The following is a 57671-nucleotide window of genomic DNA, read 5'->3' on the forward strand; positions in this document are numbered from 1 at the left end:
TATCATTTTCACGATTTACCGTTACATTATCCTCTCGGATGCTCCGGTAGAGATAGAATAAAAAACTTTTAAAAAACACTTTTCTGAAAAATTAAAAATGGTAAAATATAACTAGTGTTGTTTCGTCCGCCTAATTAGAGATAGTGAATCATTGAATCCAATTAGGGTTATTGAGAGATTGTTAGCTTTAGGTTTTGTGATATGGATTAAACGTTCCATAACAATTAAAATACAGTCCACCAGGAGGCTTCATGGTTTATTTGAAGAAGGCAATTGAGCAGTTTGCGTTATGGATCGTCTGTGTATTTTTGTTTATCGGTATTTTGTTTTTGCCGGGTACGACGGAATACGAGACTGGAAAGGGCGGACAGTTTGTATCCGCTAGCTACGATTATGACTTGGACAGGCATATTAAAAATATCACGGGCTTCTTTGCCTATATAAAAGAGAATAAAGGGTTGGGAGAGTTTGTCCCCGGCCAGACATATGCTGATCGGATAGGGGGCAAGGCGTGGAAAAGTTTGCTCCTGATTGTTCCGACTTTGATTTTGGCTTATATTTTTGGAGTGTTGAAGGGGATTTTTGATTTTCGGATGCAGAGGAAAAAGTTGAACTTCCTTGGGAATGGGACAACGTGGCTCTTCATCTCGATGCCGGATCTTTTTTTCATCATCGTCGCCCAGATTGGCCTGATGTATTTATATGAAAAAGGTCTGTTCTTCCATGTGACCTTATATGGCAGTGAAAAACTGGAAACCTATGTGGTTGGTATTCTATTTTTGCTGATTTATCCTGTTTTCTACCTTGCGAATATCACTAGAGTAAGTTTGCAGGAGCAGGAAGGAAATGATTATATCCGGACTGCGAAATCAAAAGGAACTCCCGGCATGAAAATATTGTTTCTGCATATTTTGAAAAACTCCTTTCCTAGAATACTGGCACATGCGAATACTATCACACTCTATGTACTATCAAATCTATTTATTGTGGAAAAACTAATGGATTTTCAGGGAGCGGCGGACGGTCTGTTTGATGCGGTACTAAGGGGCACAGGCTTCAGGATTGGACTGGATATTATGGTAGACGGCATTTCGGCAACCGGTTATGCAATCTTTTTTGCCACGATCATACTGGTTGCGAATTTGGCTGCACAGATCTTTAAGAGTCTTGTCACCCCGGCTTCTCAGGAGATGAATCATGAATAAATCATTACTATTTGGCTTGATTATATTGTCTTTTCTAGTGCTTATATCATTCGTGTCGCCTTATCTTCCGTTCGTGGATACTTCGTTAAAAGAAACAGTGATGAGGCAGAAGGAAGATGGCGGATTCGAACTTCCTCCGTTCGCACCATCCGCGGATTTTCCAATCGGGTCGGATGCGAATGGCAAGGATTTATTGAGCAGGGTGCTGCTGGGTACGAAAGAAACGCTGTTAACCATCCTGGCGATTGTGTTGATTCGTTATATCATTGCGATGCCGTTAGCGATGGCAAGTTTTTATTCGCGATTCTTCCAAAGAATATTGATCATATGGAATCGATTGTTCTCATTTTTGCCGCCGATTTTCTTTGTCATCCTGTTAATTGGCACACCGTTCATTACTTTTTCAAGCAACCGATATCTCTGGATCATGCTTGTACTCGCTTTAATTGAAGCAGGCAGGGTTGCCGATATTTTTTTCCAGGGAATGGTCGATATTTCAAAAAAACCTTATGTCGAAGGAGGTATTGTTGCAGGGTCTTCGCCGTTGACAATGCTGAAAAACTACTACTGGCCGCCATTAAGGCCGTTCTTCATCGTTCAGTTTTTCTCTGATCTTGGGAGAACGTTATTTCTCATCGGTCAGCTTGGCATCGTGGAAATCTTTTTGAGCGTCGAATTCGTTTCCCAGCTTGGTGGAGGATATAAGGCGATGAACGCATCCAATGCATGGCCGACCTATTTCGCGGAAATTACCCACCACATCTGGTCGCACCCGTGGCTGCCGATTACCGGCACCATCGCCATAGGGATTACCATATTAGCCTTCTCGATGACAAGCAGTGGGTTGCAGCAATATTATGATAAGAAATATAAAAGAGCCTAGTTTGAAATATTTCCCTTTTTGACTCGTGATTTATGTTTTAATAGATTAATAAAGAGAAAAATAGGGGGTACTCATGAAGAAGTCAAGGTTATTAGCTGTTATCAGTCTCTTGCTTGTGCTTTTGCTTGGCGCATGTGGAACAAAAGTCACCAAGGAAGAAGTCGTAGAAGGTGCTTTAAAAAACTCGATTAATAGTTTGGATGCAGACATGAAAACCGAATTCGAAATTAATGCCAATGGACAGAAGGTGAACCAGACAATAGATATTAATATGAAATACTTGGACGACCCTTTCATGGCACATATGAAAATGAATACAGTTGATGGCGATATGGAGTTATACATAGATAAAGAATCGGCCTACGTTACAATGCCGGGATTAGATGATTGGATAAAGGCTCCTGTAAGCAATGTCCCAGAATTCGAGAAACTTGCCAGTGGAGATGGGGTCAAAGAAGATCTTGATCAATTGAAAAAATTCAGCGATCTCTTTGAATTAAAAGAAGAAAAAGACGGATACATCCTGAGTGTTGAACTTGATAGCTCATCCACAGACAAGGAGAAAGAACTGGTCATGGATGTCTTGAAAGAGTCACTGCAAGACGAAAGCGTTGAACTTTCCAAAGTAAACAAATTCATCTATTACTTAAAGCTCGATAAGAACTATTTCTTAAAGCAGGTAAAATCTGATGCGGATTTAGACTTGGTAATGGATGGCGAATCAGGCCAGATCATTATAAAAATTCAAGCCGATTATAAAGAGATCAACTCAGTCAAAGCCTTCTCAATTCCGCAAGAAGTGAAAGATAGCGCAGTAGAGTCAGGTATATAAAATGAAGCTCAAACAAAAGGGTTGCTGACCAGCAGCTCTTTTTGCATTATTGGGTTTAACTTTTGGTAATTAGTTTAACAATTAATGTAACCTTTTGAAGCATTCTCCTGACAAATATAATGAAGAGTTCAATCAACAGGAGGGTCGGGCGATGAAAAAGTTATTGATGATATTGCTGCTTGGGTTGCTGATGACTGGTTGCGGAACGGGGAACCAGGTTTCGAATAATAGTGAGAATAAGGGAGGTGCCGGAATCGTGGCGGGAGAGATGGCTGCAAGTTTGACAGAGGGAAGTCCGTTAATTTTTCAATATGAAGTGAAGAATCAGACGGAAGAAGAACTGACTATGGAATTTACGAGCTCGCAAAGATACGATTACTCGGTTAAAACAAAGGATGGCAAAGAGGTTTTTCTTTTCTCTAGTGTTGCGTCCTTTTTACAGGCATTGGGAGAAGAGACTGTGAAGCAGGGAGAGTCATTAACCTATGACATCGACCTTCATGAGCTCAATCTTGAAAAAGGTGATTATATTTTGACTGTGTGGATGACTCCAAAAGGCGGAGAGAAGTACGAAATGTCGAAGGAATTCACGGTACAGTAAAAAGGAAAGCGGATGGATTTCTCCTCCGCTTTTTCATTTTAAGAAATCAAAAAGAGCAATGGTGATCGGAATCGTGCTGATTCCCGTTCTTTTTTCCTGCAAGCTTTCTAATTCCTTGATTTTAAGTTCAAGTTCTCCCCTGTCTTCTCACTCTTTTTTTCTATCGTAATTTGAAATGAAAAGATGGTAGTTACCTACATAAGCAGCTGCCCAATTTCATAAAGAGTGGGCCAATAACCCAAACCAATTGCCTAAACTCACATAGGGTGTTAAAGGGACATTACAAACACCCATAGAGAGGGGACAATTTAATGTATATGCATTCACATAACATGCCTTATATGCATGATCCTCGATCCTACGGAACTGGCGCTGCCGGAACTCTGGCGGCTGGTTTATTAGGTGCTGGGATAGGCTATCTGGGAGGACAACTGATTAATGGCGCTGGCTATGGATACTCAGGAGCAGCTGGTTTTGGAGGGTACGGTTATCAAGGGGGTCCGGGATACGGAGGATATGGTTACCAGGGTGGCCCAGGCTATGGTTATCAGGGAGCTCCCGGTTATGGAGCTTATGGATACCAGGGATCACCGGGTATTGGAGGATATGGATACCAGTCGGCACCGTGGTCTGGAGCGTACGGATCGCAGGGCTGGTAATATATTTGAAAAGGGTGCAAAATGGCTTGCCGTTTTGCACCTCAGTTTTGAAACCACGGTAATGCCTTTCGCAATCTTTGTTTTAATATGATAAAATCTGTCTTAGCTAATTCACAGCAAAGGACTTGAAATGATGAGTAAAACAATCCCGGTTAAAAAGAACGATTTTATAGATGTAGTATTTGAGGATTTGACGCACGACGGAGCGGGGGTAGCCAAGGTTGACGGCTATCCGATTTTTGTTCAGGGCGGACTTCCCGGCGAAAAGGCAAACATTAAAGTGACCAAGGTGAACAAGGGTTACGGCTTTGGCCGCCTGATGGAGATCCTTGAAAGAAGTACCTTCCGTGTTGAGTGTCCGGCTGAGGATGCCCATAAATACGGCGGCTGCCAGTTGCAGCATATCAGTTATGAGGGCCAGCTGAAATATAAGGAAAACCAGGTAAAGCAAGTGCTGACGCGAATTGGCAAGCTTGAGGATGTTGTGGTACACCCGATTTTGGGAATGGACAACCCCTGGCATTACCGGAATAAAGCCCAGGTGCCTGTTGGCGAGAAGGATGGCAAGCTCATCGCAGGCTTCTTCAAGCCGCGCAGCCATGAAATCGTTGATACAGACGAAAGCCTGCTCCACCTGGATGAAATCAATGAAGCAATCAAGACGGTAAAAGAAATCGCCAGCGAGCTCGGGATTCAGCCATATAATGAGGAAATCCACAAAGGAGTGCTCCGCCACATCATGGCCCGCTACGGCAGGCAAACGGGCGAGTTGATGGTTGTTATTGTGACCAGAACGAATGAAATTCCTCACCGAAACAAACTAGTGGAGGAAATCATCGCAAGGCTCCCTAAGGTTAAATCAATCGTCCATAACATTAATTCGAAGAAAACGAATGTAATCATGGGGGATAAAACGGAGGTTCTCTGGGGCAGCGAAGTCATCTATGACTATATAGGTGACATCAAATTCGCAATCTCCGCGCGTTCGTTTTATCAGGTGAACCCTGAACAGACGAAAGTGCTTTACGACAAAGCGCTTGAGTATGCTGAACTTACAGGCGAAGAGTCCGTGATTGACGCCTACTGCGGTATCGGCACAATCTCATTATTTTTAGCGCAAAAAGCCAAGAAGGTGTTCGGCGTCGAAATCGTTCCCGAAGCCATCGAAGACGCAAAACGAAACGCCGAACTGAACGGCATCACAAACACAGAATTCGCAGTCGGCGAAGCCGAAACAGTCATACCGGCATGGTACGAAGAAGGCAACAGCGCCGACGTATTGGTCGTCGACCCGCCGCGAAAAGGCTGTGACGAGGCACTGTTGCAGACTATTGTTGATATGAAACCAAAGAAGGTTGTGTACGTGTCGTGTAACCCGGCTACATTGGCTAGGGACCTGCGAATTCTAGAGGATGGCGGATATAAGACCGTTGAAGTCCAGCCCGTAGATATGTTTCCGCAGACGACACATGTAGAGTGTGTCTCGCAACTCATTTTAAAAGAAGGCAACTAACCCTTACGGGAGTTGCCTTTTACATATCTTGTAAAGGATTAACGAAGTTGTAATGGATGTGAATATCGCCGTTTTTATTGCAAGTGATTTGCTTAACTAATGAATGCAGGATTTCTGGAGATAATTCATTCAGAGTTAAGATATCCTTAAGTTTGTTACCGATATGGATGGCATAATTTTCATTTTCGCATTCCTGGATTTTATCTCTAAGTTGGTCTAGCTTTAACTGTAGAGATTTAATTTTGCTATCCGTTATTTCACGATAATCCACTAACTCATCTTGAGTAATGACCTTACTAATGTGCAACTTGACGTATTCAAGCTTCTCCATTTTTAATGACTCTATTTCCGACTGTGCTGCTTTTAGTTCATTAAGAAGGAATTGTTTCTTTTTGTTAAGCTTGTTCAATAACGTTTTTTTATAGCTTTCTTCTTTCAATGTATTAAAAATTGATTGTAAGTCATCCATAATGACTTGCATAAGCTCTTTTTCCCGAATTGCAACACGGTTAGGACAAAAGGACTGGCCGTACCTGATATTTCCTCCGCAACGGTAGCCTTTTTGATTGGCTTTATACCACATTCCCTTTTGACATTCCTCACAGTAAATTACATTTGTGAATAGGTGCTTTTTTGGTGCTGTGGTTGTTCTTGAGCGGCTTTGCAATAAATCTTGCACCGTATTAAAGGTTTCTTTTGGGATTATTGCGGCATGTGTATTTCTTTTTACGACTTGGTTTTCTAGGTCTATTTCACGCCTTTTTGAAGAAGTAACCATAATCGTTTCAGTTCGGCCTTGTACTAGATCACCACAATAATGTCGATTAACTAGTATATTCCTTACTGTTGAACCATGCCATAGCTTAGAAGCATTTTTTTTATTGGCAACTTGAGCCGGGGTAGAAATAGCTTCTTCTGTTAGATTCTTTGCGATTGTATCCATTCCTGTGCCGCTTAGGAATTCATGGAAAATACGGCGAACAATTGTTGGCGTGTTATCATTCTTAATCTTTAGAACACCGTTATCTGAGTAATAACCATAAGGAGGAATAGATCCAACAAATAGACCTCGTTTGGCCTTTGCAGATTTGGCTTGCTTATTCCTGCGGCTACTGTTAGCTGACTCAGTTTCATACAACCATGCAAATAACCCAAAGTTTTGAACATTGCCCTCTACCGTGTTGATCGAGTTATCTAAACAAACGATATGAATGTTATTGAACTGACAGATATCTCTAAGCTCATATGACAGCTTGCCATTGCGTGCCAAGCGGGAAAGCTCTTTAGCTACTATTACATCAAACTTTCCTGCTTTGCCATCTGCAATTAAGGCTTTTAATCCAGGTCGATTCTCTTTCGTTCCTGACTGCTTATCCGTATAAACTTTAACGATTTCCCAATTTTGTTGGGCGGCATAATTTTGGAAAATGTCAATTTGATTATCTATCGATGTCCTTTGTGAATCTAATTCTGTTGAAACACGAGCATAAATTGCACATCTCATGCATAATCACCACCTGGAGTAATTTTTCCATGAGATGCTGGTGAGTTTACCTTACTACTATTGACTAATTTCTCTATTTCTATTTCCACTAATTGCTCAACAAACCGGCTGATGTTAACACTATTACTGGATGTGGCATAAGAACGAATAACTTTCATATTTATTTCCTCTCCCCTAATGTTACTTTCTTCTAGGAATGCTTTAAAGTGAATCTAAGAAAAGGACACCCATTAGCCCATTTAGTTAAATAAAAAAAGCACGCAAAAATCCCTGATAGGGTTTTGCGTGCTTCGCATAACTGAACTAACAACTAATATATTCGGTTTTTTGCCCATGTTATAAAACTAGGTTTCGGTAAGACACACTATTAGGGATCCCTAATAGTGCAGCTTGCCGAAAAATATCGAGGGAAAACTCATGATACCATAGGCTTTCCCTCAATTTAGAATTTAGTTTTTCAAGAGAACAAAAAGCTTATTCGGTTAGGCATCCATCTTTACATCATTATTTTCGGTAAGGTAACCTACTTTACTTTCTAATTGAATGAATGGATGTAACCTAAAATCGATATTAATTTTCTCTTGTTCCAGGTTAATGCTGATCTTCTCAATAAAAGTTAAGGCGATCATTCTTCTCTCGACATCCGACAAATTTTCAAATGAGCTTGAGAGAGACAAGTGTAATGTTAAACGTAAGGATCCTTCGTGGTTAAGTAAATTCGAAACTTGCTCTAATGTGGAAACTATTTCTTTCCGTTTGTCATTTAGTTTCTTTTTTACCTGTTCATAGTGTTTTTCAATCGAAGATGCAAGATCTAAAGATGGAATCATTGTCTCATTATATTTAAGCAACTCTTCTTTCGTTTTTAGCGAATCGAGTTCCTTTTCCAACACCTTCTTCATTTCCTTAAGCCTAATTAAGCCTAAGCGCTCCATTTGGCTCAATGCTGTGGACCATTGTTTTGAAAAACAGTCATTAATTGCAGAGTGGACGTCGTTTAAATCCGCCTTTTGTTTGCAATTAGGGCAATAGTAGTTCTTATATTTACGTTTTCCTTTACCTGGTGTAGAGTCTCTTGTCTTTAATACTTCTTCGCACTTCATGCAGTGTGTTATCGAGCGAAAAGTATAGGGTGTGCTAAATTGTCCGAATTTCTTTTCCAAGTCCTTTGCTTGTTTAACAAGCTCATGTAACTCCCAATTAATTATTGGAGAGTACACAGATGGGTTCCTTAATAAGCTGTTAGGCAACTCACTGCTTATACCCCATACATTGTCCCCAATATAAATCGGGCGTTTAAGTATCGCCTCAACTGTATTCTTGTGCCAATCTTTCCCCCCGCCAGGAGCGGGTACTTTACTCTTGTCGAGAATTTTGGTTATATACTCAATGCTATAACCCCACATATATAAATAATAAATTAATCGCACGATAGGGGCATTTTCATCTTCAATAAATTTTTCATCGGTATCTTTTGAAGCTGGTATCTTTTTTAGTCCAAATGGTGTTCTGCTACCTGGACGTTTATTGTTATTCATTAATGATTTTTGTTTATCTTTGGTTCTTTGAGATTTTGATAATGATTCATAAGAAGCGTTTAACAACTTGAATTGAATGTCGATTTGATACGGATCCCACTCATTATTTGTTGAAGACGAGTAGAATTTAATATTTGGTTTAGCGTGCATTAATGGTTTGTATATCTCATTTACAAAGCTAACGATAGACCGATCAATTCTTGATTCATCGTAGAAAAACACTGCATTAGCCTTATCATTTAGAACTGATTCAAATAATCTCTTGAGTCCATCTCTCTTACTCGCAGGGTTTCGATAGGCACTTACAGCATCATCTATAAACCAATCAACGATGATATATCCCATTCGGTTTGCATGCATCTCTATTTGTTGCTTCTGGAATTCAATTGATTGATTTCCTTTCTGCTTGCGGCTAGAACGTCGGCAATATCCAATAGCTTTTTTTTCTATGTTAATAACTATCACCCCGTTTCATGACCATAAAATTCAGAGTAGTATATTTCAAAGTCTACATAACCATCATGTACCATCACTTCTTTTATAAAGGTTCTTATAAGTAAGTCTTGATATTGGCTCATCTCTGATTCTAACTTTTCAGCTACAAGTTGAACTAAAAACTTGGCTTCTGATATACGCTGCTTAATTACTGCCTCTTTTTCAGAAAGCACTTGATATTCATTTTGTAATGAGTTTAAAGAAGCTAAGTAGTGGTTAGCTTTCTTTTCATCTTTAGCGAAATTCACTTCAGTGAATAATTCCCATTGAAATTGTTCGAATCTTGCTTGAAGGTTTCCTTTTTCAACTTTAAGATTGGCATGACTTTTTTGTAAAAGTGCTAATGCCCGTTTTTCAAGTTGATCAAAATTAGTTCTATTAAATGCATCAGTAACAACATCCTTAATTAATGAGTTCAGATCTTCTATTGAGATAAATATTTTCTTGTGCTTCTTGCACTTTAAACTATTGCCTAAAGAATTGCTCTTTGATAAGGGTTGATGGCAAATATGGCACTTGGGAGTAATCAAAGGCATATCACTGCCTCTTAAGGTATTAAGATTTAAGTTTGGGACTAACTTTTGCAAGTGCTCATGTACATCTTTAAAAATCTCAAAAGAAACTATTGGAGGTACATAATCCAAACGTTCGTACTCTCCGTGTACTCGAACATATCCAGCATAGAAAGGCCTCACTAATATGTTAAACACATCGGAGTCTTTTCTTCCTATTTGTTTTTTGTATTTCAACAATAGCTCTATAAACTCTCTTCCGTTTTTTACTGATAAGCAGTCGGTATATAAATTTCGAATAACATCTTTATATTCTGGATTAATAGTGTAGACTTTCTTACTTGCGCTCTTTTCCACTATATATCCAAAAATACTATGAGGAGCTTTTTCAAAAGCATCTCTTGTACGGTTAGTGATACTCATTCCTTCAATCTGGCTCATCATACCGAATAAGCCTTCAGAATGGATGCCACTTTCTATATCATGATTAAAAGGAAGGTGACCGGTTGCAGTGAAGATAACTTTCACTTTATGAGCATAAATTAATAAGATGATTTCTAAATACTCATAGAATTCTCTTGCTAAACGATCGCGTTGATAAACTATTATGGCATCCACTAGATCATTTCTAATTAGATTTAGCAATTCTTGTAGAGCAGGACGTTCTTCAATTTTATTTTTCATCGCTGAAACACCATCATCACTTAAGATAAGGATTTCATCTGGATGATATTTCTTTCGATAAGGTTTTGCTGCTTCAAGTTGCATGTCTAAACTCTGTTGATCGGAACTAACCCTAGCGTATACGACTACTTTCTTTTTAACTGTTAACATTATTAATCTTCTTAAGAGATTTTTTAATCCTTATGGCAGCTTCTAACCGCTTAGAAATATACTCTTTTTCGATTTCTGCCAAAAGAGCAATTAGAACTCCTGAACTACTGTCCCTTTGTAAATCCTGTTTAAGGGGGAAATGACCATCTGCTGTGAAAATAACATTAACTTTATGAGTTTGAACCAGTTCGAATATTCCTAAGATTTCATTTTGTTTTCTTGTTAAACGATCCATACTATAGACAATTAACGTATCAATTTGATCCTGGGCTATTAAATCAAGTAACTTATCAAAACCTTCTCGTTTTGAAGAATTCTGAACATTAATATCTTTGAAGTACAGAATATCCTCCTCAGGGATTCCCTCTAGGTGGGGTTTCGCAGCTTCAAGTTGAATATCGAAACTTGTATTAATAGAACTTGTTCGTGAATATACGGCTGTTTTCTTGTTATTCATCATTTTGACCTCCTAAACTTTTCATCTGAATAACTTATTAACTTTGCTTCGGTTGAAGCGTCTAGATCAAGTTCTTTTAATATAATACGCTCCACCAATCGCTCAAGCCAAAGCTCTGACTCCTCAGGCATTTCTTGACTAAATGACACCTTTCCAATAGAAAACTTTTTCTCCATACGTGCCTCCTGCCAATCCTTTTTATTACAAAAGATTGACAGAAGGTTTGTACTTTATACTCTTTTCTTTGCCTCGTGGGATAGGGGTAGATCTAACTGGACTGAATCATCAGGATTGATCCGACCAGGAATTAGTTTAATGACCACTCTAGTTTGCATACCTGGAATATCTGATTGCTTATAGTTCTTCATTTTTCTCCTCCATATTTGTTGATGTAAGATAATGCTGTTCAAAATAAGCTAAGACTTCCTTAGACACAAACTTGTTTTGTTTGTTGTGTAAACTTTTAAACCACTCAGGTATAGGTTTGTTTGTGGACACAGATCCTCCTTCCCAGTAAAGAAAAACAAAAAAGCACGCCAGGAAACATGGTTATCGCCCTATGATTAATAGATTGATAACAGCATGTAACCTAGCGTGCTTCGCTTTTAGTTACTTTTTAATTATTTAATTAAGTCCAATATATATCAGGTTATTTTAAAAGGCAATTATAAATACAGAAAAATTTCAAAAACATTTAGTTGTAGTTGAATAGTCTAGAAAAGGTCTTTTAATGGAAGTGTTATAGGAATCATCTTGAAAATAAACGATACAAAGAAATCTATACAAGTTTTTTGATATAATAGGTTTGTAAATAAAATGTAAAATTCATCAATTAAAGGGGATATAAAATGGCTGTTATTGGATTTGAAGAAAAGTTATGGGCAGCGGCTGATAAATTACGAAATAACATGGATTCTGGTGAATATAAACACGTTGTCTTAGGTCTGATTTTCTTAAAATATGTGTCTGATTCATTTCAAGAAAAATGGCAGGAGTTAATGAATATTGATCCTGACTTTGCAGAAGACCGTGACGCATATATGGCAGATGGAGTATTTTGGGTACCTACGAATGCTCGCTGGTCTCATATTGCTGAACATGCAAAAACACCTGAAATTGGTAAAGTAGTAGATACTGCTCTAGATGAAGTTGAAAAGGAAAACCCCACATTAAAAGGCGTACTACCAAAGAGTTACGCACGCCCTGAATTAGATAAGAGAATCCTGGGAGAAATCATTGACTTGTTCACTAATATGAACGTTGGTGGCGCTGAGGCAAGAGAAAAAGATGTGCTTGGACGCGTTTATGAATATTTTCTTGGTAAGTTTGCAGCTAATGAAGGAAAAGGTGGCGGTGAGTTTTATACACCTAAAAGTGTTGTTAAGTTAATGGTAGAAATGATTCAGCCATATAAGGGATATGTTTATGATCCAGCCTGTGGCAGTGGTGGTATGTTTGTCCAATCATTAAAGTTCGTAGAAGAACATAGTGGTAACAAATTTGATATTTCGATATATGGGCAAGAATCAAATCCTACAACTTGGAAATTAGCGAAAATGAACCTAGCTATTCGAGGCATTGAAAGTAATTTAGGGGCTAAAAATGCAGATACATTTCATAATGATTTACACAAGACGTTAAAAGCAGATTTCGTTTTAGCAAATCCACCATTTAATGATAGTGACTGGGGGCAACCACAATTAACTAATGACCCCCGATGGAAATTTGGTACGCCTCCACCAGGAAATGCAAATTATGCATGGCTTGAGCACATGATTGATAAATTGGGGCAAAATGGGAAGGCGGCTATTGTATTAGCGAATGGTTCTTTGTCATCCAATCAATCTAATGAGGGAGAAATTCGTAAAAATATTATAACCTCAGACTTAGTAGAGGCAATTATTGCTTTACCAGATAAGCTTTTTTATACAACCGGTATCCCTGTTTGTGTTTGGGTTTTAAATCGTAACAAGAAAAATAAAGGTAAAACATTATTTATTGATGCAAGAAAACATGGCGAAATGGTTAGTCGAAGATTACGTGAACTCACTGAAAATGATATTAGAAACATTGTCGACACTTTTACGAAATGGCAAGACTTAAAAAATTATAATAATATACAAGGTTTTTGCATAGAAGCTACAATTGAAGATATAAAAAAATATGATTATATTCTAACCCCAGGACGTTATGTAGGGATTGATGAAGAAGAAGAGGAAGAGGAATTATTTGAGGAAAAAATGGATCGATTAACAACAATGCTTGCACAACAATTTGAGGAATCGAGGTCTTTAGAGGAAGAGGTTCGAAAGAAGTTGGAGGAGATTGGCTATGAATTATAAGCTTAAGGAACTTCTTCAAGATAAAGGCTATATTAGAGGGCCTTTCGGTTCAGCTTTAAAGAGGAATGAATTGAAAACGCATGGTATCCCTGTATACGAGCAACAAAATGCGATAAATAATCATAGAAACTTTAGGTATTTTATAGATGAAAATAAACATGAAGAGTTAAAGAGGTTTACGGTAAGACCTAATGACTTATTGATAAGTTGTTCTGGTACTGTAGGAAGGGTTACTTTAATTAAAGAAGATGATCCAATGGGGATTATAAGTCAAGCTCTATTAATATTAAGACCAGACACTTCTAAAATTCTTCCTGAATTCTTGCTATATTTCTTTACATCGTCTCGAGGATACAATTCCATAATTAGCCGGTCTTCTGGAAGTGTTCAAGTTAATATTGCAAAAAGAGAAATCATAGAAGATATCGAAATTGAAGTTCCGAGTAAGGAAGAACAAAGAAGAATTGTTTCTCTACTAAAAACAATTGATAGCAAAATTGAACTTAATAAAAAAACTAACAAAACTATGGAGGATTTAGCACAATCAATTTTTACACGTTGGTTTCTCCATTTTGAGTTTCCAAATGAAGGAGGGTTACCATACAAATCAAGTGGTGGCAAATTAAAGGAAAGTGAAATGGGCCGATTGCCTCAAGGGTGGGAATTAAAGGAGTTAGGTGATGTAGCCCTTATAAATCCTAAAGAGACTTTAAAAAAAGGTGATCATGCTATCTATGTGGAAATGGCAAGTTTACCAGTTAATTCAGCAAGAATTACAAATTATGAAATTAAGCCGTTTTCTGGAGGTACAAAATTTCGAAATGGGGATATATTGTTTGCTCGAATTACCCCAAGTTTAGAGAATGGGAAGACTTCTATCGTGGATTTTCTTGAGGAAGAGCAAGTAGGCTTTGGTTCTACTGAATATATTATCATGAGACCTGCATATTTAAACAGCTATTTCTTATATTGTCTAGCTAGAAATAGTGATTTTAGAAATTACGCAATAAAAAATATGAATGGGTCAACAGGTAGACAAAGAGTCGATGCTAAAATTGTGAAAAAATATAAGATTTGTTGTCCAGATATACAATCACTAGAAAGATTTAATACTTTATGTGAGAGTTTATTTTTAAAAATGAAAAAAAATGATGATGAATCAACTAGTTTGCAACAATTAAGGGATAAGCTTCTTCCTAAGTTAATATCGGGTAAAATACGCATGCCTGAAGAGAAAAAGGAGGTTGAGGAATGTTTACTGAAGAGCAACTAGAAAATGTTGTTTTGGAATATTTTCAAGAGCTCGGATATGAATACCTCCATGGCAGTAGGCTGTCTAGAGATATAAAAGAAGTGTTATTATATGATCGCTTAGAAACTAGCTTAATGAAATTAAACAAGGGCCTCTCGATAGATGTGATTCGAGAGGCTATTCGTAAAATAAGAACGTTTGATACAAATGATGTGTTCACTAACAACAAGGTGTTTTCAAAATATTTATCAGAAACCGTAGAAGTAACTGAGTTTATTGATGGCGAAACTATATATCATCGTGTTTCTCTAGTAGATTGGAGCACACCGGAGAATAATGATTTTCTTGTAGTTAATCAGCTAGAGGTTATAGAAAAAGGTGCTAGGAAAATACCTGATGTTGTTGTCTATGTGAATGGCATGCCCCTAGTTGTTATTGAATTAAAAAGTGCATCTCGTGAGGAAGTTAATACTGACGATGCTTTTAAGCAGTTAAAAAATTACATGAATGTGCACATACCTTCTTTATTTTATTACAATGCCTTTTTAATGATTAGTGACGGTGTTAAAACGGAAGCTGGTACAATCACTGCCCCTCTTGATCGTTTTTCTGCTTGGAAAAAAATAAATGTAGAAGATGCAATTATTGAAAATCGCCCTTTGGATACTATGATGTATGGTCTCTTTAATAAAGAAAGAATGTTAGATGTAATCAAAAACTTTATTCTTTTTACAAATGAAGCGAAGATTATGGCAGCCTACCATCAGTATTATGGTATGAGAAAGGCAATAGCTTCTACGGTGAATGCAACACAAACAGATGGACGTGCAGGCGTTATTTGGCATACTCAGGGAAGTGGAAAAAGCTACTCAATGGTTTTTTTAACTGGGAACTTAGTAAGACATGAGCATCTGAAAAACCCTACAATAATTGTCATTACTGATCGGAATGATTTAGACGGACAATTGTTTTCAACCTTTTCTGGTGCGTCAAATTTTATTAGGCAAACCCCACTTCAAGCTGAAAGTCGCAGTCATATTAAGGAATTGCTTGAAAATAGAAAGACTGGTGGAATCATCTTCTCTACTATTCAGAAGTTTGAGGAAGAGACAGGTTTACTTTCCGAACGGGAGAATATTATCGTTATGGTGGATGAGGCCCATCGTACACAGTATGGGACAGATGCAAAATATGATATAGCAACAGGCGAGCAAAAATATGGTTATGCTAAGTATTTAAGAGATGCAATCCCAAATGCAGCATTTATTGCTTTTACCGGCACTCCCATAGAGACCACTGATAAATCAACAACAGGTCTATTTGGTGAGGTTATTGATGTCTATGATATGACGCAAGCTGTTCAGGATGGTGCGACAGTCAAAATCTATTATGAGTCTCGACTAGCCAAAGTCAAATTAGATGAAACACAGATGAGTGAGATTGATAAAGAATATTGGCGGATGCAAGTAAATGAAGGTGTAGAAGACTACGTTGTTGAAGAAAGTCAGAAGCACCTATCTAGAATGGAACTAATCATCGGTGACAAGGATCGTATAAGACAAGTAGTTGCAGATATCATAAATCACTACGAGGATCGAAAAGACCTTGTAGAAGGTAAGGCAATGATTGTGGCATATTCTAGAAAAACTGCATTTGCAATGTATAAAGAAATAATGGAGCAGCGCCCTGACTGGGAAGAAAAGGTTAAAATTGTTATGACAGCAAATAACCAGGACCCAGAAGAATTAGCAGTATTAGTAGGGAATAAACAGACCCGTAAAGACCGAGAGATCGAGTTTAAAAATGTTGATAGTCCATTTAAAATTGTTATCGTTGTGGATATGTGGTTGACAGGGTTTGATGTTCCTTCATTAGATACGATGTATGTTGATAAGCCAATGAAAGCTCATAACTTAATGCAGGCAATTGCTCGAGTAAACCGTGTATATCCAGGAAAGACTGGCGGACTTGTAGTAGATTATATTGGTCTAAAGAGAAATCTCATGGAAGCATTAAAGACTTATACGAGTCGTGACCAAGATAAAGTACAGGAAAATGAACAAGCAAGGGATATCGCTTTAAATATTCTAGAAGTCCTTCGCAACCAATTCCATAAATTTAACTATAGAGACTTCTTCGGCAATAGTGATAAAAGACGTTATGAGGTAATTAGAGATGGTGCTGAGTTTGCTCAAGCTACAGAAAAAAGAAAGACTCTATTCCTAACAGAAACTAAGAAGTTAAAAGACGTGTATAAAATATGTACAGGGCTATTAACTAAAGAAATTAAAGAAGAAATTGCTTATTTTATTGCTGTTCGTTCCTTTATAATGAAATCATCAAAAACTGGAACTCCAGATTTAAAAGAAGTGAATGAACGGATCTCTAAACTCTTAGAAAATGCAATTCTAGAAGACGGCGTTATGGTATTAACAGAAGCTACAACAAATGAGAGCTTCGATCTGTTAAATGAAGAAAACATTTCTAAGCTTCGAGCCATCCCCCAAAAAAATATCGCAACAACAATTTTAATGCGTGTGATGAAGGAAAAGCTAAAAGACGTTAAAAAGAAGAATATGATAGTTAGTAAAAGTTTTTCGGAACGCTTTGAAAAGATAATTGAAAAGTATCACAATAGGAACGATCATTTAGACGTTTATGAAGTATTTGAAGAGCTTCTAAAGTTTAAAGAAGAACTAGAAGAAGCCATTAATGAAGGAACACAATTAGGATTATCCTATGAGGAAAAAGCTTTCTTTGATGTTTTAGGATCTGACCCAGATATTACGGTTTTACTTGAAGATAAGATATTACTTAATATTGCCAAGGACTTAGCCAAAACAGTAAAAGAGCATCGATCTCATGATTGGGATAAGAAAGAAAGTGCACAAGCCCGCATGAGGTTATACATCAAAAAAGTTCTTCGAAAGTGGGATTACCCACCTAACAAAGAACCAAAAGCTGTAGAAGATGTATTAGAGCAAGCTAAGTTGCAGGCTGCTAATATGTAGGAAGTAGTTACTTTCCTAAATTCATAGTTTTTTGAATGGGCACTCATTAAGAGTGTCTTTTTTCGTTGGTACGCTAAGTAGGAGCATTAAGAGGAGGATGTGCCTTTCAAGGGTATATGACTCCCCTTATCTGGAACTCAAATGGTTCTTAAAGGAGAGCGATTGAGTAATTGGAATAGTTTGTCCTTATGCTTCATATAGTGGCATGAAGGAGGGATAAGACTTGAATGGAAAATATACGATAGTAGGAATTTTAGGTTCGATTATTTTATTTATTACATTAAAAGATATAGATATTGCAGGATATGGTGTAGGCATGTACTTAAGACTAACATTATTATTAAGCTTACCCTTGACAATAGCCTTTATTTCCAATTGGAGTATTGCAGATTATGTAGGAGATGTAAATAATAAGTTAGGCTATAGGATTATAAACTTTATCTTATGGATTTTGCTGAATGCAACGGCTGTATTAATGATTTTTTACGTGTTTAAAAAAATTATATCCAGCATTTAATTGTTGTCTTATTTAAGTTCATACTATTTTAAAACTAAGTTCTTTTATGGCTGGTAACCCATTCTGCTTAGTTTATTAGAGAAGAGTTTCAACAAAAGGGGCCAAAATGATATCTTTGGCCCACCATCTTAATTCACTTTTAATTGATCTATACGAACATTCACCAGGGTTTTATTAATTGTATTAATCATCTAGCTTTCAGGCATAAATAGTAAATTACTTTACCCATTTTTTAAGAAGTCCCTCAAAATCCGTAACAAACCATTCTTTTTTCCACTCCTGTAGGTAAGCGATATCGTTCGAAGAAGGTTGAGGATTACATCTGTCTATCGTTACAAGTGATGGCATTATTATTGAATCACCAATAATTATTGCTTCTCCTTCTTTTAAAGTAGATAATGATTCGGTTAAAGGTCCGACAATATCAGGTAGTAATCTTTTAACATAGTTTTGATCCTCCGGATTAGTTAGTCTCATAGAAATAAAATTACTGCACTGTGAAAATATTGTTTCTGATATCTCAGAAGGTCTTTGACTAACAATCATGGCAGTTACCCCATATTTCCTTCCTTCTTTAGCAATCCTTTCAATTGAAATTCTAGATGCATTATATTTTGCTGATTTTAATTTAGGGACGTATTTATGAGCTTCCTCATAAACAAGAAGTAAAGGCGTTGCTTGCATATCTTGTTTTTCTTCTAACATTTTTTTATAGAAGTATCCGAACTCAAATAACATCCTAGATATTAATGAAACTGTAATACTTAATACTTCAAATGGAACACCACTTAAGTCTAATAATGTTATATTTGATTCCTTTTTTGGAGTGTATCCAATTAGTTGTCTTAATGTGGATTCAAAGGAACTTGTTAATGTTTCACTGCTAAAAAGAAAGTTTAGTCGTTTATCGAAAATTTTATTTCTTATTCTCGAAATGAATTTTTCTAAAGTACCATCATTATAAGTACCTTTATTAATTGTACCTTGTTTTGTTTCTTTAAATTCAAGTTCATTTGTAAAGTAGAAATCAAATTTTTCCTCATCATTAGTAAAAGAACGTTCTTCATTCTCAAAACAAATTTCGTTGGGCTTTTTTGATAGGCGTGTTTCCTTTGATAAATTAATTATGCAAGTTAGCACTTCATGGATTGAAAACATAACAGGTGTGTCAAAAGTGACATTTTCATCAAAACCATTGTGTTTCTGTTTGTTTCTAGTGATTAATCTTCTGAGTATGGAAGTCTGATTATAAGATTGATTCTCTCCAGATTCAACAAACAATTCCTCTAGTTCTTCTCCATTCATTAACCAATATGGTAAAATCAGCTTTTCAACATCAATGTAGTTTGAGTTAGGGAAAGCAGTTTTATATTCTGAATGAATGTCGAACAAAACAATATGGGAGTTATTTAGACCTTCATATCCACTATCTTTCAATGATATTGCTTCTTGAAGTAGTTTAGTAACTGTATGAGATTTACCAGATCCAGTCGAACCAACAACTGCTATATGCTTGTTAAAGAACCTATCTCCATTAACAGGAACATTAATTGATTTGTCCTGTGACAGTTTTGAGAAACAAAACTTTTTATTTTCATCAATAGAATTGTAAATTTTTTGAATCTCATCTTTTCTTGCAAGCTCAACATCAGTTGGAGGTATTGCAATGTTATTTCCGCCTCTACTAAATTTCCCTTCACTGTCTAAAAAACCAATCGGAACAGCTTCAAGAACATAATTACTATCACCTTTGTCTTCTTTTTCGATTGTAAAGTTTTCTATAATACTTAATAAGGCGCAATCTTCACTATCCGATACTCTAAGATATGAGCCCACTGCAAATTTTTCGTTTTCAAGTTTAAAGCGCTCGATGTCTTCAACTTGAATTTTAATTTTATTGGGTAGTACAGAAACCACTTTTGCTATTTTTTCTCCAGGTAAAACTACCATAACTAGAACTCCCTTCCCTTATGATATTATTTGATTAATTTGTTCAACATCCGTTAATTGAATCTTTATATGCTTGTATATGGTTGGTACTTCTATCTTGCTATTTATAAAAAATTGGTAGGTTTCGTGTATAGTTTTACTTCTGAATAAATCCTCTAAGTGATCCTCATCGATAAACCTTACTACTGTATTAATGTCTAAAGGGTTTATTAACTTATCCAATCTAAATTTATCTCCATTAAAGAAAGTTCCATCATTAAAGGGGAAATTTAAATCAATCATTTCTTGTTTTATTAAGTTTAATGTTTTTATATTTATATTTCTAAAACAAACGAAAGGAGCCGGTGATTTATCTTTTCGATAAAACTTCTTACTTAAATTTTGAATAATAGAATGTAATCCGGGGATGTCCCATGATTGATTATTATCAATAATAATAAGTCTTTGAAAGTTAGGTATATTAATTGTTTTTTGAGTGAAGAATGCTTTTTTAATGAATTTCTCGTATGTTTCTTTACTGAGGTAATTATTATATACAGAATAAAAAACCAAATCTTGATACTTCTTAATTAAGTTATCAAGTATTCCTTTGTTAATGAATCTTAATTTTCTTTCTTTAATTACTAAACGGAAAATCTCCGAACGGAAAATCGAATGATAGTAAAGGGACATGTTTCTGTCATTAAGCTCATAGGCCTGTTCTATTTGAATAAGTAGGCTGGTAAACTGCGCTTCATAATCATCTGTAAATTTTAGAATAAATGAATCAACAAACTCATTTTTAATATCTTTAGAAAAGTCATCTTTTTTATTACCTAACAAATTATTCAATTCATCGATGGAAAAGGTCTTTTCTTGGGGTGACATATCCTTGAAATAGCAATATAAGAAATATTTTTTATTCCTGTCCTGTATGAAAAGATTTAGTAGTTGTATTAAAGGAGTTTTTATTTTACTAGGTTTATAATCTTGGGTTTCTTTATGTTTAACTTGAATAACATAATTCTCGGAATCTATATCTTGGACATTCTCAAATTGGATATCTTTATCAGGGTTTTCAAGTATTTGCATAATTGTTAAATCAAACTGGTACATGAATCCTTTTAGTGCGTAATAACCACCATCCTTATCTTGCGGCAGTATATTTGATTCTTTTTCAGTAAGCGACTTTTTCAATAAATCACCTTCCATTCCAATATTTAACTAAAATATATCATATTTTCGACTTAACTCCTTAAATAAAATTTATAGAAAAAATTTTTGATAAAAATAAAATGTCTATCTCACAAACTTGATTTGAAACTTCGGTGCTTAAATGCAGAAGTATCGCTATTAGCGTTTTTCCATAAAATGTTCATTGATTCAGTGTATAATATATCTAATAAAAAGACCGAGGAGATAGTTTAAATGTATAAAGATAAAATGTTAAATAACTCAAATGAAATCAATGAAATTATTGTCTCTAACCCTATAGGCGATGAGCTTTATTTGAAAAAAGTAACTGATGATAAATTGGAAGCAAAGAAAAAATACAAGGAGGTCTTTGTATCTGACTTGTCATTAATGACGGGTAACGTTTCACAAACGGCATTGCAAGTTGCTAATCAAGGAATGACTTTAGCTCAAATTGCAAAACAAGCACCTAATGGCTTGTTTACTGCTACTGCAAATCCCGCCAATTTGTCTAAATTTGCAAATGGAACTACATCAACAATGGTGCGAGATGCGTCTGGGCGTCTAGTCGAGCATGCTGGTTTTGCTGAAGTTGGTTTAAGGGCTTCAATGATGAATCCGGCCATTTATCTATCGGCAGGAATGCAAGTGATGTCAGCTGTTTCAGGGACATATTATTTGAAGGAAATTAATGATCAAATTACAGATATGGATGCGAAATTAGAAGACCTTCAAAAATTTCATCATGATACAAGCATTGGACGTTTGATTGCAGCTAGAAAGGGCTTGTCTGAAATTACAAATAGAGAATTTGTTGATAATACTGATTTATCTGCAATTAGGAACTATAAAAAAACTGCAGATGAAATTCATGAAGAATATATATATCGTTTAAAAAGACAAGAAAGTGAGGATAAGAAGCTTTCGGATGTAAATTACACAATTTTGATTGCTTTTGAGGCTAATAAATTATCTCTGTTTGCAGAACTAATTGAGATTGGTACAAGAATGAAGATTGGTGGTCAAATTGAAATTATTAATGGACTAACAAGCCAATTAAAACAAAATTATACTAATAGCTTTTATCATAATAATGAATTAGAAGTTGAGAAGATCTATTCAATGATACAGCAGCGGAGTAGTAACGAATTGGTTGATAAAAATATCAAATTTGAAAAATCATTAGATAAATTAACTGATAATTATATTTCTACTGGTTGGGGCATTATACCGGAAATTGGAATCAAGATGTTTGTTGCGGGTAAAGCTAAAAGAGATGTTAATAAATCAAAAGAAAAAGTTGAGTTAGAAAAGAAAAGCTTGAGCAAAGTAAAGAAAGGTATGAAACAAAACAAGGAGAGCGATGGAATTGATAATATTATTGATGAAGTCGTTAAACTACAGTATAAAGAAACAGAAATTCTGTATATTCCTACCGAAAATAACAAACAACGAGTATTTGTGCCAATCGAAGATGAGTAGAAAAATAATATAATAATAAGCTATTAAGCCTTCAAGATTATCTTGTTGGCTTTTTTGATGTAAAAATGGAGGCTTGAAAAGTGTATAGTACTTTAAACAGTACAATCAACTTATGGATCGATTTTGGATTACTCTTCATGGAAGTACATCTCATTCAATATACACAGCGGGTGATTGATACAATTGAGATTGATGGACGAGTCATAAAAAAACATGCTGGGATAATTCCAAAAGAAATCTTTAATGCAATGCAAAATCTAATTTTCAAAGCCATTCGAGAACAACCACAGCATCTAAAAAACATTTCTTCACCAATGTACTCTACTGCCAGTCAAACAGGCTACTGTGGCAGCAGCAATATTAGATCCGGTCAATCCTTCTGTCCTAATCATGTTGTAATCCGAGAAAAAGAGCTAATGCAAGTCATTGTGGATGACTTACAAGCACTCTATAATACATTAAAAGAAGTTAACTATGAAAGAAGGTTTGGACAGCACCAGGAAATATGCTGATTTATCATCTGAATGTATCTATCATCCTGACCACCCGCACTTTGACAGAATGCAGCAACTTATTGAGACCTAAAACGCTCTGATTAATCACATATTAAAAGAGAGCGTTTCTCTAAAGAGAGAACTATGCTGTCTCTATTTCATCCGGATAAGTATGATGAATAGTACACATAAAAGGATATCTGCTCCGAAAATGAATTTTTTATTAGGGGAGAAGTGATCTTTGATGTAACCCCTGAGTTAGAAAAAATCTCAAATAATACTTTAATATTGAGTGGCTGATACGATGTACAGTGCCCGGTTTCTTTCTCCGTGGAATTAAATAAGTTAATACCAAAATCAAAACAAATTTTTAAAATGAAAAGCAATCATTACCCTTTCATTGAAGATTTAGACAAGTCATCTCAACTTACTTAACAGAAACGGTTTATTATTGAACTAAAGGAGCTGTAATGGCAAATAATAAAAGTTAAAGGTCTTTATTAATAGAAAAAGCACCCAAAATGGATGACTAGTTTAATTTTCGGTATCTTCAAAAACATTATAATTCATTATTCCGTATGAAATTTCTTTTCCATCATACTCCATGTTACATTCTTCGAGTAATTCATTAGTTTCTTTCACTATTGTTTTAACAATTAAATAAATGAGTTTTAACTCTTCCTCTTGAAAACTTGTAGTAACATTATTATCGTCAAAATTTTTTTGGTAGTTTGAATGGACATATCTATAAGCTACTGCCAATTTGAGTAACCTTTGTGAAGCAAACTCACTTTTACAAATCACCTTATTTACTATATTTTCTTTATTGAATTCAGTAATGGCGCTTTGAATAACCTCTACCGATACTTCTCCGTTTTTATTTCTAGTTATTGAACCAGTTATTTCAAAAAAGGGAACAACTTTTAGCTCGTTTTCAAAACCCCTATATTTTTTAAAAAAATATCTAACATATTCGGATTGAGTAACAATTCCATAAAGAGAAAGATAAAGTTCTTTTAATTGTTCATAATTATGCTTTCTTTTAAACTCTTTTTTATCCTTCCAATTTGCCAAACGTGGACTCAATAAGGTTGTAAGTATAGATACCAGAGCTGCAATAACTGCTCCTATTACGATATAAGATTCTTTTGACAAGTCACAATACCCCTTTGGTTTTAATAAAAAGTCCTCTTGATCGAACATTTTATTACATAATACTACTTTTATTAATCGTTCGACATTTGGAAGGAATATCCTTCTATTATATCGAAATTTGTAACAAGGAGGTGGATAATCGAATGAATTTCAATATTAAAGTTGAAAAAACAGAAAACCAAATCATAATTGAGACTCCATCAGAACTTGGAAATCAAACTTTGAATCTTTTATTAAAAGAAGGTTATACCTTAACTGAATTTTTCCCAGAAGCAATTGGCAGATCTGTCAATAACGGATTTGTTATAGAAAATCCTGACATGAAATATTATAGCCTTATGTTTTTAGCTCAGAAAAAAGAAACTGATATATCTGGTATTGCATGTTGTATTCATCAAAATTTTGGTGGTTATTTAAGTTATCATGGAGAAAATTATGTAATATCATCGGATGAGAATGATTTTGCAACCCTATAATTTTTCGTTCTTGTTAACTTAATATTTAAAAGAAAGCTTTCCTTCGGGCAAAGACTCAATACATTCTTAAACTATAGGGTGCTTTGATCCAACGAGGATTAAGGCATCTTTTTAAAACAGTTGATAGAAATTTATGGTAATATAAATCTAAGAGTTCTAGTTAGATAATACTAGAAAGGAGAAATGCTGAGATGTGGAATAGAAATAAAAGTACAGGTCCTGGCGGGGGAATGTCAACAGGACCAAATGGTGGAATGTCTACTGGCCCAGGGGGTGGAGCATCAACTGGACCGGGAGGAGGACTATCAACCGGCCCTGGTGGGGGTCTATCAACTGGTCCTAGAGGAGGACTATCAACCGGCCCTGGTGGAGGTTTATCAACTGGACCGGGAGGAGGACTATCAACTGGCCCTGGTGGGGGACTATCAACTGGCCCTAGTGGAGGACTTTCAACCGGTCCAGGAGGAGGGCTTTCAACCGGTCCAACTCCATATATGAGTAACATCCCTCCATGGCCTGTATTTGTTAAAGAATTAGAAAAACGTGGTTTAAACCAATATGCTGAATTAATCAGAAAACATCACCTGTAATAATACATTTGGTATTTAGAGAGTACTCTTTAAATAAAAACGTGAAGTGGACAACTCAGAATTAATATGGTGGGAATCCATAGGAGGGTATTTGTCCAAATGGTGCTTGAATGAAGATTAAGCTGCGGTCGCAGCTTTTTTTTGTTGTTCAACTAAAGGGGTGGGGAGTTTAGTTGAAGATTGATGTTAAACTTGTGTTCAATAATCGGCACTTTTTGAAGTGAATAAATCAGAAAAATTGATTATGGCAATGCTAGTATGGTGATTGTTAAAGATTTTACTAGGTTTTGAGGAAGAAGGAAAACCAATATATAAAACATAACTTTTAGGATATTATTCTTTAAATAGATTTCTTGTGAAGGAGAATGCATATGCTTGTTACCCATGATGGAAAGAAAATTTACATACAAGATAACAAAGAAACGTTGGCTTATACAGATTACGATCCAAAACTTTATGAGATTATTAAACAAAAAAGATGGCATAGAAAGAGCAATTATTTATATTGTAACCAGTTAGGAAGATATTTCCATCAAGTGGTTATGGCATTTTGGTACGGTGAAGATGCTTTCAGGAAATCCTTAGAAAATGACTTTGTTGTTGAACATCATAACAATGACGGAGCAAACTGTACCATTCGTAACATGAGTTTTGCCCACAGAGACCATAATCTAATGAAGGCACATTCATTTGACAAGATGAAGCTAAGTGCCATTCCTCTATTTGGCATTAGTTTTGTTAAGGACTTCGACACACAACAATACCAAATTGTAGTGGCGGTTAATCATCCTGCAAGTGTTAATGATAATGGAGAGTGGGTGCCTGTTTCAGCCTTATATTTCTTATATGATGATGATTTTTTTCTCACAATTAGTGATGCTAATATATACATACATGAAATGCAGAAAAATGGAGAGGTTGATATAAAAAAATTACATTTTAAAGATATTAGCTATAAGCCAGCAATTCTAATTGAGAAAACCCCTGAGTTAGAAGGTGCAAGTTTTATTCAAGTAAATGATAAGATGATTTTTCTTCAAGGTAACGATATTGCTTTTATGTATGAAATTTCTCCAGATGAAAGGCTTTTTAAGGAAGGATATGATAATGAAGATACTGAAGCAAAAGGTTAGGAATAATAGGCCTCTAGAAAGTCTAAAAGGGTTTCAATACAGTTAATTACATTAAAGACATGCTAGGTATGAAATAGCATGTTAAAATGTTATTCAACTAACGGGGCTTATCAGGAAGAAAGTGTAAACTCACCAGGCACCTCTTGTATTGCCACATACACTCAACACACTGTGAAGCGGTTGCGAAAATTGTATTAGAATAAATAGGAGAGCCTTATCCTTTGGTGGATAAGGCCTTTTTTTACATAAATATAAAATTGCTAAATAACGTGTTGAAATAACATTGTAGGATGAGGAGCTTATATTTTCACCTTGGATGATCCTATTGGGAAAATATTAAATAATTATTTTAAATATTGTAATTTATAGTTAAGTTTTATTAGTGAAAATGTTCTGAAATGCAGCCTTTTACTAAACTGAAGAGTTAGGAAAATTATGTAATGCCTTTTTTGTAAATATTTAATGTCGAAATAAAGTAATACACTTATTATTATTTGTTCGTTAAACTGAAAATGACACATATTTTGTATAAATATGTAAATATAATAGGTAATTAAGAGGTTTTTATGAGGAAAAAGAAAAGAGCGAAATTGAAGTCTGCATTATTGGCATTAACGGTGGGAACCACGTTATCTATGCCAATAAATGTCTTGGCGACAAACGAATTTACTGTATTAGGCGTAGCACAGTACACCATGCAACCTGACCTGAACAATGATGATGGATATATGTTTAGAAATAAATTAACTTACAGAAATTGGACAAAGACAGCGGAATTTTGGGATGGTAATGTATGGGATACTGATTTTACTAATTATGGGCCCAAAAGTGATATTATTTTCTTTACCGGCCATGGCAGTTCTAATGGAAAATTAGCATTGCAGGAATATGGAGATTCAACACCAACAAATAGTCATAGATTAGGAGTTAATTGGGCTACAATTGGAGAATCCTGGTATGGTAGAGAAGCCACTCCTGATCAAGATATTGAATGGGCAATGTTTATGGCATGTGATGTGTTACAGCAAAATGAATGGGGACAAACCTTGAAAAACGGTGCGCATCATATTTTTGGTTATAGAGCACTCTCTTCTGAATCAAATGATGATTGGATTGTAGAAAGCTTTTTAAATAGAATTACAGGTACTTCACCATATGTTGCACAAAAAATGATTGGGGCTTTCAAGAATGCTAACATTACTTATGATGAGTATGATTGGGCTATAATTGGACATAAGAGTAACGAAAATGATTACTTCCATGGTGCTAGTACAGGTGCAACAAAAGATGTGACAGGAACGAGTGACATTTATAGATGGTATTCTTCTGGCGGTGGTTATATAGATGCTTATAAAGGTATCGAAAAAACAACAGAAGCCCCAAAAGTTAAGTATGGTGAAATTAAGAAGCTGCCTTCTTTGGAAGTTGTTAATGAAGATATAGATCATGATACGATTGCAATGTCGTTATTGGACTCATTTGAAAAACTTGAAGGTGGAGAAAGAGGATCTGTAGTATATAATAATGGTAAGGAAACTGTATCAAGTTATCCTACAGGTGCACTATTATTCGAAGGAGAAGCAGGGAACCAGCCAATTGAACTGACTAGCTATGATGCCGTTGATAGAGCTAAGGAATTTGTACAAATACATGGGGGAATTCCGAGTGATGCCTTTGTAGATAAAATTTTACCTCAATATAGTTTTGACGAGTCTACGGGGAAAGAAATGTTAACTGGTTACCTTGTTGTTTTGAGACACTCCTTTAATAATACAAAAATAGAGGGTCTAGCAGGGGATTCCATAAAAGTATTAATTGATAGTAATGGAGTTTCTTATTACTTTAGATCATGGAGAAATATTGAAAGTTCAGGGCAATTTCACCAAAAAGATATTATTAAGCCGGAAAAAGCAGAAGAAGTTGCTAAGTTACATATGAGTAATCGATTTAAAACTTCCAAAAAATTAAATGTAGATTCTGTTAGTCTAGTATATTGGTCTCAGCCATTCTTTACTCATCAATCTGCTATGCTGCCAGCATGGAAAGTATCAGTAGGTGAGAAGTCAACATACGTTGATGCTTTAACCGGAGAATATTTAGATGAAGAAAAACTAGTAATAAAATAACCAACTGAAAAGGTGATATTTTGTCTAAATATATATTAGTTTTTCTCTTGTGTATTGCGGTGTTATTAAGTGGGTGTAGCTCTGGGGATCCGAAAGAGCAGGGTGGAGTAAAGTTAAGAGAAGCCAGGACACTTATGAATAAAAAAGCGAAGGAAATAATAAAAGCTAATAGTGAAGCGGATTTTATTATATATAACGATTCGATCTATGAAAAAACTGAAAAAACTGATGTTAAAACAAAAGATGAATTATTTAAAATTGCTTCTTTATACAATAATAAGGGGAATTTTGAAGAAGGTATGGCAACGAAATTGCCCGTAGGTACAATGATTAAATCTGTAGAATATGATAACAATAAAACACCATTGCTATTCGCCGATTTGCCTGGCAATCCTAAAGTCTACAAACTTATATTTAATCCATATTCAAGTAAATAATTCATAGTATTAAGCCTGTCATTGGACAGGCTATTTTTTTAGAAACTCCATAATGTATCTGGCTTTTGAGTCGTTTTTACCAAGGTGGAAAGCATTAAATAAAGAGCAGTTTAAGCTGGCGAACCTTATTTCCAAAAGACCGATTCAAATAAAATATCCAGTTAGTGGTGAAGAGAAGGTGGAACGCCAAAGGTTGACTCATGAAATCTGAGTAACCGACCTCTTTTTTGGCAGAGTTTACAGTACGAAAAAGTAACGTTTGTAAAGAAAAACGATATGTGATTTGGGGGATAGTATGCAATCCTCAAATTTACACACATTATCAAAGTATTTGAATGTATGATAAATTGTATTTTTCTTATGTAGACATTAAACTCACCAATACCTCATGTGTTGCCACATACACTCTGGACATGTTGAGTGCGTGGTGAAAATTCAATTATCATAAAAAGGAGCCTTATCCATTGGTGGATAGGGCTCCTTCCGTAGCAAGAATGTATTCTAATGGATAAGGGTTTTTCGGTTCTCGAATGCTGCATAAGAACATTCCTGTCTGGTTTCAATTCCACCAGAAGGAAAGTCCCTTTGTCTTATTGCACATATATTTCGTGTAGAAATAGCTCGAACTGCCTTGTTTCATTCGATGAATCTTCTAAAGTTACTTGACCTCTAAAAAGTGTTTCACCTGTCTTTGCATCCGCAACAACCACATCCGCATCTATATTTAGATTTGGACTCATTTGTGAGGAAACAATGTATAGTTTACCATCGTTTACTTTTGTCATTTGACCCCCGGCATGACCATTTTCACCTGAGAGTTGAATACTGTAGGCTTTACCAGGTTGATTGTCTACCAGGCTATAAGGAGTTACTACCAGCTCTTGCCCATCTAATCTCGTGAAATAAATGAGAGAGCCGTCAAAGAAGCTGAGTTGATTCTCATCTAATCGCAATTCTGGTACATCAATTGTTTCTTTTTCTTTTGTTACTAAATTGTAGGAAATGATTTCTTGGTTTATAAATTCTTCTCTTATAGATTCCATATCTTCAATCACTTTTAGTTCCGTTTTTACAATAATCAGGTGGTTATTCGCTTCTGTCGGGGTGGTTTCAACTAGTCGTACGTTGATACGAGTATCACTTTGTCCATTCGTGGTGTCTACTATGGCTTCATGGTCACTTATTTTTTGATTAGCTATATTAATCGTATAGATATGTGCTTCTTCAGAGAAATTATCATTATTTCTCGTCATATTTCTGGTAATAAGGTATAACTCACCCTCAACCTTCTGTACATCATCCACAGAAATATACTCGAGTTCTCCACTATCAGGAACTTCCTCCGTGAAGGAGTCAATGCTACCGTCTTTTTTGTTTAACACTGAAATATGAAACTTAAAGTCTCTTGATCTTAATGAATCTAATCTATAATCTACAGTGGCATAAGCCAGAAATTCCTCGTTTTCGAAAAAATAGTTAACGAGTGGATCTTTACCACGCATGAAAGTCCGATATTTTTCTTGGAAATCCTTGATTACAGTTGGAGGCTGTCCGATTAGCTTGTCTAGAAAGGAACGGCTATCGTATGTAGATCCATCTGAAGTGACTTTTAAGTTTGTACCTACATAACTCATTGAAGAAGTATATGACCCCTCCAACACCAATGGCTTTATTTCTTCTGCATTACCACTTATTGTTTTGATCACGAACTCTGGATGTGATTCCGCTGACATAGTAGAAGAGACATAGAAGGTTCCAATGCTAAGCACTATAATGGTAATGGTCGCTATAAACTTCCAGTATTTTTTCATGTAAAAACACTCCTTATACGGTGATCTTTTTCGTTAATAGGAATCTGCTCATCCAAATAGATGCTGCCAGTATAATCAAACCCGTAATGATTTCAAGCACCAATAATTCAACCGGATAGAAATACCCATTAAGAACAAATTCTTGTAGAAGTAACGGTAAAATAAAAATCACCGATGCAATCGCAATATATACAAGGCCAGCAAAAGTCCCTTTCCACCTGAAACTTCTTTCCATTAAGATTGCGGTAAATATAACAGAAACAACCAACAAACCTGTTCCATAATATAAGATCAGTTCGACGAAGCTTCCTGGGATAATAATGGATAGTTCAGGCATATTTGTCAAAAGTTCACCTACACCCATATCGTTTCTAAACTCTTCTGGTACCATTGTTTTCATGACCAATATCTCGACCGGCAGTAAAATGAGTTGGAAGGCAACTAAGCCAAATGTCATGATAAGGATAGTGGTGATTTTTGCATAAAAGATATTCAATCTTGTGGTTGGAAGCATTAGTAATCGGTAAATAAAGGTGTTTTTCCCCAACCAATCACGATACCAAATGAGGAAGATGTAAAAACCTACACCAGCAATGCATATTGCGATTGGCCCTAAAAACCATACACTTCTTATGATTTGAAAGAAGCTCATATGACCGAAGGACTCTAGAAATTGTGCTTTTGGCATGAATTCTTCATAAATTTTTTTATCAGCCATATTTAAGTAGCTCTTTGATTGCACAATCACTCCGATGACTTGCACAATAAATGTGAAACTTAGTAAAACGGCAAATAGTTTAGCAACACGGTTAAATTCAAAATTAACGAGTTTTAAGTAATTCCTCATCGCTGATACACCTCTCTCATTACATCAATGACAGACTTTCCTTCGATTTCGCGTGCTTCTTCCGCACTGAATTCCTTGGACACCATTCCATCATCCAACAGGACAACCTTATCTATTAAATGTTCGATATCTCCTACCTCATGAGTTGTAATAATAACGCCGCGATTTTCAATCAAGTGACTTGTAAACACATTGGCAATATCCTCTCGACTGAACATGTCAATTCCAGAGAACGGCTCATCCATTAATACATAATCCACATCTAGTGCTAATCCAAGGAGCAGATTCACCTTTGCTGTATTTCCCTTTGAGAGGGAAGAAATTCGATCGCTTTGATTCAATCTAAAAAAGCCTAGTAATTCGGTTGCGCGTTCCTGATTCCAACTATTATAAAAGTCGTCCATAAACTCCATAGCCTCTGCTATTGTCATGTGTGGAAGCATCGTAATGGCATCAGGGATAAAAGTGATCTTTTCAAAAGTATGTTTATCTAGCGGTTTTCCATCTATTAGAATTTGGCCTTTATGAATGGGTGTAAGTGACATAATTGCATTTAGGATAGTTGTCTTACCAACTCCGTTTATTCCGATTAAACAAGTGATTTCTCCTTTTTTAGCTGTAAAAGAAACGCCTCTTAATATTTTCTTACGGCCATATTTCTTTTCAACGGCTTTTACTTCGATCATATTTAATCCTCCTTATCCCCGGTAGCTTTGTATTTTTTCCTAACCAAGTCAAGGAGCTCCTCGACTGGTACATTAATCGAACGAACAGATGTCACAAACATGTCAACTGCCTCAACAAGCAACTCATTTCTTACATTTCCTAAAACTTGTTGATCTGTGGTGATCTTGCTTGGGTGATTCTTTTCCGTATAAATCAAACCCTGTTCCTCCATTTCCTTATATGCTCGTTGCGCCGTGTTAGGATTCACTTTCATCCTATTTGCCAATTCCCGTCTTGATGGGATTTCTTCTCCAGGCTCTAATACTCCATTTACGATTTGTTCCTTAAAATAACGAACAATCTGTAAATAGACAGGATCCCGATTATTAAAATTTACAGTCATTGAAACAACTCCTATACGACCTATTAAGAAATTAGGCCATTTTAAGTGTGTGTATTAAGTAGTTCATACGCTATAGGTGTATTATATGGTTAGTACACTATACTTGTCAATTCTGTTTTTGGTATTTTTTTCTTATAAAGCGGACAAGAGGGGTTTTTCTCTAAAACAATTAGATGGAGAGTATATTGAAACCCCTCGGATTAAAGAGAGAATCAGTATGTATTGTGCTTATCTTAAAAGAAGTGTAACTCACCAACATTTCATGTATTGTCACATACACTCTACACACGTGGAGTGTGTGGCAAAGATTGTATTAAAATAAAAAAACGGCCCAGTGGGCCGTTTTTTTAATCGTACAAAGGATATAGAATATTTGAGAAAAACCACGATACTCCGGTGTGCACTAGGTTCAAGGGTTAGAACAAAACTTCATTTTACCTCGCTATAAAAGATTTTGTCAATAAGAAATTTGCAATAATTTCAAGAAAATGTTAAAATTGTCTTGCAATTGTTTTTTCAATCGTATTCCGAATTCCGCTGTATTTTTTTGCAGATCGAATTATGGATACGTTTTTTTAATATCCTTTTTAAACCGAAGAAAAATTCAAACAGTTGTGTGAGCTTTTAAGGTAAGTTAGTTGAATATAATTATTAATTTACTATCAATTAGTACCCGAGTTTTTTCTACAAGGAGGACTAGAATCATGAATTTAATCAATAAGAAAGTTACACACAAGCAGTTTGGCATGGGGAGTATAGTCGAACAGAATGATTCGAGTATTGAAATCCATTTCGCTTCGGAAAATAAAAAGTTTGTTTTCCCCGATGTATTTGGAGAGCACCTAAAAATACATGATAAAAGTGTTGCTAATTCACTCGATAAAATCATACAAAAAAAGGAATTGGAACGAAAAGAGGAAGAATCGAAGAAGGAAGAGGAAAAAAAACTGCAACGAAAATATCAGGAACTTCGCTTGGGACATGAAAAACTTATGAAAAATCATAAGCTTCATCCTGAATCACAAATGGTTTTTTGGTGTGACACAGAAGAACAGAATAGTTCTTTTTCAGAGTGGAAAGTTTTTTCAGGTGAAATAAAAAGTGGTAATAACAAGGGGATGCCAAACAAACCCATCCGCTTACACCAAAATAGCGCTGTCCTGCTAACAGAAATAGATTCCAACATGCCTGAAAAAGACAGACGTATCTTAGGTGTCTATATGGTGAAAGAGGATTTTATCGGTAAGCTTTGTGAAGATGGATATGTTCCTGCTCATTCTAAATACAGACTTCAACTAACAGAACAGGAATCGGATCAGATGCTTTTCTGGAAATATTATGTAAATGAAAAGCTTCCTCAAAAAATGACATGGAATACAGGGAAATACCGTTATTTCGATAATTTATGGATGGCTCAAATTTTGCGTGATATCGTTTCGCTGAAAAGTGATCCAGAGGAACGAGAGTTGGCACAACAATTTTTTGACCACTTTTGTAAAATGAATCAGATAGTAGAGCAAGATTTGCCAAAGCCTAATGGCGCATTAATGCGTGAATAGACGTTAGCCCAAGGATTATAAGAAAGCCAGGGGGACTGACACATTTTTCTTACTCATTACTAATGTCGATTAGTGCCTGGCTTTGAGGTGTGAATAAATAGGAGAGCCTTATCCTTGGCGGATAAGGCTCTTTCAGTAGTTTCCAGCAAAGGCCTGATCTCCATTAAGGACAGGTTCCTGCCAGTTGTAGATGTTGTAAGAAAGGGGAGGCGTTATTGTTTCAAGAGAAAAGCACTAGCCCCTTTTGGTACTGCGCCTGTGTTACTTAATGGTGTTATTTGAAAGGGATTGTTCGCTTGAGCGTTTATTTCCTTTATAGATAAAATAAAGAGCAATAATCATAAAGAGTAAGGCGAAAGAACGTTTCAGATCTAAAGTGATAACTAAGCTATCGAACCAGCCAAAGTGATCAATGAGCATACCAATTACCAGCTGACCAATGATTCCTGAAATATTGGTTGCAATGACCCCGATTTTTGGAACGGCCATGACTGTGAGAAGTAAATACAATGTCCCCAAAAAAGCGGCGCTTAATTGCCATTTAGGGGCTTCCAGAAGTGCAAGCAAATTACCTTGTCCCCAAAAAACAATCATAATCGCTAGGAACATTGTTCCTGTTAGAAATGTTAACAATGTAGTTTCAAGTGTTCCTGCTTTCCGACTCAATGTACCATTGATAGACGATTGTGCGCTTAATGTGATTCCACCTAATAAGGTGAATAAAATCATTAATATACTCATTTCTCATACCTCCTAGTTAACTAAAACAAGTGCAATAATCATCGAAATAACTGCAAATATTTTTTCTTTATTCATTCTTGATTTTTGACTGCCAAGCCAACCATAATGCTCAATAACCATACTCATTACTAGTTGACCAATAATTACTGCAACCATAGTGATCCCAACACCGACAAAAGGAACACTAATCACAATAGAAGTCAAATAAACTACCCCTAAAATCCCGCCAAGTAGTGTCCATTTAGGTGCTGCCACGACATAAGAAAGTTTACCTTTTCCAAAGAATAACCATAATAATCCCATGATTATTGAACCCATAAAGAAGTTATAAAAACTAGTTTCAAGCTGTCCTATTGATTTCCCAAGTTCACCGTAAAGAGCTCCTTCAAAACTAAGTGCTGCCCCTGCTAGTAATGCTAATATATACGAGAAGTAACGCATTAGATGTTCTCTCCCATCGTTATATTTATATATCTAGAATAATCGATATTATAGGTAAAAAAATACAGAAATCAAGTTATCAGATTTCTGTTTTAAAATAATCAGCTAACTGACGAATGACTTCTTCGTTTCTTCTATAATAAGTCCACTGACCATAACGTACAGATTCAAGCAGACCAGCTTTCTGCATCATATTTAAGTAGTGTGACACCGTAGATTGAGAAGCTTTAGCTTTTTCTTGAATATCCCCTACACATACTCCCCCTTTAAAACTTACCTCCCTTGGCAGGTGAGCGCCTTGTTTAGGAAAATACTTCTCTGGCTCCTTCAACCACTGTAAAATATTTAGTCGAGTTTCGTTTGATAACGCCTTAAATACATCGATTATTTCCATGTTGGTATTATATATCGATTATTTCCGATATGTCAATGAACAGTATTTCGAATAAATCGTTAAGATTGCTAGAGGCAACCTTTGGCTATTATGGAATAAAGATTTTGAAAAAAGTAGACTTAAACAAATGGGTGCGTATGTATTATAGAGTTCACCTGTATTAAAGGGCTTCATGCTTCGTTCAACGTCCCCATGCTTCCCTATAGATTATGCTATAATAACCTAGTTAAAAAACTGTATATAATTATAGATTAATGGACTATTTCAAAACTTTTTCTTGTTAAAAAGCAGGTGGATAAATGATTAATACTAAAAATACGGCGTATCGTTGTCCGATCGTTTTGACCAATAAGGCAAAGAGTAAAATGCGAGAGGCTGGGTTGGATGAGCGATCGTTTTTTTTATTGGAGAAATCGTTTTATGTTTATATAGAAAAGTATCCGCAATCGGCCGATGGTCTCGTTTCGGCTGCCTTGTTTTTTGACATTGAAAGAAACGAAAGACTGGCAGAGAAATACGGCAGGTTTGTGGTCGTTTTCCATTGTTTAGTGAAAGAGGATGGATTTGTTGCGACGAATGTAACGACAAGACCGGCACATATCCCATTGCCGTCTAATTGGCGCATTTCTGCAGATCTCACTTTTGACTTGAATGGTCAAGGTAGCGGACCGTTACCGATTGGGTTACTGAACTTGATTCACAATATGCCGGTTGCACAGGAAAGCTCTATGTATGTGAAAAAGCGGATTGCGAGTTGGGAAGGCTACCTGAAAATTCAGGAGCAGTCCGCAGATATTCCTGATATAACATCCCGCTATTCCAAGCTTTTATTCAATGATGATTTCAATATGGTAAAAATAACCGGCTGTGAGCTAAATGAAAAGGAATGGAAGTCACTCAAGGACATGAGTGTCAAGCTAAAGGGAATTGACCAGGATATCGGCAAAGTTCTGAAAGCGAATCGTTCGGCTTCCACGGTTGAGGTGGAAGTACACAGTTATATGGAAGCTCAGGCCCGCAGGCAGCAGTTTGATGTACATCCTAAGGAAGTCATCTTTAGCAATTTTGCAACCTTAAGCCAGGTGAAAAGACTTCGTCAAGGGTTTAAGCAATTGGAAAACGGAATGGCTGCGAATCCTGAACTGGAACGCCTTTTATTTGAAAATAAGCCTCCGGTCAAAGAGGTTAAAGCTCAGGCAAAGCTGCAGTTTCACAATCGATTGAACGAGTTCCAGCAGGCAGCGGTCAATGGTGCTATGTCTGCTGAAGACTTATACGTCATCCAAGGGCCGCCCGGAACAGGAAAAACAACCGTTATATCTGAAATCTGTCTGCAAAATGCGAAGGCGGGGCTGCGCACTTTAGTTGCTTCGCAGTCGAATTTAGCGGTCGACAATGCCCTCGGACGTTTGCTGGCAACGAAGGATATCCGAATCCTCAGAGTGGGACGGACGGAAAGCATTGAAGAAGAGGGTAAAAAGTTCATCGAGGAAAATATCGGACAGTATTGGAAAGACCATACGCTGCAGGAAGTTTCCAGCCAATTAGAAGCTCGAACCAAACGTGAAACCGAAATAGAAATGGAATGGACGGCGAATGAACAGGCACAAGATACGCTCCAGCAACAGCTTGTGGAACTGGAAGCGGAGCTTGAGGCAAAGAAGAATGCACAGCAACAGTATAATGAAGTTCAGACCATTATCGAAAAGCATAAAAGGAGTCTTCATGATGTTGAACAGGAGGAGCAAGTAGTTCAGCAGCTTATACAGGAAACCGAACAATCGCTGCGTTTGTTAAATGACACCATTGATAAAGACAAAACGTTTCTGGTCGAAGAGCCTGATCGGGACTGGATCCAAAAAGAGCTGGAAGCCAACCAAGAAGAGATTGTACGGCTGCAAGACAGTGTAGCCCTTCTGGTGCTAGAAGACGAAATGAATGAACTAAAAGAAATGATCGGCAAGGCTTCTGCTGAATGGGAGAAATGGAAACAGGCCAGTAAAGAAACGGATGCCCTGACAGAAAGAATAACTGCCGCAAAAAAATTCAACAGTTTAAAGTGGATCATTCTGGAACAAAATCTGAACCGTTCGCCACAAGTGCAGTCATTAATCGCAAAGCTCGATCCTCTTCGCGAAAGAATCTCCCAGCTGGATAAGTTAAAGGAATATAATGAGAAATTAAATCCTGCGATTTCCTATCTTGAGCAGCTTTTGGGGGAGAAGGAGAGGTACTCCAAGCTTCAGGAACAATTGAAAAACATGCCTCCCGTTACTACTTCTGCGATCGAAATTGACCAATTTTTAGAGCAATTAAGAAGTGAGCTAAAAGAAAAATCAACCATCCATCATAACAGGATTGAAACATTTCTTAAGGGACTATATGGCCGGAGACATTTTATTTGGCAAAAAGCGGCCCAGCTAAAACTGAATGATTTCGATAAAAAAATGGCCCAAGAAGCACTTCAGCATTTGAAACAGGAACTGATCGGCCAGCTTCAGCCTATTCTCGATGAAAACAAGATGATGCAGCAAAAGTATCAGCGAGAGATGGCCGAACATACGACCAAGCTTACCTTCATGGAAAACAAGCACGCACAAAAGAGCGTTTCAGCAGTGATTATTCCAAATGCAAAGGAATTGCTTCATGAAAAAGAAGGCAAAGCGGTTGAACTGCAAACCAAGACAGAGCATTATGAGCAAGCAAAGCTTCGGGTTAAAATGAACCGCCAAAAACGGGAACAAGAATCTCTCCAACTGCAGCAAGCAAAGCAGAAACAAACCGAAATCAGTGTCAATCTTGCAAATCTCTCCTCCATAATGGAAGAAAAGGAAGCTGAACAAGCGCCACTACTTGAAATCATTTCTTTAGAACCCGAAAAAGGACACGAAGAGGTATTAAAGAAGATGGCGAGCGTTTCTTTTACCCGGGAGTCGTTGAAACAGGAAAAGCAGAGACTGCCGCTGTTCCAGTCAGTCCAGGGAATGTGGCAGTCTTTGCTTGAAGAAGCAAATGACCATGACCTGAATGAAATCCGGAAGCTTTATGTGAAGCATGCAAATGTAATTGGAACAACATGTGTGGCCTCCGCCCGCAAAGATTTTATTGAAAGCTACCCGGTTTTTGACGTTGTCATTATTGATGAAGTATCAAAAGCAACCCCGCCGGAGCTCCTTTTACCGATGCTGAAAGGGAAAAAAATCATTCTGGTCGGTGATCATCATCAGCTGCCGCCTCTTCTGGGGAACGATACTCTTGAGGAAACGCTGCAGGAAATGGCGGAAGAAAATGAAGACTTTGAAGGAAAAGCGGAACTTAAAAAGCTATTAAATGAGTCGCTGTTTGAGCGATTGTTTAAAAACTTGCCGAAAACCAATAAAACGATGCTCGCCATTCAATATCGGATGCATGAAAACATTATGGAAACGATAACGCCATTTTATCTGCAAGAAAACGAAGTGCTCCAATGTGGCTTAGTCGACTCTGATCTAGATCGGGACCACAAACTGGCATCACAGCTTATCCAGCGGAATAATCATCTCCTATGGCTCGATATGCCGAACGAGCCTTTATTTTTCGAAGAAAGAATGAAGGGCGGAAAAAGCCTGTACAACCCGGCTGAATTGAAAAGGATTGGCGAATTGCTGAAGGAATTGGATGATGCAAGTGCTGAGGCAAAACGAGCTGGAAGAATGGAAACCAATGTGAGGAAAAGCATTGGTGTCATCAGTTTTTACGGAGAACAAGTGAAAAGGATTGACCGCATGCTTCAACAGGAGTTGCATTTGCCTCATTTAACGATCCGCACCGGGACAGTGGACAGATTCCAGGGCATGGAGATGGATGTGATTCTGTTAAGTATGGTGCGTAATCACGATAATAGGCAGGATGATATCGGTTTTGCCAAAGACTATCGCAGGCTGAATGTGGCATTGTCGAGAGCAAGAGAGCTGCTTGTAATGGTTGGCAGCACGAAGATGTTCACTGAGCGGACGAAAAATAGGGATGCAAGAAAAATGTATACTCACGTTTTTGAAACGGCCAAAAAGCAAAATGGACTGAGAAGCCTGGAAGAGGTGGGTTTGCATGGATAATTTAAATAAGAAACTACGCTCGAGATTACTTGAAAATCCAGCTGTCCAAATCAAGAAAGAGATAATCTGGCATTTCCCGGTGATGATTTATACTGTGGCGTTTCATTCTGTGAAACGGTCTAAAATGGACATTCTCATGAAAATGATGCTGCTCACTTTTGAAAAGGCCCAAATTCGGCGTGCAGCCAATTTATCACAACTGCTGTTGGTTGAGGAGCTGTTCATTGAAGATTTGTTGAAGAAAATGCAGCGTATGGGTTTGATCACACTGGAAAAAGGAATCTACAAGCTGACATCGAAAGGGCATGAGCAGCTAAAGACAGGGATTATGGAAGAGGATTTGCCAGAAGAGTCGGCGGTGCTTTCATACAGCCCGATTCACGATGAGTTTTGGCCAGAGATGACCGAGCCTCTGCCTGAAACGGACGGAGAATTGCCGCTTTACCGATATGGAAACCATCAGAAGATTTTAGAGAAGGACCGTATCCTGCAAGTTCTCACAGAGAGCAGGAATGGTGAGGTGGAAGACGGCTTCCAAACAGTAGTAGCTGCTGTAAATAGCGTTGACCAGCAGAAAGTTGAACACATCCCATGCCTCGAATTTCAACTCTACAATAAAGAACAGGACAAATTCTATGCGCGTGTCTGGAATACCTTGCTCCAACGCTGGGATGAAACGTTCGAAAAGCAGATAGAAGAGAAAGAACGTTTGATATGGCGGGAATAATAGGCAGAAACAAAAGAAGCAAAGGGACGTGAACTGTGCCCGGCTTAACAGACATTTGAAGATAGCGCCTAGCGGTCAAAAGAGTGACTCCGGAATTGTACCGGGGTCATTTTCTTTATACCAGAATTCTAGCCCATCTAGGACACATACAATTGACGGATTCCCTGAAGGCCAGCCATTTATAATAACTCCTCAGTAGGAAATACTGTAAAACAAATGGTGAAATGGGGGACAGAATTATGCCTGAATTGCCAGAGATGGAGACATATAAAACATTACTGGGGTCATTGATTGGTGGGCAAAAAGTTTCGAATGTTGAGATTGGGCGGGAAAAGTCTATTAATGTTTCAGTTGACGGGTTTACTATGCAAGTTTCAAATCAAGCTATAACAACGGTTACTAGAAGAGCTAAATATTTAATATTTCAATTACAGGATGGGAAATGTTTATTATTGCACCTGATGCTTGGCGGATGGATGTTTTTTGGCAAAGAGGAGGATAAACCAGACAGGACCATTCAAGTAAAGCTATCATTCGGGGAACAACATTTATATTTCATTGGACTGCGATTGGGCTACCTGCATCTTTTATCATCTGAAGAGGTCCAGGAAGAGTTTAAGAAACTCGGACCTGAAGTGCTTGATCCTGATTTTACATTGGGTGCCTTCCATCAACTAATGGATAAAAGAAGAGGAACAATTAAAACAACATTAATCAATCAAGAAGTGTTAGCTGGGATAGGGAATGGGTATTCAGATGAGATTCTTTGGCATGCAGAGATTCGCCCTGATAAAAAAATCAATGATCTTGAAGATCAACAATTATCACGGCTATATCATTCGATGCAGTTCATCCTTAAAAGAGGAATCGAACAAGGTGGTTATATGGAAAACCCGCTATATAAAGGAGATGGCAAAACAGGCGGCTACCAATTTTATGTTTATGACAGAGAAGGTAAAGAATGTTCTCGCTGCAATGCGTCCATTATAAAAAGTGAAATCTCTTCACGGAAAACTTACTTTTGTCCCAATTGCCAGCAATAAATGAAAGTTTGCAGAAACACATTGTGATGCTGTTGAGAAGAATGTATTTGCAAAATTAGAGAGTCTTATCCTTGGTGGATAAGGCTCCTTTAGTAGTTTGTTTTATTTCCATCTTTTGGTGTGTTATATTGGTATGAGCCTTTGGAAGCCCTTTTGTTCATTAAGCAATATCGTGAATCGTTTTTTCTAAGAATGATTACAGTCTGTAATTACCTAAGTGAGGTTTTTTATATGAGAGTAATCGGAATTGACCTATCAGGTCCAAAAAATCATAAGGATACAGTTCTCACTATTTTCAAACAAGAGGAAAACCACCTGGAATTGGTTAAGTGGGCAAATAACTTAAGCGATCAGGACATATTGAAAGAGGTTTTTGAGCAAAGTCAATTGGATGAGGTAGTTATCGGAATTGATGCACCCTTATCCTATGAAGACGGTGGAGGAGATAGAAAAAGTGACCGGGAACTAAGAAAATTCATTGTGAAATTAGGGATGAGATCCGGGTCAATCATGCCGCCAACCTTAAATAGAATGGTGTATTTAACTTTAAGGGGAATAAAACTTAGTAGAGAAATAGAGAATTTAAACGCTGCGTATCCCATTTCTTTAGTGGAAGTCCATCCAGGGGCCATAATTGGATCGAGACTATCAAAACAAAATATTGAATATGTGTTGGCTTACAAACAAGAACAATCCGCTAGAAGTTATATTCGAAATTGGCTTACGGAGCAGGGACTTAAGCAATTACCCATTGAAATTGAATCAGAAAGCCATTCCATCGATGCATGTGCAGCTGCGTTAGGTGCATGGCACTGGAAGGCTCCTTCGTATAGTGCAAAGTGGATATTCCCGGCCTTTCCCCCGCTACATCCTTATGACTATTGCTGTTGAGTTCAGCAGAAGTTGGCCGTAAGTATTGAAAATACTTTAAGTTCGGTGAGTTGTGATTTCTTTAGTAATCATTGCAGATACCTCAATTAATTTCACCTTTAGATTACAACCAAGGCAATAAAGAGATTAAAGGCAAAACAAGTTGAAACTGAGGAGGTAAGTAGATGGATGTTTCACATATTGTTAAAAGAATTAATGAACTTTTTAATATAACAAATAAGGAAATCTATTCAAAGGAATCTGGGGTTACATACCATGCAGATAAAAAAGTTAAAAAGTTAGGATACTGTGTGAACCTAACGCTTGAAACTATAGAGGAAGCAAGAATTCATGGTGTTGATATGATGGTGACTCACCACGATGCATGGGATGAAATATATGGCTTAAAAGAGGCATGCATAGAAAAACTAGCGGAATACGGTATAAGTCACTACTATAATCACTTGCCGCTTGATGACTGTAACTTTGGAACAAATGATAGTTTATTACAAAAATTGAATTTAGAAATTGTAAAAAGGACCCACGAATGGGAAGGGTTATATTTTGGCAGAATCGCAGAATATGAAGACGAAATTGAATTTAATGAACTAGTAAAACGTTTGGAAAATCTACTTGAAGAACCAGTTAAATACTGGCAGTTTAATGACGATAAGGTAAAGCGAGTGGGCTTAGTCTGTGGCAATGGAGCGCCAACAGCTTGCCTTAAGGAAGCAGTTGAAAATAAGTGTGATGTATACATTACAGGAGAATGTAATTTGTATACGATTCAATATGCTCAGTTTAAAGGGGTCAATCTTATCATTGGAAGTCATACTTTCACAGAATTCTTTGGAATTGAAAGTTTAGCATTTAAATTGAATGAGAACATAAAAGAACTTGATATAGTGAGACTTAATGAAGAGCATTATGAAGCGAGTATAAGAGAAAATAACAGGGAACTACGTATAACTTAAAGTAAAAGCCACCCCTACATCCAAGGGGTCCTAAAGCGATCTATCCCTTGTATTTCCGCCCACAAAGACGATCTCCCTAAAAAAGCCATTGAAAGGCCGAAGCGGTCCGAAGATTGTACTTGCATAAATTGGAGCCTTATCCTTTGGTGGATAAGGCTCTTTTAGCAGCAAGAAATTTTACTATTTGAAATGATATTTCGACTCTAGATTGAAACGGAAGAACCCGTGTCTCTTTGCTTTTCTTATTTTAGAGTGTCACAAAAGCTTGCAGGCATTCGTTATAAAGAGTGAAAGGAGGGAGGAATAACATGAAAGACCCAAACAAGGATTTTGAAAAGATGGAGGAGTTATACGAGCTGTATGAACAGAAAATTTATTATGTGGCCTATTCGGTTTTGAATAATATTCAGCAGGCTGAAGATGCAGTTCAAGAAACGTTTATTACTCTTTACCAGCATATAGATAAAGTTCACACCTTGAACACTCTCGACCTTAAACGCTACATTTTGAGAATCGCAAAAAACAAAGCGATTGATAGCTACAGAAAAAATAAACGGCATGGAATATTCTTGGATGAATATCAAAAAGAGGCGACAGAGGTAACAGATGAAAATATTAAAGACTGGGAACAGTGTCTAATGTCTGAAGCCCAAATCGATACATTGTTAACAACATTAAAGGAGTCTTACAAACTTGTTTTTAAATACAAAGTCTACTATGACTTGAGTTATCAGGAAATTTCAGAGCTAGTAGGTGTTACTGAAGCCAATGTTCGCAAGCAATTTGAACGGGCTCGAAAAAGTATACTGACTGTTTTAGGAGGTAGACAAAATGACGAATTCAAAGAACTCAAAAAAAATGGATGACTTTGCTGAAAAAATTGCTTTAGACGATTTTGATAAACTGGAAGAGGTGCATGAATTTTCAGATACATATAACTACAAGAAAAAATTATTTATGCAGGAAATCAAGATGAAAGGTAAACAACCTCAGGCCAGGCGTAAAAGGAATCGTATTTTAATCACCGCTGCCTGCTTATTGATTGGCATTCCAACAACCGCATTTGGGGCAGTCAAAGTCTATGATATGATTGTCCAAAAACAAAATTATGAAGTGAATATTTCAGTGGCAAATAAGATTTTCAATAAGAAAGACAGTTGGTATAAGATGAAAGTCGGCTATTTACCAGAAAATATGGAAGAGTTTGAGGCAATGAAATATTCCTTTAAAGATAATTATGCAAATGGTGGGTTTTCATTCATTCTATGGAGATTAGGGAATAATTCTGATTTTCAAACTTTGTATGCAAGTGACTACGTAGAAAAGGAGATCAATGGTAGGAAAGTAGTGATTGTTAATAAAGATACTGGAAACAAAAATGTAATGTTTGATAGACAGGTCTTTCTCTTATTCAAAGAAGAGGGAATGATGTTACAAAGTTATGTTGGTACTGATGTAAGTGATGAACAAATGTTGAAAGTCATAGAGGGCATTTCACTTGAACCAACAACGGAGGAGATGGCATCATACACAGCGGATTATGATGAAGCCCTGTTTAGTAAAGCGGAGGAACCTACAGAATCTCGCGTTATTCCTTTGAAAAAAGACAGCAAACAACTATTTAAGGTGGGTCAAACGGTTCCAGTAACCATGGAGAAAGGAGTTACTGGAAATGAAGGTAAACTAGAATTTGTTATAGAAAAAGTTGAAGTCTTTGATTCAATTAAGGATTTAAAACAAGAGAACTTTAATGAAGTAGGACTGGAAGTTCTGAGAGAGAATAAGGCCATAAATCCAGCAAAGAAATTATTGCCCTACAAGCGGGATGTATATAAAGTTGGAAATGGCAAAGATTCAATTGACGAATTAATAGAGTCGGAATTGGTCAATCTTAAATTTGTCTACATGACAACAACAGTGAAAAATACTAGTAAACAGGCAACCGAAGAAATCTATATGCACCCGTCTTTACAAGTACTTCAATCTGAAAAAAATGCATGGAAATATGATGGAAAAGCGGGGATTTACGAAGAAAGCATTATGACCGGCGAAGTTGATTATTTAGAACCTCACGGAAGCGGAAAAGGCTTTTACAATATTGGTATTATCCAACCAGGTGAATCGAAAAAGATTAATTTAGGTTATTTTGTTGATGAGGATAAATTGGATTCAATCTTCCTTGATGCCTTCCATTACAGTGGATTTGGTAATACTGAAAATATGAATGCTAAAAATCGTTGGTGGATTGATATTCGTCAATAGTTGCAGATAATATCCAACAGCCTAAAGCCAGTAAACCTCATCAGAGCCTCATGTGTTCCCACATACAATCCACAAATGTCGAGTGCGTGGCGCAACTGGTACAAAAATAACCAAAAGAACAAACATAAAAAAGTGCCTGTTACTCACCCGTTTTTTCGACAAGATCCGGGGAGTGCCGGGCACTTTCTTTAAGTTTAATTCAAATTACTGCCGTCAATATACACTTTGATTCTATCAATCTTGCCATCACGACTGAAAATGGTTTGACTTGTTTCGAGATCTAAGGTATCTGTATCTTCAAAAATACGTTCTGTTCCATCTTTATAACAAACGTTGATTTTCTTTTTGCCTTCCAGATAATAGATGACGGGAACTGCACAGAATGTAAATCCTAAGGAATTCTCGTCTAGCTGGATGGTGTCTGAATCTGCAGCATGGCTATTCCTAGGCAGGGACCAGGTTTTCGTCTCTGTTAAAAACTCAGCCTTTGCTAATAACTCCGGTTTAAAATGAATGAGTCCGGCTTCTGCCTTCACTCCTAATTCACCTAGTCTGGAGATAAAGTCTTCTTTCACCTGTCCGGTCATACCTGGTTGTTGGACTCCTGCAAAGCCGGGAGTATGGGAATAGGCGTCTGTTGGAAATGCGCCGTATTGTTCCGGTGATTTTTCTAATCCTATTCCTGCCTTAAGATCTTCATAGTAATTCATAAGCGCCCTGGCTTCCTCAGTCAGTCCCTGTTGGTCAGAGATAACTTCAAAGTTTTCTTGTGTCGCCAAAACCAACTTTGATACCATGTGCCAATAGATGCTTCCTAAACCTTCATACTTATAAAAGGTACCGGAGCGTCCTGTAAAAGCATGATGGTCAAATAGGTTCGTGAAGATTTCTGCAACGATTTTAATATCCTCATCCTTATACTCTTTTGTGGCTTTCAATGCTTCTTGAATCTCTTCACCGTTTCTGAATTGACCGTTAAAATGGTACTTCCCATTCACATCTTTTTCAATAAATCGTGTGGAATTCTGATTCAGTTCTGCTGTTAAAACAGTTGATGACATCACTTGTTCATCAGGAATCACATTTTTCTCTAAGAACTTTGGCAGCTCACGATTTGGATAGAGCATATAGCTGTTTTGGTCTTCGCGATAAATAGAACTATCTCGAAGTGCCGCTAAAACTTCAATCGTTTCTTTTTCATCTAAAGCTTTTGAACTTAGTACGGCAACCTGGCCTTCTAACATCTCATAAAGATTGGATATGCTGCAGTTTTCGTGATCAAATCGGATGAGATTGTAAGAGTGGTATAGGCCGTCATCTCGTTTATTCTTTTTAATTGAATCTTGTAAGTGGAGCATTGAAACCTCAATGAATTCTTTAAGGTATTCTATTGAAAGTGCACCTTTATCTCCTGAAAAACCCTTTTCATAGATGGATTCTCTATAGGTTTCTCCAATCTCGCCTAAGGATTTTACTATAGAAAAACGAGTGTCATCGGACATTTTATTGCCAAGGGATTCTTTACTATCCTTCAATATTGCCATTGTCTCCTGAAACATCTGAAGCACTTCAACTGAAACTTCAATGGAGTCCTCTTTCATTTCCTTCACGAGTTGACTCATAAAGTTTTGGAAACGATGCAAATAATACAGGGTTACCATTGACAATCCATTCCCAACGAGAGCGTTGTTCGCATCGTTCCACTCAGGACGTTGAGTATTCATCCAAATGCCGCCCTCAGGCACATAGTTAGAGAATTTAGCAAGCAGAGTAACCAAAAGTTTTTCCATTAAATTAACTTTGTAGATTCCGTCCTTGTTGTAAACTAACTTACCATCTGATCCAAGACTTGCCGTTTTGTTCGCAATACGTTGTTCATTCTCTTCATCATATACAATAGTGTTTCTTGGATCGTCGACCAATGCATCAAATCCTTTAATCCTGTAGGGAACATTCGCATACACAAAAATGTCTTTATGAAGAAGAGCCTTTAACTTTTCAGGATTATAAGCCTTTGATAATTCCATTAGCTTCAAAAGGTAAATAATTTGATGGTCTCCCCAGTATCCAATATTCGACCACGGATCTTCAGGGTCAAGTTTCTCCCAGTCAATTCCGTCTTTCGTAATCCGGTAAGGGTTATAACCGTCTGGTGTTGATGCATTTACGAATTTGGCAATGATACTCTCCGTATATGCAGGGTAGGAAATGGATAAGGCTTCCCAATTTTGAAAGATATCACGCCAATTTCCTTCAAACTTCAGCTCTTTGCCTCCATCTTCTTTGGCAATTTCAATACAAAATTTATTCCACGGACGACTTGGGTCCCCATGTCGCCTGCTGTAGGTGAGTGGTAAGTATTCAAATACTAATCGCTCAAAATCCTTGCAACCACGCTCTGCTGCCAAAGCAATCAGTTCATTATAGTTAATCGTTTCGGGCAATTGGCTTATAAAATCCAGTTGTTTCGTATATACTTCTTTATTCCAAACCCCAACAAATGCTTTGAAATCCTCTCGGTCAATCACATAGCCGTCTGCATAGATCCCGCCTCGCATGATATTGTAAAGGGTATTTGAGAAGTGTCGGTAACCCGCCTTCTCGTTAGCAGTACATTGGAATCCGTCTGCATCAAATACAAGCTTCTTAAGATTGTGCTCACCCTTTGAAACATCAGCTTCCATGTCTTCAAGAATTGAGTGTTTATTCGTAATATCCTGAATAAGTTTTTCAACTTTTGAAGCGCTTTGATTGAGTTCAGCGACGATATACCAGTTTTTTGATTCACGACCCTGAAGGCGGATTGAATCGACAACATAGTAGGAACCTCTTCTGCCCTTAATATCCACTTCCGTTTGGATTTCTTCGTTTTGAGAGAAAGCTTTAATCTGCTGTTCTGATAAAAGGTAGCCAGGATTTTCAAGTCCCTTTGACCAAACCGTCGTTGCTTTCAATGATTCACTTGGCTCCGCTTTATCGGTTAAAATCGAACTAAGCGTGTAGATGCCAAGTCCTGCTTTTTCTACTAATTCACATCGTTTATATCCATCAACAAGCGTGCTCTTTGTTGTTTGCAAAAGCGTATTGACCCCGTAAGGCAGGATGTTGCGAATACCGTCCAGGACTCTAATCTCAGCATCCTGTTCCGCCAGGTTAACCACTCTGGATTCTTTAATAAATCCAAATAAATCACTGCTCTTCCATGTGTAGGTGTAACGAACCTCCAAGTCATGGTTAATCTCTTCAAACATAATCTTATTGCCTATGGTGTTTTTATAGAGGTTTCTTGTAATCTGGTATACATCGCTATTATGAGTTGAGAAAGGTTTCCACAGAAAATTCTTTTCATTTTTATTCACGATTAGTATGGTATGTGAACCGGTTGTCTCAATACTGTCATGGATTTTATCATCTGTATAATATGGAAATAATGCTGTCTCTGCATTTTTACGACCGCAAGTCAGTCCGCCAGTACTTGATATAAACATCCAAAGGTCAGCATCACTTACTATTGTCATAAAGAATGGATTCATTTGATTGTAGTTTTCAATCTTGAAATAAGTTTCCTCACTGATCGTTACCGTTTCTAATGAAATCGGTTTCATTTCAGTGTGTAAAGATGCATTTCCAAAGTACAAGTTTGGTATATTCATCATTCTATATCCCTTTCTAAATCAAATTTTTAAATTGTTCTAATCATATAGAGTGCTAAGGTTATAAGGGGGAAGCCTGGGGACGTTTCCTATGCTTCCATTAAATAAAAGAACGATCAGCGCTTTTCAATCCTTTGCGCAATTTACTTCTTCAAACTATTTGCTCTCTCCTTTAAACCTTTCACTCTTCATTGTATCCTCTAAAGGGAATTTTCTTTAGGTTCTATCTTTTGTAAACGGTCTTATATTTTTAGGGATAAGATAACGATGTCATATGAATTTGCTTTGCTTGTGTAAAATTTTGGATAAAGGGTATTATACCTCTGAACATATTTGAGGAGGTATAGGAAATGTCTAACATGATCAAACAAGAAGAAGTGGAAACTTTGAGAGAGTTAATCAAAGATGTGGACACGGCCATGCTGACTACGGTAACGGAAGAAGGGCTCGTTTCTCGTCCTATGAAAACACAAGAAGTAGAGTTTGATGGCGACTTATGGTTTTTCACTAAAAAAGAAACGAATAAATACGAAGAAATTTTACATGATCAAGACGTGAATGTAGCTTATGCAGGTAAGTCCTATGTTTCAGTCCGGGGAAGAGCCGAAATTGTTGAGGATTTAAACAAGAAAAAGGAATTGTGGAGCAAAGCATATGAACAGATCATGCAAACTTCATATGATGATTCCAGCGTTGTCTTGATAAAGGTAAAAGCCGAAGCAGCCGAATATTGGGAAACCGGTAATTTTATAAAGAGAATCGCCTTTATGTATAAAAGAATGACAGGGCAAAGCTCAGAATCGACAGATATTAATGAAACGATGGAACTGAATAATTAAGAGATCGAAGAAACTCTCGATTATATGAATAAATAGCTACGCGTATATTTCGTGAAAGAATATTAAGAGTTCGACCCCGATTCTGTTCGGGGTCTTTTTGCTGTACTATCCATGGGGGTTACTCTGCCGTTTTTCTTAATCAGTTTTGGCAGCAAAATATTATTTTAACTCACCCAGTGGAATGCTATGATAGGAAAGTTAAAATTACCATTCCCACTAGATTGATAAAAAGTGCTTTATCATGGTATAAGTGTAAATGGAGCAGAGCATTCTGCTTTTTAATTTTGGGATCAGGGAAGTTCTGTAATCCCATCATGAGAGGATTTGAATCAAGTTATGAAAGAAAATTTTTGGCGTGATTTACCACGACCATTTTTTATATTGGCACCAATGGAAGAAGTGACGGATGTTGTTTTTCGCCATGTGGTGAGTGAAGCGGCGAGACCGGATGTGTTTTTTACAGAGTTTACGAATTCGGAGAGCTATTGTCATCCTGATGGAATCAAGAGTGTGCGCGGGCGTTTGACTTTTACAGAGGATGAACAGCCAATTGTCGCCCATATCTGGGGGGATAAGCCTGAAAACTTTAGGCAAATGAGCATTGGTATGGCGGAAATGGGTTTTAAAGGTCTGGATATCAATATGGGCTGTCCGGTGCCCAATGTGGTGCAGAACGGGAAGGGAAGCGGCCTGATCCGTCGTCCGGATGCAGCAGCAGAATTAATCCAGGCGGCAAAAGCGGGAGGATTGCCCGTTAGTGTTAAGACAAGGCTTGGTTTCTCAGATGTAGACGAATGGAAGAGCTGGCTGAAGCACATATTGGAGCAAGACATTGCTAATCTTTCGATTCATCTGCGTACAAGGGATGAAATGAGCAAAGTCCCTGCACATTGGGAGCTGATTCCTGAGATAAAGAAACTTCGTGACGAGGTGGCGCCGGATACCCTTCTGACGATCAATGGGGATATCCCTGACCGTCAGACTGGCTTAGAGTTGGTTGAGCAATATGGTGTTGATGGAGTTATGATTGGGCGAGGCATTTTCCATAATCCATTTGCCTTTGAAAAGGAGAAGAAGGAACATAGCAGTGACGAATTGCTCGATCTCTTAAGATTGCATATGAATCTCCATGATCAATATTCACATTTAGAGCTGCGACCGTTCACGGCTCTTCATCGCTTTTTCAAAATCTATGTCAAAGGATTCCCCGGGGCGAGTGGATTAAGAAATCAATTAATGAACACAAAGTCAACAGACCAAGTGCGTGAATTGCTGGAGCAATTTGCTTCAAATAATAGTGAATGAACATCAATATAAATAAAGCAGGACTTTATTAACGGAATCAGGTGATACTGGTTCCGTTATTTTTTTAATTTACCAGCCTCCCTTATTCAGAAAAGATAAAAAAGTACAGAAGATAATAAAAGATTACTCTATGTTAACGCTTTCAAAGTGAATGGTCCGCTATATGATGGAATTGTAGCAAATTAAATCCATCTTTAAAGGGGGAAATATTAGTGAAAAAAGTTTGGAAATTATTTTCAGTTTTAATCGTAATGACAGTGTTAACTGGAATGCTGGCAGCATGCAGCGGGACAACAGGCGGAAGCAGTAAAGTGAGTGTAGGAATTGTTCTTCCAACGAAGGATGAGCCGAGATGGGTGCAGGATGAGCAGCGCTTTAAAGATGCATTAGCTGATTCAGATTACACGACGGAAATACTATTCAGCCAGGGTTCTTCTGCGAAGGAGAAAGAAAACGTAGAAACATTGCTTAACAAAGGAATCGAAGTACTAATTATTGCTCCACATGATGGTGCAGCGGCTGGTTCTGCGGTAGAAGCAGCGAAAAAAGAAGGAGTAACCGTTATATCTTATGACCGTTTAATTACGGAAACAGATGCAATCGATTATTATGTAACGTTTGATAGTGTGGCAGTAGGTGCTGCTCAAGGTCAATATTTAATAGATAGTGCAAAAGGCACAAACGTCCCGTTATACCTGTATGCAGGTGCTTCTTCTGATAATAACGCATTTTTATTCTTCGAAGGTGCTTGGAAAGTTCTTCAGCCGAAGATTGCTGACGGTACTTTTGTAATCGCCAACTCTAGTGAAGCAGAGGCATTAAAAGATAAGCAAGATCTTACACGTGATGAATTAGGTAAAATTCTAGGTCAGGTAACAACAAACTGGGATCCAAACGAAGCGAAAAATAAAGCGCAAACACACTTAACAGCAGCAGGTGCTAACTTAAAAGGTGATGTAGCGATTTTAGCTCCAAACGATGGAACTGCTCGTTCCATTGCAGATGTTTTCGGAACTGACTCTGATATTTCTAGTTTCGCTGTAACAGGTCAAGATGCTGAGAAGGCTTCTATCCAATACATCATTGATGGCAAGCAATCTATGACGGTATTTAAAGATGTAAGAACACTGGTTGCAGACGCAATGGGTATGGCGATCGACATTTTGGATGGTAAAAAACCATCTACAACTGGTTCATACGACAATGGAAAAGTTGAAGTGAAGGCGAAGCAAACAGACGTAATTGTTGTAGACGAAGAGAACGTAAAGAAAGAACTAATTGATTCAGAATACTACGAAGCCAGTGAGTTTACTGGACTATAAAATGAAAACTGCGTGATAGTAGTCCATTTGACTACTATCACGCAATTATTATAGCTGTTTTGTTTGGAGGGAATCAGGATGAGCGAATATATTCTAGAGATGAAGCAGATATCAAAGGAATTTACAGGAGTTAAGGCGCTCGACAATGTCAATTTTAAAGTTAAGAAGGGTGAAATTCACTGCTTAGTTGGAGAAAACGGAGCTGGAAAGTCGACTCTGATGAAAGTACTTAGCGGAGTTTATCCTTATGGGGCTTATGAAGGAGATATTGTTTACGAAGGTAAGGTACAACAATTCAATAAAATCAACGATAGTGGAAATGCAGGTATCGTTATCATTTACCAGGAGTTAGCTCTGTTTCCTGATCTCACCGTCTATGAAAATATATTTGCTGGCAATGAAATCAAGCAAGGAGCTTTAATTGACTGGAACGAGACAATTGTTGAAGCAAAAAAACTGCTTGAAAAAGTAAACCTCGATATAAATCCTGAGACGCTTGTTAAAGACTTAGGAGTAGGGAAACGTCAGTTAATTGAAATTGCCAAAGCGTTGAGTAAAGACGTAAAGCTTCTCATTCTCGATGAACCGACTGCAGCTTTAAATGAGGACGACAGTGAAAATTTATTAAGCTTACTTGATGGTCTCAGAAAACAAGGGATTACCTGCATTATGATTTCTCATAAATTGAAGGAAGTTATATCGATAGCAGATAGTGCAACTGTTATTCGTGATGGGCAAACGATTAGGACACTAGATGCCTCCAAAGGTGAAATAACAGAAAATACGATTATTAAAAATATGGTTGGACGCGAAATTCAGGATATTTATCCGAAACGCGCTAAGAAATCATATGAAGAAAAGATACTGGAGTTAAAAAATTGGTCTGCTTACGACCAAAAGCTTGGCAGACATGTTGTGAAAAATGCAAACCTACACGTTAAAAAAGGTGAAATTATTGGTTTGGCAGGCTTAATGGGCTCTGGCCGAACGGAACTTGCCCTAAGTATCTTTGGTAACGCGAAAGCTTATAAGCTGCAAGGTGATTTACTGTTGGATGGAATTCCAAAAGCATTGAAACATACTAGCGATGCAATTAAAGCTGGAATTGCGTATGTTACTGAGGATCGTAAAGGGGATGGGTTGTTTTTATTGCAAGATATTAAAAGCAACATTTCTGCCGCTAATTTACAAGGGATTTCTGCCAACGGAGTCATCAACGACAATGAAGAGATTAAAGTAGCAGATGGCTATAAAACTTCATTACACATTAAAGCCTCTTCTTTAGAACAGCTTGTTGGCAAATTAAGTGGTGGTAACCAGCAAAAAGTTTCGCTAGGCAAGTGGCTGTTTGTTGGCCCTAAACTCCTAATATTAGATGAGCCTACCCGAGGTATTGACGTGGGCGCTAAATTTGAAATTTATACGGTGATGAACAAGCTGATTGAAGAGGGAATGAGTATTATCATGATTTCTTCTGAGCTTGGTGAAGTATTGGGAATGAGTGACAGAGTCTATGTCATGGCCGAAGGAGAAATCAAAGGCGAATTGCCAATAGAAAAAGCCGACCAGGAAAAAATAATGCAACTTGCAACACAATAGGAGGCTAAACCAATGACTTTAATAAATGACGTGAAAACGTTAATCAGTAAAAATATTCGTGATTACGGGATGTACATTGCCTTATTTGTCATCTTTCTCATCTTCACAGTTCTAACAGATGGATTATTTATTTCTTCTCGCAATATTAGTAACTTACTAGATTCTGCCGGTTATATTGCGGTTCTGGCTGTCGGTGTTATGCTGGTCATTGTCATTCGGCATATCGACTTATCGATCGGATTTTTAGCAGGCTTCCTCGGAGCCATTGCGGCAATTCTTCTGATGCAGAATGGTTTACCTGTTTATATTGTGATTCCTATCATTTTGATACTTGGAACGATTGCCGGTTTGTTTACAGGTTTTCTTGTTGCAAAAGTAGGAATTCCTGCCTTTGTAGCAACACTGGCAGGCTGGTTGATTTATCGTGGTGCGATTCTCCAAGTAACAGAAAAGTCTGGAACCATTATCGTTCAAAATGATGCTTTTAATGCCATTGGAAATGGATTCATTCCTTCTATTATGCAAGTTAGCGGGTTACATTTACTGTCTTTATTAATTGGTGTACTTGGAATATTATTTTACAATCTTAGTGCAATATCCAATCGTCGAAACAAGATTAAGTATAATTTTGAAGTCGTTTCAAAGCAGATTTTCATTTTACAACTTGTGTTCGTTTCGGCTATCATCGCTGCAATCACTTGGATCTTAGCTGGCTATAATGGTTTCTCTTGGACAGTGATGATTATCTTATTAGTTGTGCTTATCTATCATTTCTTGACAACGAAGACAGTACTGGGAAGACATATTTATGCAGTCGGCAGTAATCCAGAAGCTGCACATTTGAGCGGGATTAATGTGAACAAGATTACGTACATTGTATTCGGTTCAATGGGTTTGCTATCTGCTTTATCAGGTATTCTATTTACCTCTCGCCTTCAGGCAGCAACTACAACTGCTGGTACACTATTCGAACTTGATGCCATCGCAGCAGCATACGTTGGTGGTGTATCTGCAGCAGGCGGGGTAGGTAAAGTAACAGGGGCCATCATCGGAGCGATCGTAATGGCATCCTTAACGAGCGGGATGAACTTGCTCGGTGTAGGGATTTCCTATCAATATATGATTAAAGGTGGCGTTCTAGCCTTAGCTGTAATCTTCGACGTTATGACAAGAAGAAAAGGAAACTAACTGCCTCTTTTAGCGGGCTTTCACCAAGACTTTTGGGGAAGCCTTTTTTGCATAATTACCTTTATTTATAATGCAGTTTAATAGCGAGGCTGATAGAATCAAGTTAAATAATATCCAAACGTTTAAAGAAAGGGGAGAAAGCAAATATGAAAAAGTATATGTATACCATACTAGGCCTTATATTTGTCTCCCTTTGTTATCTCATTTTCGTATCGGCCAACATTGTCTTTAGTAATGATTTAGCCTTACCTAAAGCAAAAAAGCAAACAGACTCTCACTATCGCTTAGTTTTCATAACGAGAGACATGGACACTACGTTTTGGAATAAGGTTGGCGCAGGAGCATCAAGACAGGCAGTGAAAGAAGGAGCCAGCCTTGAAATATGGGGCAGCTATAGCAATAATTCAGAACAATTTTTAAAAAAGTTAGAACTGGCAATCCATTCCAAAGTGGATGGAATCATCATACAAGGACTTGATACTGACGAGTTTAAAGAGCTCACAAAAGTAAAAGCTGCTTTTAATGGCATTCCGATTATCACAGTAGCAAATGATGTGCCAATGAAGGAAAGTTTAAGAAGAACATACGTTGGTTCCGATCAGTTTCGTGCTGGAGGTTTAATAGCACGGCAGTTGTTGAATGATATGGGAACGGAAGGGAATGTTGTGCTCCTTTCTGACGAGCAGAAAGAGTATTACCAGAATGAGAGATTAAAGGGCATCTATGCCACTTTGAAAGTCTATCCAAATATTAAGATACAATATGCGGAAACAGCAGAGTCAAAAGATCAAGTCATCACCACAATGAGAGACCAGTTAAATCACATGCCAGATGTGAATGCATTTATCGCGGTAAACGCGAATATGATTGGTCCCATGGTACAGGAAATAGGAAAACGTTCGCAGGTTGAACCATATTTCATATATACCTTTGATGATGGACCAGAATCGTTACCGCTTTTTGAAGAAGGCAAAATTGACGGAGTCGTCGAGCAGGATCCAGAAACAATGGGTGAAGTCAGTGTACAACAACTTGTTAAATGGCTGAACGGGGAAACGGTTCCGCTAGATATTAATGGTTACTTTACAAAGATACGCATATTGAAGGACAACAGAAATGAATAGCATCAGAAGGAAAATATTAACACTTACAACTATAGTCATTGTCATTATGTCCATCATTTGGATTGCTCTGACATTCTACAACTATAAAACACAAGTAAAATATAATGACATCTTAAACCGATACTTAATCTTGAGTGATGTTTCGAGGTCTAGTAATCAAGTAATCACAGACTTGAATAACTATATGAACCAATCGACACCAGAAAACTTACAGAAATTAGAGCGCAGCAAAAAGGTACTGGAATCTGCTAGGTATGAAGTATTTAAGGTAAGAAATGAAGTAAATGATTTCACATTAACAAATTACATTCATTTAATGGGCAGTTTAATTGAAACAACGGACCGGTTAATGGGACTGGAACGAGATTCAGAGGCAGCGGTAAAAGACCTCGCAGAAACTACACGAATTGGTAACTATATTTCCGATATGACGCTCACCTTAATTGATATGGAACTCAAAACACATGAGCCATTCTATCGTGGCATTATGGAGCAATCGATTGAATTAGTGAAACTTGCCATATGGATGATCTTACTAACATCCTTATTGCTATTATTGGCTACATATTGGTTTTCCTTAAGCATCACAAAGCCAGTCCAACAATTAACAAAGGCTGCAAGTGAGTTGGCAAAAGGGA

50 protein-coding genes (1 of these 50 running past the window's edge) are annotated in these 57671 nt (G+C 37.1%); 32 read left to right on the forward strand and 18 right to left on the reverse strand.

Annotated elements, in window-relative coordinates; genetic code table 11:
* The first annotated feature begins 251 nt into the window (after nt 1-251).
* The 6 genes from AC0VX7_RS01875 to rlmD all read left to right on the forward strand — a co-directional run bounded on the left by AC0VX7_RS01875 (nt 252) and on the right by rlmD (nt 5693).
* On the forward strand, nt 252-1205 hold the full coding sequence (locus AC0VX7_RS01875; RefSeq protein ID WP_475426401.1) for an ABC transporter permease subunit: 954 nt from the start codon (nt 252-254) through the stop codon (nt 1203-1205).
* Entirely contained in the window at nt 1198-2088 is an 891-nt protein-coding gene (locus tag AC0VX7_RS01880) for an ABC transporter permease subunit (RefSeq protein ID WP_475426402.1), read from the forward strand. Before AC0VX7_RS01875 ends, AC0VX7_RS01880 begins: the two co-directional genes overlap by 8 nt.
* Before the next feature lie 73 nt (nt 2089-2161).
* On the forward strand, nt 2162-2920 hold the full coding sequence (locus AC0VX7_RS01885) for a DUF6612 family protein (RefSeq protein WP_475426403.1): 759 nt from the start codon (nt 2162-2164) through the stop codon (nt 2918-2920).
* A 151-nt stretch (nt 2921-3071) separates the two neighbouring features.
* Nucleotides 3072-3521 carry a BsuPI-related putative proteinase inhibitor gene (locus AC0VX7_RS01890; protein ID WP_475426404.1) on the forward strand — a complete coding sequence of 150 codons (450 nt, stop codon included), beginning with the start codon at nt 3072-3074 and terminating at the stop codon, nt 3519-3521.
* 311 nt (nt 3522-3832) lie between these two features.
* Nucleotides 3833-4180, forward strand: a complete 348-nt coding sequence (locus tag AC0VX7_RS01895) for a hypothetical protein (RefSeq protein ID WP_475426405.1) — start codon at nt 3833-3835, stop codon at nt 4178-4180.
* A gap of 133 nt (nt 4181-4313) precedes the next feature.
* On the forward strand, nt 4314-5693 hold the full coding sequence (gene rlmD, locus AC0VX7_RS01900) for a 23S rRNA (uracil(1939)-C(5))-methyltransferase RlmD (protein ID WP_475428058.1): 1380 nt from the start codon (nt 4314-4316) through the stop codon (nt 5691-5693).
* Nucleotides 5694-5712: 19 nt separating this feature from the next.
* On the opposite strand, the gene AC0VX7_RS01905 is transcribed toward rlmD, so the two are convergent.
* The 7 genes from AC0VX7_RS01905 to AC0VX7_RS01935 form a co-directional block, all read right to left on the reverse strand.
* A complete protein-coding gene (locus AC0VX7_RS01905) occupies nt 5713-7197 on the reverse strand; it encodes a recombinase family protein (protein WP_475426406.1) in 1485 nt (494 codons plus the stop codon).
* The gene (locus AC0VX7_RS01910) at nt 7194-7355 is read right to left on the reverse strand and encodes a hypothetical protein (protein WP_475426407.1); all 162 of its coding nucleotides are present in this window, start codon (nt 7353-7355) and stop codon (nt 7194-7196) included. Before AC0VX7_RS01910 ends, AC0VX7_RS01905 begins: the two co-directional genes overlap by 4 nt.
* Nucleotides 7356-7679: 324 nt before the next feature.
* A complete protein-coding gene (locus AC0VX7_RS01915) occupies nt 7680-9200 on the reverse strand; it encodes a recombinase family protein (RefSeq protein ID WP_475426408.1) in 1521 nt (506 codons plus the stop codon).
* Nucleotides 9197-10576, reverse strand: a complete 1380-nt coding sequence (locus AC0VX7_RS01920) for a recombinase family protein (RefSeq protein WP_475426409.1) — start codon at nt 10574-10576, stop codon at nt 9197-9199. The genes AC0VX7_RS01915 and AC0VX7_RS01920 overlap by 4 nt, the downstream gene beginning before the upstream one ends.
* Nucleotides 10563-11036 (reverse strand): recombinase family protein, encoded by a 474-nt coding sequence (locus AC0VX7_RS01925; protein WP_475426410.1) that lies wholly within the window; start codon nt 11034-11036, stop codon nt 10563-10565. Before AC0VX7_RS01925 ends, AC0VX7_RS01920 begins: the two co-directional genes overlap by 14 nt.
* On the reverse strand, nt 11033-11209 hold the full coding sequence (locus AC0VX7_RS01930) for a hypothetical protein (RefSeq protein ID WP_475426411.1): 177 nt from the start codon (nt 11207-11209) through the stop codon (nt 11033-11035). The genes AC0VX7_RS01925 and AC0VX7_RS01930 overlap by 4 nt, the downstream gene beginning before the upstream one ends.
* 54 nt (nt 11210-11263) lie before the next feature.
* The gene (locus AC0VX7_RS01935) at nt 11264-11401 is read right to left on the reverse strand and encodes a hypothetical protein (protein ID WP_475426412.1); all 138 of its coding nucleotides are present in this window, start codon (nt 11399-11401) and stop codon (nt 11264-11266) included.
* 480 nt (nt 11402-11881) lie between these two features.
* On the opposite strand from AC0VX7_RS01935, the gene AC0VX7_RS01940 reads away from it, so the two are divergent.
* The 4 genes from AC0VX7_RS01940 (at nt 11882) to AC0VX7_RS01955 (ending at nt 18155) form a co-directional block, all read left to right on the forward strand.
* Nucleotides 11882-13375 (forward strand): class I SAM-dependent DNA methyltransferase, encoded by a 1494-nt coding sequence (locus tag AC0VX7_RS01940; RefSeq protein ID WP_475426413.1) that lies wholly within the window; start codon nt 11882-11884, stop codon nt 13373-13375.
* A complete protein-coding gene (locus tag AC0VX7_RS01945; RefSeq protein WP_475426414.1) occupies nt 13365-14648 on the forward strand; it encodes a restriction endonuclease subunit S in 1284 nt (427 codons plus the stop codon). Before AC0VX7_RS01940 ends, AC0VX7_RS01945 begins: the two co-directional genes overlap by 11 nt.
* Nucleotides 14627-17638, forward strand: coding sequence for a type I restriction endonuclease subunit R (locus AC0VX7_RS01950; protein ID WP_475426415.1), 3012 nt, complete (start codon nt 14627-14629; stop codon nt 17636-17638). The genes AC0VX7_RS01945 and AC0VX7_RS01950 overlap by 22 nt, the downstream gene beginning before the upstream one ends.
* A gap of 223 nt (nt 17639-17861) precedes the next feature.
* On the forward strand, nt 17862-18155 hold the full coding sequence (locus AC0VX7_RS01955) for a hypothetical protein (RefSeq protein ID WP_475426416.1): 294 nt from the start codon (nt 17862-17864) through the stop codon (nt 18153-18155).
* A 216-nt stretch (nt 18156-18371) separates the two neighbouring features.
* On the opposite strand, the gene herA is transcribed toward AC0VX7_RS01955, so the two are convergent.
* Nucleotides 18372-20105, reverse strand: coding sequence for an anti-phage-associated helicase HerA (gene herA / locus AC0VX7_RS01960; RefSeq protein ID WP_475426417.1), 1734 nt, complete (start codon nt 20103-20105; stop codon nt 18372-18374).
* An 18-nt stretch (nt 20106-20123) separates the two neighbouring features.
* Complete coding sequence (locus tag AC0VX7_RS01965) at nt 20124-21281, reverse strand: hypothetical protein (protein WP_475426418.1); 1158 nt, start codon at nt 21279-21281, stop codon at nt 20124-20126.
* A gap of 231 nt (nt 21282-21512) precedes the next feature.
* Here AC0VX7_RS01965 and AC0VX7_RS01970 point away from each other — a divergent pair, with 231 nt between their 5' ends.
* Both AC0VX7_RS01970 and AC0VX7_RS01975 read left to right on the forward strand, forming a co-directional pair.
* Complete coding sequence (locus tag AC0VX7_RS01970; protein WP_475426419.1) at nt 21513-22760, forward strand: hypothetical protein; 1248 nt, start codon at nt 21513-21515, stop codon at nt 22758-22760.
* An 80-nt stretch (nt 22761-22840) separates the two neighbouring features.
* Nucleotides 22841-23272: a hypothetical protein gene (locus AC0VX7_RS01975; protein ID WP_475426420.1), complete on the forward strand. Its 432-nt coding sequence runs from the start codon at nt 22841-22843 to the stop codon at nt 23270-23272.
* Between the two features lie 516 nt (nt 23273-23788).
* On the opposite strand, the gene AC0VX7_RS01980 is transcribed toward AC0VX7_RS01975, so the two are convergent.
* A complete protein-coding gene (locus AC0VX7_RS01980; RefSeq protein ID WP_475426421.1) occupies nt 23789-24409 on the reverse strand; it encodes a hypothetical protein in 621 nt (206 codons plus the stop codon).
* Nucleotides 24410-24552: 143 nt separating this feature from the next.
* Here AC0VX7_RS01980 and AC0VX7_RS01985 point away from each other — a divergent pair, with 143 nt between their 5' ends.
* The 5 genes from AC0VX7_RS01985 to AC0VX7_RS02005 all read left to right on the forward strand — a co-directional run bounded on the left by AC0VX7_RS01985 (nt 24553) and on the right by AC0VX7_RS02005 (nt 29171).
* Complete coding sequence (locus AC0VX7_RS01985) at nt 24553-24885, forward strand: PH domain-containing protein (RefSeq protein ID WP_475426422.1); 333 nt, start codon at nt 24553-24555, stop codon at nt 24883-24885.
* A gap of 191 nt (nt 24886-25076) precedes the next feature.
* A complete protein-coding gene (locus AC0VX7_RS01990) occupies nt 25077-25475 on the forward strand; it encodes a hypothetical protein (RefSeq protein ID WP_475426423.1) in 399 nt (132 codons plus the stop codon).
* Between the two features lie 371 nt (nt 25476-25846).
* A complete protein-coding gene (locus AC0VX7_RS01995) occupies nt 25847-26608 on the forward strand; it encodes a hypothetical protein (RefSeq protein WP_475426424.1) in 762 nt (253 codons plus the stop codon).
* Nucleotides 26609-27174: 566 nt separating this feature from the next.
* Complete coding sequence (locus AC0VX7_RS02000) at nt 27175-28734, forward strand: DUF6345 domain-containing protein (protein WP_475426425.1); 1560 nt, start codon at nt 27175-27177, stop codon at nt 28732-28734.
* A gap of 20 nt (nt 28735-28754) precedes the next feature.
* Entirely contained in the window at nt 28755-29171 is a 417-nt protein-coding gene (locus AC0VX7_RS02005; protein ID WP_475426426.1) for a hypothetical protein, read from the forward strand.
* A 590-nt stretch (nt 29172-29761) separates the two neighbouring features.
* Here the strand turns inward: AC0VX7_RS02005 and AC0VX7_RS02010 are convergent.
* From AC0VX7_RS02010 to AC0VX7_RS02025, 4 genes are read right to left on the reverse strand one after another with little or no spacing between them, the layout of a single operon-like run.
* Entirely contained in the window at nt 29762-30982 is a 1221-nt protein-coding gene (locus AC0VX7_RS02010; RefSeq protein ID WP_475426427.1) for a hypothetical protein, read from the reverse strand.
* A 13-nt stretch (nt 30983-30995) separates the two neighbouring features.
* Nucleotides 30996-31829, reverse strand: coding sequence for a hypothetical protein (locus tag AC0VX7_RS02015; RefSeq protein WP_475426428.1), 834 nt, complete (start codon nt 31827-31829; stop codon nt 30996-30998).
* Complete coding sequence (locus AC0VX7_RS02020; RefSeq protein ID WP_475426429.1) at nt 31826-32515, reverse strand: ATP-binding cassette domain-containing protein; 690 nt, start codon at nt 32513-32515, stop codon at nt 31826-31828. Before AC0VX7_RS02020 ends, AC0VX7_RS02015 begins: the two co-directional genes overlap by 4 nt.
* 2 nt (nt 32516-32517) lie before the next feature.
* A complete protein-coding gene (locus AC0VX7_RS02025) occupies nt 32518-32898 on the reverse strand; it encodes a GntR family transcriptional regulator (RefSeq protein WP_475426430.1) in 381 nt (126 codons plus the stop codon).
* 704 nt (nt 32899-33602) lie between these two features.
* Here AC0VX7_RS02025 and AC0VX7_RS02030 point away from each other — a divergent pair.
* The gene (locus AC0VX7_RS02030; RefSeq protein ID WP_475426431.1) at nt 33603-34457 is read left to right on the forward strand and encodes a malate synthase; all 855 of its coding nucleotides are present in this window, start codon (nt 33603-33605) and stop codon (nt 34455-34457) included.
* 261 nt (nt 34458-34718) lie between these two features.
* On the opposite strand, the gene AC0VX7_RS02035 is transcribed toward AC0VX7_RS02030, so the two are convergent.
* The 3 genes from AC0VX7_RS02035 to AC0VX7_RS02045 form a co-directional block, all read right to left on the reverse strand.
* Nucleotides 34719-35198, reverse strand: coding sequence for a DMT family transporter (locus AC0VX7_RS02035; protein WP_475426432.1), 480 nt, complete (start codon nt 35196-35198; stop codon nt 34719-34721).
* A 12-nt stretch (nt 35199-35210) separates the two neighbouring features.
* Nucleotides 35211-35639, reverse strand: a complete 429-nt coding sequence (locus AC0VX7_RS02040) for a DMT family transporter (protein WP_475426433.1) — start codon at nt 35637-35639, stop codon at nt 35211-35213.
* A gap of 79 nt (nt 35640-35718) precedes the next feature.
* Nucleotides 35719-36033, reverse strand: coding sequence for an ArsR/SmtB family transcription factor (locus tag AC0VX7_RS02045; RefSeq protein WP_475426434.1), 315 nt, complete (start codon nt 36031-36033; stop codon nt 35719-35721).
* Between the two features lie 299 nt (nt 36034-36332).
* Here AC0VX7_RS02045 and AC0VX7_RS02050 point away from each other — a divergent pair, with 299 nt between their 5' ends.
* The 7 genes from AC0VX7_RS02050 (at nt 36333) to AC0VX7_RS02080 (ending at nt 46003) form a co-directional block, all read left to right on the forward strand.
* Nucleotides 36333-40127, forward strand: coding sequence for a DEAD/DEAH box helicase (locus tag AC0VX7_RS02050; protein WP_475426435.1), 3795 nt, complete (start codon nt 36333-36335; stop codon nt 40125-40127).
* Entirely contained in the window at nt 40120-40854 is a 735-nt protein-coding gene (locus AC0VX7_RS02055) for a hypothetical protein (RefSeq protein ID WP_475426436.1), read from the forward strand. Before AC0VX7_RS02050 ends, AC0VX7_RS02055 begins: the two co-directional genes overlap by 8 nt.
* Before the next feature lie 239 nt (nt 40855-41093).
* The gene (mutM, locus tag AC0VX7_RS02060) at nt 41094-41897 is read left to right on the forward strand and encodes a bifunctional DNA-formamidopyrimidine glycosylase/DNA-(apurinic or apyrimidinic site) lyase (protein WP_475426437.1); all 804 of its coding nucleotides are present in this window, start codon (nt 41094-41096) and stop codon (nt 41895-41897) included.
* A gap of 231 nt (nt 41898-42128) precedes the next feature.
* Nucleotides 42129-42788: a DUF429 domain-containing protein gene (locus AC0VX7_RS02065; protein ID WP_475426438.1), complete on the forward strand. Its 660-nt coding sequence runs from the start codon at nt 42129-42131 to the stop codon at nt 42786-42788.
* Between the two features lie 164 nt (nt 42789-42952).
* Nucleotides 42953-43741 carry a Nif3-like dinuclear metal center hexameric protein gene (locus AC0VX7_RS02070; protein ID WP_475426439.1) on the forward strand — a complete coding sequence of 263 codons (789 nt, stop codon included), beginning with the start codon at nt 42953-42955 and terminating at the stop codon, nt 43739-43741.
* A 308-nt stretch (nt 43742-44049) separates the two neighbouring features.
* Nucleotides 44050-44607, forward strand: coding sequence for an RNA polymerase sigma factor (locus AC0VX7_RS02075; RefSeq protein ID WP_215036685.1), 558 nt, complete (start codon nt 44050-44052; stop codon nt 44605-44607).
* A complete protein-coding gene (locus AC0VX7_RS02080; protein ID WP_475426440.1) occupies nt 44573-46003 on the forward strand; it encodes an anti-sigma factor in 1431 nt (476 codons plus the stop codon). The genes AC0VX7_RS02075 and AC0VX7_RS02080 overlap by 35 nt, the downstream gene beginning before the upstream one ends.
* A 194-nt stretch (nt 46004-46197) precedes the next feature.
* Here AC0VX7_RS02080 and AC0VX7_RS02085 read toward each other — a convergent pair whose 3' ends face one another.
* Nucleotides 46198-49659, reverse strand: coding sequence for a hypothetical protein (locus tag AC0VX7_RS02085; RefSeq protein WP_475426441.1), 3462 nt, complete (start codon nt 49657-49659; stop codon nt 46198-46200).
* Nucleotides 49660-50006: 347 nt separating this feature from the next.
* Here AC0VX7_RS02085 and AC0VX7_RS02090 point away from each other — a divergent pair, with 347 nt between their 5' ends.
* The 7 genes from AC0VX7_RS02090 to AC0VX7_RS02120 form a co-directional block, all read left to right on the forward strand.
* Nucleotides 50007-50495 (forward strand): pyridoxamine 5'-phosphate oxidase family protein, encoded by a 489-nt coding sequence (locus AC0VX7_RS02090; protein ID WP_475426442.1) that lies wholly within the window; start codon nt 50007-50009, stop codon nt 50493-50495.
* 336 nt (nt 50496-50831) lie between these two features.
* Nucleotides 50832-51800 carry a tRNA dihydrouridine synthase gene (locus AC0VX7_RS02095; RefSeq protein ID WP_475426443.1) on the forward strand — a complete coding sequence of 323 codons (969 nt, stop codon included), beginning with the start codon at nt 50832-50834 and terminating at the stop codon, nt 51798-51800.
* 212 nt (nt 51801-52012) lie between these two features.
* Nucleotides 52013-53122, forward strand: a complete 1110-nt coding sequence (locus tag AC0VX7_RS02100; protein ID WP_475426444.1) for a sugar ABC transporter substrate-binding protein — start codon at nt 52013-52015, stop codon at nt 53120-53122.
* 78 nt (nt 53123-53200) lie between these two features.
* Nucleotides 53201-54721 (forward strand): ATP-binding cassette domain-containing protein, encoded by a 1521-nt coding sequence (locus AC0VX7_RS02105; protein ID WP_475426445.1) that lies wholly within the window; start codon nt 53201-53203, stop codon nt 54719-54721.
* A 12-nt stretch (nt 54722-54733) separates the two neighbouring features.
* Nucleotides 54734-55909 carry a sugar ABC transporter permease gene (locus AC0VX7_RS02110; protein ID WP_475426446.1) on the forward strand — a complete coding sequence of 392 codons (1176 nt, stop codon included), beginning with the start codon at nt 54734-54736 and terminating at the stop codon, nt 55907-55909.
* A 146-nt stretch (nt 55910-56055) separates the two neighbouring features.
* Nucleotides 56056-57033, forward strand: a complete 978-nt coding sequence (locus AC0VX7_RS02115) for a sugar ABC transporter substrate-binding protein (protein ID WP_475426447.1) — start codon at nt 56056-56058, stop codon at nt 57031-57033.
* A protein-coding gene (locus tag AC0VX7_RS02120; protein ID WP_475426448.1) for a sensor histidine kinase crosses the window boundary here: on the forward strand, nt 57026-57671 show its 5' end (the start). 794 nt of this gene lie beyond the right edge of the window; the window shows 646 of its 1440 coding nt (coding positions 1-646); the start codon lies at nt 57026-57028; its stop codon lies beyond the right edge, outside the window. Before AC0VX7_RS02115 ends, AC0VX7_RS02120 begins: the two co-directional genes overlap by 8 nt.

It is taken from the genome of Mesobacillus sp. QJM3NY_10 (genome assembly GCF_056173465.1).

Bases quoted from the DNA above. Each gene is read 5' to 3' on its own strand.
- AC0VX7_RS01890 (WP_475426404.1), top strand. From the start codon at position 3,072: ATGAAAAAGTTATTGATGATATTGCTGCTTGGGTTGCTGATGACTGGT.
- AC0VX7_RS01880 (WP_475426402.1), top strand. From the start codon at position 1,198: ATGAATAAATCATTACTATTTGGCTTGATTATATTGTCTTTTCTAGTG.
- AC0VX7_RS02095 (WP_475426443.1), top strand. From the start codon at position 50,832: ATGAAAGAAAATTTTTGGCGTGATTTACCACGACCATTTTTTATATTG.
- AC0VX7_RS02045 (WP_475426434.1), bottom strand. From the start codon at position 36,033: ATGGAAATAATCGATGTATTTAAGGCGTTATCAAACGAAACTCGACTA.
- AC0VX7_RS01925 (WP_475426410.1), bottom strand. From the start codon at position 11,036: ATGATGAATAACAAGAAAACAGCCGTATATTCACGAACAAGTTCTATT.
- mutM (WP_475426437.1), top strand. From the start codon at position 41,094: ATGCCTGAATTGCCAGAGATGGAGACATATAAAACATTACTGGGGTCA.
- AC0VX7_RS02105 (WP_475426445.1), top strand. From the start codon at position 53,201: ATGAGCGAATATATTCTAGAGATGAAGCAGATATCAAAGGAATTTACA.
- AC0VX7_RS01940 (WP_475426413.1), top strand. From the start codon at position 11,882: ATGGCTGTTATTGGATTTGAAGAAAAGTTATGGGCAGCGGCTGATAAA.
- AC0VX7_RS01875 (WP_475426401.1), top strand. From the start codon at position 252: ATGGTTTATTTGAAGAAGGCAATTGAGCAGTTTGCGTTATGGATCGTC.
- AC0VX7_RS01920 (WP_475426409.1), bottom strand. From the start codon at position 10,576: ATGTTAACAGTTAAAAAGAAAGTAGTCGTATACGCTAGGGTTAGTTCC.
- AC0VX7_RS02015 (WP_475426428.1), bottom strand. From the start codon at position 31,829: ATGAGGAATTACTTAAAACTCGTTAATTTTGAATTTAACCGTGTTGCT.
- AC0VX7_RS01985 (WP_475426422.1), top strand. From the start codon at position 24,553: ATGAATTTCAATATTAAAGTTGAAAAAACAGAAAACCAAATCATAATT.
- AC0VX7_RS02070 (WP_475426439.1), top strand. From the start codon at position 42,953: ATGGATGTTTCACATATTGTTAAAAGAATTAATGAACTTTTTAATATA.
- AC0VX7_RS02000 (WP_475426425.1), top strand. From the start codon at position 27,175: ATGAGGAAAAAGAAAAGAGCGAAATTGAAGTCTGCATTATTGGCATTA.
- AC0VX7_RS02035 (WP_475426432.1), bottom strand. From the start codon at position 35,198: ATGAGTATATTAATGATTTTATTCACCTTATTAGGTGGAATCACATTA.
- AC0VX7_RS02010 (WP_475426427.1), bottom strand. From the start codon at position 30,982: ATGAAAAAATACTGGAAGTTTATAGCGACCATTACCATTATAGTGCTT.
- AC0VX7_RS01905 (WP_475426406.1), bottom strand. From the start codon at position 7,197: ATGAGATGTGCAATTTATGCTCGTGTTTCAACAGAATTAGATTCACAA.
- AC0VX7_RS01885 (WP_475426403.1), top strand. From the start codon at position 2,162: ATGAAGAAGTCAAGGTTATTAGCTGTTATCAGTCTCTTGCTTGTGCTT.
- AC0VX7_RS01910 (WP_475426407.1), bottom strand. From the start codon at position 7,355: ATGAAAGTTATTCGTTCTTATGCCACATCCAGTAATAGTGTTAACATC.
- AC0VX7_RS02115 (WP_475426447.1), top strand. From the start codon at position 56,056: ATGAAAAAGTATATGTATACCATACTAGGCCTTATATTTGTCTCCCTT.
- AC0VX7_RS01995 (WP_475426424.1), top strand. From the start codon at position 25,847: ATGCTTGTTACCCATGATGGAAAGAAAATTTACATACAAGATAACAAA.
- AC0VX7_RS02055 (WP_475426436.1), top strand. From the start codon at position 40,120: ATGGATAATTTAAATAAGAAACTACGCTCGAGATTACTTGAAAATCCA.
- AC0VX7_RS02085 (WP_475426441.1), bottom strand. From the start codon at position 49,659: ATGATGAATATACCAAACTTGTACTTTGGAAATGCATCTTTACACACT.
- rlmD (WP_475428058.1), top strand. From the start codon at position 4,314: ATGAGTAAAACAATCCCGGTTAAAAAGAACGATTTTATAGATGTAGTA.
- herA (WP_475426417.1), bottom strand. From the start codon at position 20,105: ATGGTAGTTTTACCTGGAGAAAAAATAGCAAAAGTGGTTTCTGTACTA.
- AC0VX7_RS01990 (WP_475426423.1), top strand. From the start codon at position 25,077: ATGTGGAATAGAAATAAAAGTACAGGTCCTGGCGGGGGAATGTCAACA.
- AC0VX7_RS02090 (WP_475426442.1), top strand. From the start codon at position 50,007: ATGTCTAACATGATCAAACAAGAAGAAGTGGAAACTTTGAGAGAGTTA.
- AC0VX7_RS01935 (WP_475426412.1), bottom strand. From the start codon at position 11,401: ATGAAGAACTATAAGCAATCAGATATTCCAGGTATGCAAACTAGAGTG.
- AC0VX7_RS02020 (WP_475426429.1), bottom strand. From the start codon at position 32,515: ATGATCGAAGTAAAAGCCGTTGAAAAGAAATATGGCCGTAAGAAAATA.
- AC0VX7_RS02065 (WP_475426438.1), top strand. From the start codon at position 42,129: ATGAGAGTAATCGGAATTGACCTATCAGGTCCAAAAAATCATAAGGAT.
- AC0VX7_RS02075 (WP_215036685.1), top strand. From the start codon at position 44,050: ATGAAAGACCCAAACAAGGATTTTGAAAAGATGGAGGAGTTATACGAG.
- AC0VX7_RS01950 (WP_475426415.1), top strand. From the start codon at position 14,627: ATGTTTACTGAAGAGCAACTAGAAAATGTTGTTTTGGAATATTTTCAA.
- AC0VX7_RS02080 (WP_475426440.1), top strand. From the start codon at position 44,573: ATGACGAATTCAAAGAACTCAAAAAAAATGGATGACTTTGCTGAAAAA.
- AC0VX7_RS01930 (WP_475426411.1), bottom strand. From the start codon at position 11,209: ATGGAGAAAAAGTTTTCTATTGGAAAGGTGTCATTTAGTCAAGAAATG.
- AC0VX7_RS01895 (WP_475426405.1), top strand. From the start codon at position 3,833: ATGTATATGCATTCACATAACATGCCTTATATGCATGATCCTCGATCC.
- AC0VX7_RS02040 (WP_475426433.1), bottom strand. From the start codon at position 35,639: ATGCGTTACTTCTCGTATATATTAGCATTACTAGCAGGGGCAGCACTT.
- AC0VX7_RS02110 (WP_475426446.1), top strand. From the start codon at position 54,734: ATGACTTTAATAAATGACGTGAAAACGTTAATCAGTAAAAATATTCGT.
- AC0VX7_RS02030 (WP_475426431.1), top strand. From the start codon at position 33,603: ATGAATTTAATCAATAAGAAAGTTACACACAAGCAGTTTGGCATGGGG.
- AC0VX7_RS02025 (WP_475426430.1), bottom strand. From the start codon at position 32,898: ATGACTGTAAATTTTAATAATCGGGATCCTGTCTATTTACAGATTGTT.
- AC0VX7_RS01945 (WP_475426414.1), top strand. From the start codon at position 13,365: ATGAATTATAAGCTTAAGGAACTTCTTCAAGATAAAGGCTATATTAGA.
- AC0VX7_RS01970 (WP_475426419.1), top strand. From the start codon at position 21,513: ATGTATAAAGATAAAATGTTAAATAACTCAAATGAAATCAATGAAATT.
- AC0VX7_RS02050 (WP_475426435.1), top strand. From the start codon at position 36,333: ATGATTAATACTAAAAATACGGCGTATCGTTGTCCGATCGTTTTGACC.